General features: G+C 46.2%; 44 protein-coding genes (2 of these 44 only partly in view). 28 read left to right on the top strand and 16 right to left on the bottom strand.

Features of this window, described 5'->3' with window-relative positions; translation table 11 throughout:
• Window positions 1–964: the 5' portion of a permease gene (locus tag MKY97_RS15850; protein WP_342551318.1), read on the bottom strand. It extends 122 nt beyond the left edge of the window; the window shows 964 of its 1,086 coding nt (coding positions 1–964); the start codon lies at window positions 962–964; its stop codon lies beyond the left edge, outside the window.
• A gap of 347 nt (window positions 965–1,311) precedes the next feature.
• Here MKY97_RS15850 and MKY97_RS15845 point away from each other — a divergent pair, with 347 nt between their 5' ends.
• From MKY97_RS15845 to MKY97_RS15815, 7 genes are all read left to right on the top strand, one after another.
• Window positions 1,312–2,496, top strand: a complete 1,185-nt coding sequence (locus MKY97_RS15845) for a GTP-binding protein (RefSeq protein WP_342556352.1) — start codon at window positions 1,312–1,314, stop codon at window positions 2,494–2,496.
• An 83-nt stretch (window positions 2,497–2,579) separates the two neighbouring features.
• The gene (rpmG, locus tag MKY97_RS15840; protein ID WP_153978553.1) at window positions 2,580–2,729 is read left to right on the top strand and encodes a 50S ribosomal protein L33; all 150 of its coding nucleotides are present in this window, start codon (window positions 2,580–2,582) and stop codon (window positions 2,727–2,729) included.
• A 54-nt stretch (window positions 2,730–2,783) separates the two neighbouring features.
• Window positions 2,784–3,491 carry a metal ABC transporter ATP-binding protein gene (locus MKY97_RS15835; protein WP_342551317.1) on the top strand — a complete coding sequence of 236 codons (708 nt, stop codon included), beginning with the start codon at window positions 2,784–2,786 and terminating at the stop codon, window positions 3,489–3,491.
• Complete coding sequence (locus tag MKY97_RS15830; protein ID WP_342551316.1) at window positions 3,437–4,339, top strand: metal ABC transporter permease; 903 nt, start codon at window positions 3,437–3,439, stop codon at window positions 4,337–4,339. The genes MKY97_RS15835 and MKY97_RS15830 overlap by 55 nt, the downstream gene beginning before the upstream one ends.
• Window positions 4,326–5,423, top strand: a complete 1,098-nt coding sequence (locus tag MKY97_RS15825; RefSeq protein WP_342551315.1) for a metal ABC transporter substrate-binding protein — start codon at window positions 4,326–4,328, stop codon at window positions 5,421–5,423. The genes MKY97_RS15830 and MKY97_RS15825 overlap by 14 nt, the downstream gene beginning before the upstream one ends.
• A gap of 163 nt (window positions 5,424–5,586) precedes the next feature.
• Entirely contained in the window at window positions 5,587–6,078 is a 492-nt protein-coding gene (locus MKY97_RS15820; protein WP_342551314.1) for a hypothetical protein, read from the top strand.
• Between the two features lie 42 nt (window positions 6,079–6,120).
• A complete protein-coding gene (locus MKY97_RS15815; RefSeq protein ID WP_342551313.1) occupies window positions 6,121–6,828 on the top strand; it encodes a M50 family metallopeptidase in 708 nt (235 codons plus the stop codon).
• 129 nt (window positions 6,829–6,957) lie between these two features.
• On the opposite strand, the gene MKY97_RS15810 is transcribed toward MKY97_RS15815, so the two are convergent.
• The 5 genes from MKY97_RS15810 to MKY97_RS15790 all read right to left on the bottom strand — a co-directional run bounded on the left by MKY97_RS15810 (window position 6,958) and on the right by MKY97_RS15790 (window position 10,972).
• A complete protein-coding gene (locus tag MKY97_RS15810; protein ID WP_342551312.1) occupies window positions 6,958–7,329 on the bottom strand; it encodes a DUF4363 family protein in 372 nt (123 codons plus the stop codon).
• 58 nt (window positions 7,330–7,387) lie between these two features.
• A complete protein-coding gene (locus MKY97_RS15805; RefSeq protein ID WP_342551311.1) occupies window positions 7,388–8,119 on the bottom strand; it encodes a DUF421 domain-containing protein in 732 nt (243 codons plus the stop codon).
• Between the two features lie 169 nt (window positions 8,120–8,288).
• The gene (locus MKY97_RS15800; RefSeq protein WP_342551310.1) at window positions 8,289–9,164 is read right to left on the bottom strand and encodes an SDR family oxidoreductase; all 876 of its coding nucleotides are present in this window, start codon (window positions 9,162–9,164) and stop codon (window positions 8,289–8,291) included.
• On the bottom strand, window positions 9,161–10,228 hold the full coding sequence (uxuA, locus tag MKY97_RS15795; protein ID WP_342551309.1) for a mannonate dehydratase: 1,068 nt from the start codon (window positions 10,226–10,228) through the stop codon (window positions 9,161–9,163). The genes MKY97_RS15800 and uxuA overlap by 4 nt, the downstream gene beginning before the upstream one ends.
• A gap of 69 nt (window positions 10,229–10,297) precedes the next feature.
• The gene (locus MKY97_RS15790) at window positions 10,298–10,972 is read right to left on the bottom strand and encodes a GntR family transcriptional regulator (RefSeq protein WP_342556351.1); all 675 of its coding nucleotides are present in this window, start codon (window positions 10,970–10,972) and stop codon (window positions 10,298–10,300) included.
• 277 nt (window positions 10,973–11,249) lie between these two features.
• Between MKY97_RS15790 and MKY97_RS15785 the strand changes: the two genes are divergently transcribed.
• Window positions 11,250–11,552 carry a metalloregulator ArsR/SmtB family transcription factor gene (locus tag MKY97_RS15785; protein ID WP_342551308.1) on the top strand — a complete coding sequence of 101 codons (303 nt, stop codon included), beginning with the start codon at window positions 11,250–11,252 and terminating at the stop codon, window positions 11,550–11,552.
• A gap of 151 nt (window positions 11,553–11,703) precedes the next feature.
• Complete coding sequence (locus MKY97_RS15780) at window positions 11,704–13,104, top strand: aldehyde dehydrogenase (RefSeq protein ID WP_342551307.1); 1,401 nt, start codon at window positions 11,704–11,706, stop codon at window positions 13,102–13,104.
• A gap of 30 nt (window positions 13,105–13,134) precedes the next feature.
• On the opposite strand, the gene MKY97_RS15775 is transcribed toward MKY97_RS15780, so the two are convergent.
• On the bottom strand, window positions 13,135–14,046 hold the full coding sequence (locus tag MKY97_RS15775) for an AraC family transcriptional regulator (RefSeq protein ID WP_342551306.1): 912 nt from the start codon (window positions 14,044–14,046) through the stop codon (window positions 13,135–13,137).
• A gap of 213 nt (window positions 14,047–14,259) precedes the next feature.
• Here MKY97_RS15775 and MKY97_RS15770 point away from each other — a divergent pair, with 213 nt between their 5' ends.
• The 9 genes from MKY97_RS15770 to MKY97_RS15730 all read left to right on the top strand — a co-directional run bounded on the left by MKY97_RS15770 (window position 14,260) and on the right by MKY97_RS15730 (window position 25,006).
• Window positions 14,260–16,440, top strand: coding sequence for a glycoside hydrolase family 52 protein (locus MKY97_RS15770; protein ID WP_342551305.1), 2,181 nt, complete (start codon window positions 14,260–14,262; stop codon window positions 16,438–16,440).
• A complete protein-coding gene (locus MKY97_RS15765) occupies window positions 16,437–18,584 on the top strand; it encodes an alpha-glucuronidase family glycosyl hydrolase (RefSeq protein ID WP_342551304.1) in 2,148 nt (715 codons plus the stop codon). The genes MKY97_RS15770 and MKY97_RS15765 overlap by 4 nt, the downstream gene beginning before the upstream one ends.
• A gap of 161 nt (window positions 18,585–18,745) precedes the next feature.
• Window positions 18,746–19,819: an NAD(P)-dependent alcohol dehydrogenase gene (locus MKY97_RS15760; RefSeq protein ID WP_342551303.1), complete on the top strand. Its 1,074-nt coding sequence runs from the start codon at window positions 18,746–18,748 to the stop codon at window positions 19,817–19,819.
• A gap of 193 nt (window positions 19,820–20,012) precedes the next feature.
• Window positions 20,013–20,279 carry an HPr family phosphocarrier protein gene (locus MKY97_RS15755; RefSeq protein WP_342551302.1) on the top strand — a complete coding sequence of 89 codons (267 nt, stop codon included), beginning with the start codon at window positions 20,013–20,015 and terminating at the stop codon, window positions 20,277–20,279.
• 144 nt (window positions 20,280–20,423) lie between these two features.
• Window positions 20,424–20,675, top strand: a complete 252-nt coding sequence (locus MKY97_RS15750) for a type B 50S ribosomal protein L31 (RefSeq protein WP_090916418.1) — start codon at window positions 20,424–20,426, stop codon at window positions 20,673–20,675.
• A 164-nt stretch (window positions 20,676–20,839) separates the two neighbouring features.
• Window positions 20,840–21,148, top strand: coding sequence for a Dabb family protein (locus tag MKY97_RS15745; RefSeq protein WP_342551301.1), 309 nt, complete (start codon window positions 20,840–20,842; stop codon window positions 21,146–21,148).
• A 118-nt stretch (window positions 21,149–21,266) separates the two neighbouring features.
• The gene (locus tag MKY97_RS15740; protein WP_342551300.1) at window positions 21,267–22,028 is read left to right on the top strand and encodes an SDR family oxidoreductase; all 762 of its coding nucleotides are present in this window, start codon (window positions 21,267–21,269) and stop codon (window positions 22,026–22,028) included.
• A gap of 289 nt (window positions 22,029–22,317) precedes the next feature.
• Window positions 22,318–24,045, top strand: a complete 1,728-nt coding sequence (poxB, locus tag MKY97_RS15735) for a ubiquinone-dependent pyruvate dehydrogenase (protein ID WP_342551299.1) — start codon at window positions 22,318–22,320, stop codon at window positions 24,043–24,045.
• A 205-nt stretch (window positions 24,046–24,250) separates the two neighbouring features.
• The gene (locus tag MKY97_RS15730) at window positions 24,251–25,006 is read left to right on the top strand and encodes a glucose 1-dehydrogenase (protein ID WP_342551298.1); all 756 of its coding nucleotides are present in this window, start codon (window positions 24,251–24,253) and stop codon (window positions 25,004–25,006) included.
• Window positions 25,007–25,202: 196 nt separating this feature from the next.
• On the opposite strand, the gene MKY97_RS15725 is transcribed toward MKY97_RS15730, so the two are convergent.
• Both MKY97_RS15725 and MKY97_RS15720 read right to left on the bottom strand, forming a co-directional pair.
• Window positions 25,203–25,553, bottom strand: coding sequence for a ribosomal protein L7/L12 (locus tag MKY97_RS15725; protein ID WP_342551297.1), 351 nt, complete (start codon window positions 25,551–25,553; stop codon window positions 25,203–25,205).
• A gap of 8 nt (window positions 25,554–25,561) precedes the next feature.
• A complete protein-coding gene (locus MKY97_RS15720) occupies window positions 25,562–26,761 on the bottom strand; it encodes a cytochrome P450 (RefSeq protein WP_342551296.1) in 1,200 nt (399 codons plus the stop codon).
• 201 nt (window positions 26,762–26,962) lie between these two features.
• Between MKY97_RS15720 and MKY97_RS15715 the strand changes: the two genes are divergently transcribed.
• From MKY97_RS15715 to MKY97_RS15675, 9 genes are all read left to right on the top strand, one after another.
• Entirely contained in the window at window positions 26,963–27,940 is a 978-nt protein-coding gene (locus MKY97_RS15715; RefSeq protein WP_342551295.1) for an aldo/keto reductase, read from the top strand.
• A gap of 391 nt (window positions 27,941–28,331) precedes the next feature.
• A complete protein-coding gene (locus tag MKY97_RS15710; protein WP_342551294.1) occupies window positions 28,332–29,432 on the top strand; it encodes an AAA family ATPase in 1,101 nt (366 codons plus the stop codon).
• Window positions 29,420–31,948: a DUF5682 family protein gene (locus MKY97_RS15705; protein ID WP_342551293.1), complete on the top strand. Its 2,529-nt coding sequence runs from the start codon at window positions 29,420–29,422 to the stop codon at window positions 31,946–31,948. The genes MKY97_RS15710 and MKY97_RS15705 overlap by 13 nt, the downstream gene beginning before the upstream one ends.
• Window positions 31,933–33,147: a VWA domain-containing protein gene (locus MKY97_RS15700; protein WP_342551292.1), complete on the top strand. Its 1,215-nt coding sequence runs from the start codon at window positions 31,933–31,935 to the stop codon at window positions 33,145–33,147. Before MKY97_RS15705 ends, MKY97_RS15700 begins: the two co-directional genes overlap by 16 nt.
• 95 nt (window positions 33,148–33,242) lie before the next feature.
• Window positions 33,243–36,806, top strand: coding sequence for a DUF4132 domain-containing protein (locus MKY97_RS15695; protein ID WP_342551291.1), 3,564 nt, complete (start codon window positions 33,243–33,245; stop codon window positions 36,804–36,806).
• 4 nt (window positions 36,807–36,810) lie between these two features.
• Complete coding sequence (locus tag MKY97_RS15690; protein WP_342551290.1) at window positions 36,811–38,679, top strand: hypothetical protein; 1,869 nt, start codon at window positions 36,811–36,813, stop codon at window positions 38,677–38,679.
• Window positions 38,666–38,938, top strand: a complete 273-nt coding sequence (locus tag MKY97_RS15685) for a hypothetical protein (protein ID WP_342551289.1) — start codon at window positions 38,666–38,668, stop codon at window positions 38,936–38,938. Before MKY97_RS15690 ends, MKY97_RS15685 begins: the two co-directional genes overlap by 14 nt.
• A 258-nt stretch (window positions 38,939–39,196) precedes the next feature.
• The gene (locus tag MKY97_RS15680; protein WP_342551288.1) at window positions 39,197–39,739 is read left to right on the top strand and encodes a sigma-70 family RNA polymerase sigma factor; all 543 of its coding nucleotides are present in this window, start codon (window positions 39,197–39,199) and stop codon (window positions 39,737–39,739) included.
• Window positions 39,740–39,752: 13 nt separating this feature from the next.
• Complete coding sequence (locus MKY97_RS15675) at window positions 39,753–41,150, top strand: hypothetical protein (RefSeq protein ID WP_342551287.1); 1,398 nt, start codon at window positions 39,753–39,755, stop codon at window positions 41,148–41,150.
• A gap of 69 nt (window positions 41,151–41,219) precedes the next feature.
• Here the strand turns inward: MKY97_RS15675 and MKY97_RS15670 are convergent, their stop codons facing one another.
• The gene (locus MKY97_RS15670) at window positions 41,220–41,603 is read right to left on the bottom strand and encodes a hypothetical protein (RefSeq protein ID WP_342551286.1); all 384 of its coding nucleotides are present in this window, start codon (window positions 41,601–41,603) and stop codon (window positions 41,220–41,222) included.
• A 62-nt stretch (window positions 41,604–41,665) separates the two neighbouring features.
• On the opposite strand from MKY97_RS15670, the gene MKY97_RS15665 reads away from it, so the two are divergent.
• Window positions 41,666–44,173: a WG repeat-containing protein gene (locus tag MKY97_RS15665; RefSeq protein WP_342551285.1), complete on the top strand. Its 2,508-nt coding sequence runs from the start codon at window positions 41,666–41,668 to the stop codon at window positions 44,171–44,173.
• Window positions 44,174–44,471: 298 nt separating this feature from the next.
• On the opposite strand, the gene MKY97_RS15660 is transcribed toward MKY97_RS15665, so the two are convergent.
• The 6 genes from MKY97_RS15660 to MKY97_RS15635 form a co-directional block, all read right to left on the bottom strand.
• Window positions 44,472–45,206, bottom strand: coding sequence for a collagen-like protein (locus tag MKY97_RS15660; RefSeq protein WP_342551284.1), 735 nt, complete (start codon window positions 45,204–45,206; stop codon window positions 44,472–44,474).
• Window positions 45,207–46,187: 981 nt separating this feature from the next.
• Window positions 46,188–46,415, bottom strand: coding sequence for a sulfurtransferase TusA family protein (locus tag MKY97_RS15655; protein ID WP_342556350.1), 228 nt, complete (start codon window positions 46,413–46,415; stop codon window positions 46,188–46,190).
• A 76-nt stretch (window positions 46,416–46,491) separates the two neighbouring features.
• On the bottom strand, window positions 46,492–49,734 hold the full coding sequence (locus MKY97_RS15650; RefSeq protein WP_342556349.1) for a cytochrome P450: 3,243 nt from the start codon (window positions 49,732–49,734) through the stop codon (window positions 46,492–46,494).
• Between the two features lie 1,164 nt (window positions 49,735–50,898).
• Window positions 50,899–52,152, bottom strand: coding sequence for an ACP S-malonyltransferase (gene fabD, locus MKY97_RS15645; RefSeq protein WP_342551283.1), 1,254 nt, complete (start codon window positions 52,150–52,152; stop codon window positions 50,899–50,901).
• A 28-nt stretch (window positions 52,153–52,180) separates the two neighbouring features.
• Window positions 52,181–55,303: a cyclic peptide export ABC transporter gene (locus tag MKY97_RS15640; protein ID WP_342551282.1), complete on the bottom strand. Its 3,123-nt coding sequence runs from the start codon at window positions 55,301–55,303 to the stop codon at window positions 52,181–52,183.
• A 70-nt stretch (window positions 55,304–55,373) separates the two neighbouring features.
• Window positions 55,374–57,671: the 3' portion of an amino acid adenylation domain-containing protein gene (locus tag MKY97_RS15635; protein WP_342551281.1), read on the bottom strand. The gene runs 2,286 nt beyond the window's last position; 2,298 of the gene's 4,584 nt are visible here — the last part of the coding sequence; its start codon lies off the right edge, out of view — the gene reads right to left on this strand; its stop codon occupies window positions 55,374–55,376.

The following is a 57,671-nucleotide window of genomic DNA, read 5'->3' as shown; positions in this document are numbered from 1 at the left end:
AATCGAGCATCGGGCCAAGCACAAGGAAGGAAATCAGCGGACCCAAAGCAAAGGTATGCGAGAATGCCGACGCCACAAAAGAATCGGATGTAGAACATAAGGACAGAACATAAGCAAAGCCCATCATAAATACATAGGAAGCTGCAGAGCCGTTCCCCAGCGCAATCAGATCACTGCGGCTCACAAACGTCTGAATACACGCTGTAATCAGGGCACCAATCACCAAATATTTGCTCATATCGACGAACTCGTCTCCCGCATGAATGAAAAAGCTGCGCCAGTTTTTTGGGTGAGCATGATGATGGCCGTTGGAGATTCCGTGCGAGTGAGCACGTGCATGAGTATGAGAGTGTGAATCATGGTGAGGGGATAAAGCCATTTTAAAACCCGGATGTGTCTTCACCTCGGCTGCGGCAATTTTAGGTGCACGCAGCGGATTGCGTTTAACAAACAGATAGACAAGCCCGCCGACAGCAGAGGCCACAGCAAAAGCCAGTCCCATACGAGCCATGGTGATCTCCGGATGATTCGGAAAAGCGAGCAGGGTAGCAGTAAACACAATCGGATTCACAACAGGCCCGCTTAGAATAAAAGTAACCGCAATATACGCAGGCATGCCTTTATGCATAAGCCGCCGTACAACAGGAATCATGCCGCATTCACAGATCGGAAAAATAATACCGAGCAGCCCGGCTGCAAGTACGCCGCCAACAGGATGTTTCGGTGTAAGCCTGCGCACCATTTCTTCGGATACAAACCACTGCATGAGCGAGGACAAGAATACACCCATCAGTAGAAAGGGGACTGCTTCGAGAAAGATACTGACAAACACCGTTTTTATATTTTGCAGTGCTTCGCTATGCCGGACCTGATTCAGATCAGGAACAACTGTGATGATAACCGGGACAAGGAAAGCACAGGGAACCAGAAAGGTTAGAAGCTTCAGACTGGCTGCCATTCTCATATAAAAGACCTCCGTCACTTGAACTTTGCTAGAATATATGCTTGTACTTGCGGCTGCATACATCGTTCTTTCATGTAAATCAGTAAATTTACGATTAAACGACCGGCCCTCCATGATCCGAGTTGACAAGTAAAAGCGGAGTAAGCTATAGTTGTTGAAGTATTTAATCGTAACAATTACGATTAAATACTCATGAAAATCAATTCATTATCATGTTGTTCCCTGAGTCTGGAACAGAACCCGTCTATGTTTCAAAGAAATAGAAGAGAGCGGAGGAAATGAATATGTCCATGTCTGAGTTAATATCAGAGTTAGAGTCAGTGTCAAGATCAGAACAAGAGCAGCAGATGAACAAACGTATACCTGTCACGGTTCTTAGCGGTTATCTTGGAGCTGGTAAGACGACGCTGCTTAACCACGTGCTTCATAATCGGGAGGGTATGCGAGTGGCTGTCATCGTAAACGACCTGAGTGAAGTTAATATTGATGCTGGCCTGATCCGGGATGGAGGAGGTTTATCACGAATTGACGAGAAGCTGGTCGAGATGTCAAACGGATGCATCTGCTGCACACTTCGTGAAGATCTGCTGAAAGAGGTAGAGCGGCTTGCGCTGGATGGATCGTTCGATTACATATTAATTGAATCTACGGGCATTGGCGAACCGCTTCCTGTGGCTCAAACATTTACCTATATAGATGAGGAACTCGGCATTGATCTGACCCGGTTCACGCGTTTGGACACGATGGTAACGGTGGTGGATGCAGCTCAGTTTTGGCGTGACTTTTATTCAAAAGAGACGCTGAAGGATCGTGGACAGGAGGTTGGGGAAGATGACATGCGGGGCATTGTGCATTTGCTGACCGACCAGGTTGAATTTTGCGACGTTCTCGTATTGAACAAATGTGATCTGGTGTCCGAAGAAGAGCTGTCGAAGCTGGAAAAGGCACTGCACGCGATGCAGCCTGAGGCCAAGTTGATTCCTGCGACACATGGACAGATTGATCCGAGAGAGATTTTGAACACGGGACGGTTTGATTTTGAAAAAGCAAGCCAGTCCGCGGGATGGATCCGCGAATTAATGAAAGAAGAGCATACGCCTGAAACCGAGGAATACGGTATTCTTTCGTTTGTATACCACCGCAAACGTCCGTTCCATCCCGAGCGACTGCTGCGCTGGATCGCCAAGTGGCCGGAAAACATCGTACGTTCCAAAGGTTTAATGTGGTTGGCGACCCGTAACCATATGGCCATTTCATTCAGCCATGCGGGAACTTCCAAACAGCTTGCGCCCGCGGGCATATGGGTTGGGGCGATGAGCGAGGAGGAGCGGCATCTGCATTTTGGCGGCACACTTCCAGCTATTCCAGATTGGGATGAAGAATGGGGTGACCGGGTTACCAAGCTGGTGTTTATCGGGATCGATATGGATCGGACGGCTGTTGAACAATCACTCGATGAGACACTGCTGACAGATGCAGAGATGCAGAAGAACTGGCGCGAGTTGAAAGATCCTTTTCCACAGTGGAGCTGATATATACATGTTGACAAAAGAAAAAGCATAGGCTACTATCATTAAATAGTAATTATTACGAATAAACATAAGGAGGCAGTACCATGAGAGTCATTGTAACTTTAGCCTGCACAGAATGCGGAGATCGCAACTATACCACAACAAAAAACAAGCGCAACCATCCGGAACGTCTGGAAATGAAGAAGTATTCACCTCGTTTGAAGAAGGTGACCATCCACCGTGAAACACGCTAAAAAAATTTGATTTCTTTAAATCGTAATATTTACGAATTGGAAAGAGGTAAACGCATGATTTTATCTTCCATGCGAGATGTCGTATTTGGATATGGCAAAGAGCCTGTCATTGATCAGCTGTCGCTGGATATTCTTGTGGGCGAATTTGTCGGCATCACGGGGCCGAATGGCTCTGCGAAGACAACCATGCTGAAACTGCTGCTCGGGCTCTTGAAGCCCTGGAGCGGTTCGGTACATATGAATACACAGCAGCTCCGAGGCAAAAAGCTGGAGATCGGTTACGTACCACAGCAAGTCGCCTCGTTTAATAGCGGCTTTCCCAGTACGGTGATTGAACTGGTGCGATCCGGTTGTTATCACAAGTTAGGTCTTTTTCGGAGATTCACCCCGGACAAAGAAGCGATTGTTGAAAGAAGCCTGCGTGAGGTCGGTATGTGGGAATATCGCAATGCACGCGTAGGAGAGCTTTCGGGCGGACAGAAGCAGCGAATCTGTATCGCACGAGCCTTGGCTGGACAGCCGCACGTGCTGGTGCTGGATGAACCCACGACAGGTATGGATCGGCGCAGCAGGGAAGGATTTTATAATTTAATGCGGCACTATGCGGATGTTCATGGTCTCACCATCATCATGGTTACTCACGGTCTTGAAGAAGTTGGCAACCGGTTAGATCGAACGATCACCTTGGAGCGACAAGAAAGTGAGGAATGGCAGTGTTTGAGTACGAATTCATGCAGCGTGCTTTCTGGGCTGGCGGATTAATCGGGATCATAGCTCCCATTCTGGGGGTATATCTGATGCTCAGACGGCAGGTGCTGATGGCAGATACACTTTCTCACGTTTCGCTGGCAGGGGTTGCGCTTGGTTCCATTATGAATCTGAATCCGGTTCTAAGCGGTTTTGCTGTTGCGATGATTGGTGCGCTGCTGGTTGAACAGCTGCGGCGAAGTTATCGGACATACAGTGAGGTGCCGGTTGCGATCATTATGACATCGGGTCTTGCTTTAGCGGTGGTGTTAATGAGTCTGAAAATGAATCTTTCCAAAACCTTCAGTTCTTATCTGTTTGGTTCCATCGTCGCGGTAAGTAATATCCAGCTGTGGATGATGGCAACGGTATGTTTGATCGGATTGACCTTTTTTATCGTTCTGCGAAGACCGCTTTACAATTTAACATTTGATGAAGAGACGGCCTCCATCGGAGGCATTCAAGTGAAAGGTTTATCCTTTGCCTTTGCGGTGCTAACCGGAATAACCGTGGCCTCTGCGATGCCGATTGTCGGTGTACTGCTCGTATCTGCACTAATTGTACTGCCGGCAGCTTTAGCTCTTAGAGTCGCACAGAGTTTTGCCGCAGCAGTCGTTATTGCTGTTATTACAGGTCTCACGGGCATTTTCAGCGGTCTGACCGCTTCATACGAGTGGAATACACCGCCGGGAGGAACCATTGCACTTATCCTGTTATTTTTCCTGTTGACTGGAATATCAGCCCAAAAGCTGGTTTCAATATACAACCGTAAACGTCATCGAGCCGTTAAGCAGCAGTATATATTCATACAAAAAGCAGCACATAAAGATGAAATGGGGAAAACACGATATGAAATTAAGTAAAATTTCCGCGCTGGGACTGATCCTCAGTTTGGCCCTTGCTGCAGCAGGTTGCGGTCAAAAAACAACAACTTCCAATCCGGATTCATCCGCAGCAGCCAGTACTTCAGCGACTTCGGAACAAAAATTAGATGTGCAGGTCAGCTTTTATCCGATGTATGATTTTACGAAAAATGTAGCTGGCGATCTGGCTGATGTACATACACTTATACCGCCAGGCATGGAGCCGCATGATTGGGAACCGACACCTCAGGACATCGCCAGCATTGAAAAAGCGGATGTTCTCGTCTACAACGGGGCAGGCATGGAATCTTGGATGGATCAGGTCAAAGACAGTCTGACTAATAGCAAACTTGTGCAGGTGGAAGCCAGTCAGGGAATTACACTTCACGAGGGTGGAGAAGAAGACCATGATCATGGCCGCGATCAGGACCATGCAGACCAAGCGACGAACACTGAAGATCATGATCACGCGGATGCTGATGCTGCGAAAGATCATAACCATGACCATGAAGCAGCGGCTGGCGAGGAGCATCATCATGACCATGATCACGATCATGGCGGGATTGATCCCCATGTATGGCTTTCTCCGGCACTGGCTGTGAAGGAAGTACGCAGCATTGAAGCCGGACTTGCAAAAGCAGCTCCCCGGCACGCTGACCAGTTTAAGCAAAATGCCGACGCATACATCGCCAAGCTGGAGGCGCTGGATCAGGATTTCAAGACGGCGGTGAAGGACAGTAAACGGAAGGACTTCATTACACAGCATGCGGCTTTTGGATACTTGGCAGCAGAATACGGTCTACAGCAGGTTCCGATCGCCGGGTTATCTCCTGAACAGGAGCCATCCGCAGCACAGATGGCGTCTGTTATTGATTTTGCCAAAGAACATAAGGTAAAAACCATTTTTTTCGAAACCCTTGTTTCCTCTAAAGTATCCGAGACTATTGCCAAAGAAGTCGGAGCCAAGACAGCTGTATTAAACCCGATTGAAGGTCTGACTGAGGATGAGGTGAAGGCAGGCAAGGACTACATTAGTGTGATGAGAGAGAATCTCGAATCGCTGAAGCTGGCATTGAACGAGTAGGAACTTTAATGAGAATTTGATGCTTTTCACTGAAAAAGGTACAATATAACAACATGCTGAGGAATGGATGTGGCCTGTTCCTCTGCCTTTTGCGAAGCAGAGAGCACAGTGATGTGCTCTTTTTCGCTTGAGATGACCGGACCGTGCAGAATAGGAGGACACGATGAATTCACATGATAAAGAGGGAGAACAGGAAGTACTGCTGAGTGAACAGCCTGCCCATCTGTGGCGAAGACGGAAACAGGAACTCCTGCACTGGACAGAGCGGGACAAACGGACCGTATCACCCAAACGAACAGCGATATGGAATGGGGTAGAGGTCGATGCGGAACTGGTTCACACACTGAGTCTGCTGCAGGGAGCAGGAGTGCAGACCGAGTATTCGTGTGCGGGTGTCAGCCCGCTGGACGAACCTGTAGATCATTCACTTTATGCATATGTAACGCTTATTCAGAGTCAGGCGGCAGAACAGTTTGTGTGCTGCGCACGCAGCCGGATGCGGAATCGATTACTTGTAACTTTTGAAGCGGAACGGGGCCGATATGATCTATCCTCATTTTTTATTGGACACAACCGAAGCTTCTGCTGGTGGATTGAACGGTGCGCACTTGATTTTAAAAGGCGAAACGAAGCAGGGCAGCCTGACGTAATATAATGGATAAGCTCGCTTACTTGAAGGCAAGGAGGTCTGACCCGAGTGAACAAGTGGCTCAAAACGATACTTTTTCTAGTGGCCTCTGTATTCCTGACCCGTTTTATCCCGTTCTCGTCGTTGTTTCGCAATCTGGATACGATGATCCATGAATTCGCTCATGCGCTGATGACGCTGGTTTTGTCGGGCAAGGTGCTGCGAATTGAACTGTATGCGGATCACAGCGGGGTAACATATTCGTCCATGCTGACAGCAGGCAGATCGATATTCGTCTCGCTGGCAGGTTACATCGGGGCTTCCCTTTTTGCCTGGCTTCTGTTTTACCTGTACCGCAAAGGGCGGCACATGTGGGGTTTGGGGATTATGACCGCTGTGGCACTTGTGTCGCTGGTGCTGTACGTCAGAGGTGAATTCGGCATGTTGTGGTTGACCGGGTTTATTGCGCTGAATGTCGTGATTATGATATTTGGTGTGAAAATCGCCAAGTACTACTATCTGCTCCTGGCCTTCATAACGCTGGAGGAGTCGGTTGTCGGTGCGATGTACATCGGCTGGTTGTCCTGGACTCGACCGTCTCAGGCTGGAGATGCAGCGAATCTGGCGCACCAGACGTTCATGCCTGCACTGTTCTGGGGTACGCTGTTTGCGTTGTTTGCCCTGTGGTGTGCAAGAGGAGCGCTCAGTCTCTTTTTTCGCAAGGAAGGCACAGCAAACGGCTCGAAGTCGAAATCCCGCGGCTTAAATCGTGCATAAGGATTAATGTGAATACGGTTCAACGAATATACAAAGAGCACCCCTTTTGCCGAAAAGGAGGTGCTTTTTGCTGTCGGTTTCCAGGCTGCATTGCAGCAGCTGTTTATATGTGTTCTGGTTTATAGGGAGCTAGTTCCCTAGATTGTCCCATAAGGCGTAAAAGTAATAAATCTCCTCCATGATCGCCTGATCATCTCGTGCGGTAATGCCTCCCTTGATTCGAGCGAGCGCACCCAGAATATCATAAATACTTTCACGTTCCACGCTGAACTGAATGCGATTGACAATTCGATCCCATGCCTTCATGGCGTAATCGATTTGGGTTTTGGCCGGGGTCCACTGCTTGTTCTGAACCTGTTTCTCCAGTAATTGGATGGAGTCAAGTAATCGATCCTGTGTACCGAACGGTTTTTTCAGCAAAGGCCCGCTGACCATGACCATGATAAACATCAGAAGCATAACGATAGGGATCGTATAGAGCAGCCATTTATGTTTTTTCATCTGCATACCTCCCGAGACAAGCCTGATTGGATCAGAATAAGCAGTCACTTATGTTTTGTCATTTACGACCTTTTTTATCATCATTTGTTCCAGCCTCGTCCGATATCTGATCCTTGTATAAATCAACATATAACTTGTCATTTGGCAGAATGGCTGCAAATGCAATGTCCTGGATGGTCAGGTTTTGCTTTTTCAGCTGCTCTGTTAACCAACGTTGATCCTTATTTCGTTCCGCCAGTTTCTCCTTAATCAGCACACCGTCGATAATCAGCTCGGTCATGAGCTTCTGAGGCGGCGGGTGCATGTGCATGTCACTCGCGGTAACAGGCTGATTCTCTGGTTTCAATGCAATGGAGAGAGTACCGTCTGGTTCCAAAATCCCATAGTTGACCGTGGTTATGTCAAATACGTCCTTTTGCCGCAGCATCATGGTAAGTTCATCGAACTTTACTCGCATTTGATTCAGGTTTTGTTCCAGAATGCTGCCGTTCTGAATAACCAGTGTGGGGTCCGAATCCATGATTTTGGAGAAAGCACGACTTTTCAGCGTAATGTATTGAAAAATGATGGTGATCAACGTGAAGATGGTCAGCGCAACAAAATGAATCCATGCTTTGGAGGACAGATCCGTCGCGAACGTACCTGCAATGGAACCGATCGTAATGCCGTTAATATAGTCAAAATAGGTCAAGTTGCCCATCTGCTGTTTTCCCAGCACCCTTGTATAGATAATTAAAGTGAGAAAAGCGATAATCGCTCGCACAACAACGACCGTAGTTTCCTCCATCATATATGGATCACCACCTTTACACCCACAATCCTTGCCCACAACGAGGCAATTTATTCCTTATCACCTGAAGGTCAAATCAACGTCAAAAAAACCGAAGCCCGTGATCATATCACGAGGTTCGGTTTAAGTGTGAATCTGTTCCAGACAATCGATGTGTCCAAAACGAAGTCTATACGCCCGAATAGGCCATGAATCCGCCGTCTACAGGGACGACAATACCCGTCACAAAGCCGGACTGCTGTTCATCTGCCAGCCACATTAACGTACCCAGCAAATCTTCGGGTTTCCCAAAACGACGCATTGGGGTATGCGCAATAATTTTGCTGGAACGCTCCGTAGGTGAGCCGTCAGGCTGCAAAAGCAAGCTGCGGTTCTGCTCGGTCAGGAAGAAGCCTGGAGCAATTGCATTGACCCGAATTCCCGACTCTGCCAAATGCACAGCAAGCCATTGCGTAAAATTGTTAATAGCCGCCTTGGCAGCACTATACGCAGGTACTTTGGTCATAGGAGATGGGGCGCTCATGGACGATATATTGATAACCGCAGCCGATACATCGCGCTCAATCATGTGTTTGGCAAAAATTTGAGTAGGGATGAGGGAGCCAACAAAGTTCAGATCCATCACCTGCCGAAACCCCTCTATACTTACATCAAAAAAGGTGGTTACGTCTGGATTAGCCAGATCCTCGGGTTTAAAAATTTCATTGGTTGTATTGGCACTGGCGTGATTACCGCCTGCACCGTTAATTAATATGTCGCATGGGCCGAGCTGTTCGCGAACGATATCGGCTGCTGCCTGTACACTTTCGGCCTGGGTAACATCACATGCTGCGGCAATGGCACGGCCGCCTGCTTTTTCAATTGCAGATGCAACTTCCTGTCCTTTGGACACCGTCCGGTTCAGAATGGCAATTTGCGCACCGTGTCTTGCGAGTTCTTCGGCCATTGCCCGGCACAATACGCCGGCGCCGCCGGTAATGACAACCGTTTTGCCTTGAAGACGGGAAGTGCGTTCCGGATTCAGGTTCGAATTGAGTTGACTCATACTTTTGCCCTCCTTTGCAGCGAATCCCAGACACCCCAGAGATACATTATACCAAGCGCGCGATCATACAGCCCGTAGCCCGGTCTGCATTGTTCTCCCCACAGATGCCGTCCGTGGTCCGGTCGCGCGTATCCTTCGAAACCAATATCGTGATAGGCTTCCACAATACCCGCGATATCTACACTTCCGTCCTGACTGCGGTGAGAAGTTTCGATAAAGTCCCCATTATCATATACCTTCACATTCCGAATGTGGGCAAATGGAATCCGATCTTTGAATTCATGGATCATGCCAATGATATCATTGCTCGGGTTGGCTCCCAGAGAACCGCTGCACAAGGTTACACTGTTAGCTGGACTATCATACAGATTCAGGTACCTGCGAACATTGTCTTGATTAATAATGATTTTCGGAAGACCGAAAATTGGCCAAGGCGGATCGTCCGGGTGAATAGCCATTCGAATGCCAAGCCGCTCGGCGGCCGGGATGATCTCCTGCAGGAAGTAGCGTGCATTCTCCCACATGTCTTCCTCGGTTACATCTTTATAGGCTTCAAACAAACCTGTCAGATACTGCAGTCGCTCCGGCTCCCAGCCGGGCATCGTCAGGTCAGTGTTTTCAGTAATTTTACGAACAAGCTCCAGCGGTTCGATGTTGTGCAGTCTGCTGCTTTCATAGAAGAGGGCTGTTGAACCGTCCTCCATCTCTTTGTGCATATCCGTACGCAGCCAGTCAAATATCGGCATAAAGTTGTAACAGATTACTTTTACGCCTACTTCAGCAAGTTTCTCCATTGTTTTAATGTAATTCGCAATATACTTGTCCCGGGAAGGCAGTCCTAGCTTGATATCCTCATGAATATTCACACTTTCTACGACATCCAGATGCAGCCCGGCTTTGTCTGCAGCGGCTTTGACCGCAAGTATTTTGTCCATTGGCCACTCGTCGCCAGCAGGAACGTCATGCAGCGCCCATACAATGCCTTCAACTCCGGGGATTTGCCGGATATGATCCAGTGATACTGTGTCATTGCCTTCGCCAAACCAGCGAAAAACCATCTTCATTCTATTCACCTCATCATGATTAGTGGAAGCAGCAGCATGCCTTGTGATGCACAAGCAGTAAAGTACAGCTCATTGAAAATAAGAAGGATATGTATCCCGCAGCACAGCCAGGTCCGTCACAGTCAAGTGCAGATGCTCTTGAGCCAGACGTTCTGCTTGTTCCGCATCCTGCTGCTTAATCGCCTGGACCATTGATCTATGCTGCTCAATCAGGTGATCCCAATGATGGTCTGAGGATAGACGAAGCATACGGCTTCGATTCAAATGTACACTCATCTGCTCAATCACCGTCCAGGTTTTGCTTTTGTTACAGCCTGCAAAAAGAGTGCTATGGAACTCCTCATCCAGTTGAAACATACGCTCGTCATCCGGTTCGTTCTGACACTGCTGCTGGAGTGTGAGATTCTGTTCAAGGGCAGACATCTGCTCCGCCGGAAAGTGTTCACATGCCAGCCGAATGACTGCACGTTCAAGATGTTCTCTCATGAATCGGGCTTCCTCAACGAGATCAACTTGAATGAGAGAAACATACGTACCGCGCTGCGGGTACACTTCCAGCAAACCTTCTTGAGCCAGACGGACAAAGCTCTCGCGGACAGGTGTCCGGCTGACTTGGAAGTCCAGCGATATTTCTTTCTCCGAGATGGCTGTGCCCGGGGGCAGATCCAGACTCAAAATCTGTTTTTTCAGCGTGTCATATACAAGATCTCGCGTCGAGTAGGACTGTTTATTCAGCGCTGACAGATGACTGGTGATCGGCGGCAAAGCGGTTTTGGATGACAACTTCGGAATTTGATCCACAACTTCAACTCCTTCTCCGCCATACTACCATACAAGTATGGTAGATTGGAAGCGTTTTATTTTTTGATTGCATAATTATGTCGGAGAACTGCGCCTGGGAACTTGACTTGCGATTTAATCCGAATAGAAGTACAATTTGAATGATTACGTTCGTTTGTTTAAACATTTGGAATTATAGAATGCGATGCTGTAATCTCAGAATGATAATGGAGGTGTAATCATGAGTCAGAAGGCAATGACGATTTTTCAAACTTGTATTCCACTGTTTCAGGTGCTCAGCGATCCTCATCGTCAGTCCATAGTGCTGATGCTGAGCGAGAAGGGCAAAATGACTGTGAATGAAATAACGGAGAAGTCGAATCTGTCCCGACCGGCCATCTCCCATCATTTAAAGCTGCTGCTGGAAAAAGGATTAATCTCGGTGGAACAGAAGGGGACACAGCGTTATTATTCAGCTTCCCTGCATGCTTCCGTTGATCGATTGAAAGAACTTGTCGCTGCGCTTGAAGAGGAATGCCTGTAGGCCGCAATGCTTCAAGTTCAAATGTTCGATGAATCTTATAAAGAGATAGAACGGCTGTATTGAGAATCATAAACATGCCCAGGCATGTCCTCTATAGGTTCGTCAGTTTAAACGTTTCATCTATAAATCTAATCAAAGGAGCATACCCGTCATGAGTGAGTTTCAAGAACTAACTACAGAAGATGTGCAGGAAATTCTGGATAAACAAAAGAAGTTTTTTCGTTCAGGAACCACACGATCGGCAGAAACCAGAATTGAGAGGCTGACTCGGTTAAAAGAAGGTATACAGAAATATGAATCCAGACTGATCGAGGCCTTATATCTGGATTTAGGCAAAAGCGAATTTGAATCCTACACTACGGAGATTGGCTTTATGCTGGACAGCATTTCACACACCATTCGTAAAATCAAAAAGTGGGTGAAACCTGTGAAGGTCAAAACACAAGTGGCGCTGCTCGGCTCCAAAAGTTATATCATGCCAGAACCCTATGGCGTCGTTCTGATTATCGGGCCGTTCAATTATCCTTTCCAGCTTCTTATTGAACCGCTTGTCGGGGCGATTGCAGCAGGCAATACGGCGGTGCTCAAAGCATCCGAGAATACGCCAGCGGTATCTGCCGCTGTACGTGAGTTAATTGCTGAGGTGTTTGAACCGGAATATGTGCATGTAGTGGAAGGGGCGAAGGATACAACCACCGCGCTGATTCATGCGCCGTTTGACTATATTTTTTTCACGGGCAGTGTGCCGGTGGGGAAAATTGTGATGCAGGCCGCAGCCCGAAATCTCGTTCCTGTTACGCTGGAGCTCGGCGGAAAAAGTCCTGTCATCGTCGATGAACAGGCCGATATTCAAGTCGCGGCTGAACGGATTATCTGGGGTAAACTGCTCAACACGGGGCAGACCTGTATTGCACCTGACTATCTGCTCGTACATGAACGCGTGAAGCAGCCCTTGATTGAGGCGATGAAAGCTGCGATCGTCACCTTTTTCGGGACGGACATTCAGAAAAACAAGGATTACGGGCGTATCGTGAACCATTCACACTTCAAACGCCTGACCACTCTGATTGAGCGGGATCGAAATCAGGTCATCTATGGAGGGGCTTCTGATGAAGGAGACCGTTTTATTGAGCCGACACTGATTGATGCCGAGTCGTGGGACGCGGCTGCGATGGAAGACGAGATTTTTGGACCGATCCTGCCGATTATCAGTTATGGTCATCTGGATGAGGCTGTAAACGAAATCGTAAAACGTCCGAAGCCGCTTGCTTTGTATCTGTTCACTTCTGATCAAGCCGTTCAGGATAAAGTGTTAACCGAGGTTTCCTTTGGCGGGGGCTGTATTAATGATACGATTACACATGTAGCCAATCCGCGTCTGCCGTTTGGGGGTGTGGGTCATTCCGGTATTGGCTCGTATCATGGACGGTACAGCTTCGAAACGTTCTCTCATATGAAGAGTATTTTGAAAAAAAGTACCAAGCTTAACCCGCCCGTTTTGTACCCGCCTTACGAGAACAAGCTGAAGCTGATCAAACGTTTGCTGAAATAACGGTACAATGATAACAGCCTGCTGCTGGAATTACTCCAGAGCAGGCTGTTCCTGTCTATATTGCGAAGGGGACATACCGGACCAGCGCTTGAATTGACGGCTGAAATGGGCAATATCCTTGTAACCGAGCATAACCGCAATATTTTGTACCGAGAGCTGCGGATTCCCCAACAGAACTTTGGCTTCATGCAGCACCATTTGGGACAAAACCGCACGCGGAGACTGCCCAAACACCTGCTTGAACACGCGATTGCAGTGCGAAGGACTAATGCCCAGTTCAGCAGCGATATCGTCGATGCCATAGTGACTGTCGGATTCGTGTCCCTGCTTGAACTGCTGACTCATCAACCCCTGCAGCCGGGTACGAATCTGATGAGCCAGTTCAATCCGCTCGTATCCGTCTGTAAACGTTTGAGCTGCTTCCTGGGAGACCGTCTCCCACAAATGTCCGAACAGTTCGAATACCGCCGACTGCAGCTGCATGCGCTGCACCATCGCGCTGGCGGATTGGCCGTGTGAAGAGGACATCAGCTTATGCAGTATGGGCTCGATCTGCAGAGTGACCGGATTGTCTGCGCTGAACAGTATCTGTTTGATTCGAGCCAGCAGGGAAAGGAACAGCTGATCATCAATATCGAAATGCATACAGAAGTAGGTGAACCCCTGTCCGTTTCGGCTCTGGCTGGAATGTACGCTTCCCGGAGGAATCAGGAGCAGTTCGCCCGTATTTTGCACATATAAAGTACCGTTTATCGTCATATACTGAACACCCTCTGTTACATAATTAAGCTCATACTGAGGATGCTCGTGCGCGGGGTAGTCCCAATTCGCTCCTACACTGCGCAGATGAATGGCGAACAGATTGACGGTAGTCTGTACATCTGGATAAAAAATTTCATGTACGCTTTCTCCCAAATCGGGAGGTAAATAGGTGGAAGACATTCGAATTCCTCCTTCTGTCCATTCATGTTTGTAGGTCTTCAGAACAAATTCCTTCAATTATAAATAAAGTGTAACCGCTTTATATTCTACCATACTCCAGCTTGATTTGGGTAAATATCCGATTGATTTGTTCATGGTCTGGACGGGCAGTGCGTGATAGGATGGGGCTAATGAAAACGTATGCATATCTTAATCTGAGAGAGGTTATTAAAGATGAGTACATCCAAATCCATTTTTTACAATGCACATCACGCACCAATTGGTGCATTTGCCAGTTTCACGCTGGGTTACAAAGGTGCAAAAGGAGGGCTGGGTCTTGAACTTGGCAAGCCGGCGGACCAGAATGTATATATCGGATTACAGGCTCGGGATGGAGAGCACTATCAGGCACTTCCTTTTTACGAAGCAAGTGAAGATGAGAGCAGCCGTTATGATGTGGAGAAGCTGGAAAACGGAAATCAGGCATCAGATGCAGGTTCACAACCGCTGATCTCGGCATTTCGCGATGAAGACATTACGCGTGAGTTCACATCAGGTACAGATACGTGGAATGCAGGTGATCTGAAGTTTCGCATCTATTCACCGGTTCGTTCTGTTCCAGATCCAACAAGTGCAGATCGGGAAGCACTGATGGATGCCCTTGTACCCGCTGTATTGGTTGAAATGACCATCGATAACAGTCAAGGTAAGCAAACGCGGAAAGGTTATTTCGGTTATCAGGGCAGTGATCCATATGCTGCGATGCGTTTGATTGGCGGACCAGAAGGCGGCTCACTGACAGGGGTTGGACAAGGTCGTCTGACCGCGATTGTGTCCAAAAATGAAGGACTCTGGCCGGCGCGCGGATTCACGCTGGAGAAGATTCTGGAGGAAAAACACCGGGACAATCTGGCTTTTGGTTTGGGGTCTGCATCTGTACTGCTGATGGAAGTACCAGCAGGTGAGAAACGGACATTCCAATTCGCGGTATGTTTCTACCGGGGCGGCATTGTAACAACCGGAATGGACACCACGTATTGGTACACGCGATATTTTGCCGATATTCTGGAAGCGGGAGAGTACGCTCTGAACCGTTTTGACGCATTAACCGCATCCTGTGCCGAAGTAGATCAGCGCCTTGGAACAGCAGCGCTCAGCGAGGACCAGTCATTCATGCTGGCTCACTCCATTCACAGCTATTACGCGAGCACACAACTGCTCGAAGCCGATGGCGAACCGCTCTGGATTGTAAACGAAGGGGAGTACCGGATGATGAATACGCTGGATCTGACTGCAGACCAGCTGTACTTTGAGCTTGCTCTTAATCCATGGACAGTGCGCAACGAACTGGAGTGGTTTGTGAAGCGTTACAGCTATACGGATCAGGTTCGTTTTCCGGGAGAAGAGAAGCTGTACCCGGGCGGTATTACGTTTACGCATGACATGGGTATTGCCAACGTATTTTCCCGTCCAGGCCACTCTGCTTACGAACTCGTAGGTATCGATGACTGCTTCTCGCAGATGAGTCATGAAGAATTGGTAAACTGGCTCTGCTGCGCGACGGTATACATTGAACAAACGAAGGATCAGGCTTTCGTCAAAGAGATGCTGCCTATCATTCAACAATGCTTCGAAAGCATGCTTAACCGTGACCATCCTGAAGAGGATAAACGCAACGGCTTGATGGGGCTTGACAGCAGTCGTACACAGGGTGGTGCTGAGATTACTACCTATGACAGTCTGGACGTATCCCTCGGACAGTCCCGTAACAACATCTATCTTGCCGGTAAATGCTGGGCTGTATATGTTGCACTGGAAAAACTGTTTGCAGCAGAGAAGCTGGCTGATTTGTCACATCAGGCAGGAAAACAAGCAGATCGCTGCGCGGCCAGTGTTGCAGCTCAGTTGACAGACGGAGGCTACATTCCGGCTGTTATCGCAGAAAATAATGATTCACGTATCATTCCGGCTATCGAGGGTCTGGTATTCCCTTATTTTACGGGCTGTGAAGCCGCTCTGGATGTCAACGGCCGGTTCGGACCATATATGAAGGCGCTGCACACGCATCTGAAAACGGTCCTTGTTCCAGGAACATGTCTGTTTGAAGACGGTGGCTGGAAACTATCTTCCACAAGCAACAACTCCTGGCTGAGCAAAATTTACCTGTCCCAATTCATTACTCGTGAAATTCTGGGCCTGGAGTGGGACGAGACAGGAAAAGCAGCAGACGCAGCACATGTGAAATGGCTGCTTCACCCGGAGGAATCCTACTGGTGCTGGAGTGACCAGATCTTGTCCGGTGTGGCTGTGGGCAGCAAATATTATCCACGCGGCGTAACTTCAATACTGTGGCTGCTTGAGGGAAAAGGGAATCAACTGGCTGAAATATATGCAATTAAGGAGGCTGTACAATGAGTCAATCTACCATTCAATCTAGTCTGTCGGGTCCCCAATATGAAGCATGGCTTGGTTATCATGCTGCACTGCCAGGAGCGAACGGAGCTGCACGAAAGGCAGCTCCTCTCTGGAGCAAACGGATTGAGGTACAGGAACAGCACCAGGTCATTGAGACAGCACTTACCGAGCTCTCGCAAGGACTCGGTAAGTTATACGGTGTACAGCCTGCAATCTGGAATTCTCAAATTCAGAATGCTGAAGAGAATGAAGGCGGGCCAGCGATCCGCTTGGGCACGTGGGCAGGAAGTGACACTGCAGCCCATTCTTTCTCCGAGGCAGAACGTTCCGCGGTGCATGGCGAAGGTTTCATCATTCGTGAAGATGAATCACGCGGTGAACTGGTGATTGGTTCAGAAACGCCGCAAGGCGTCTTGTATGCTGTCTTCCATCTGCTTCGGGAGCTGACGCTGCAGCAGGGCGAAACGGTTATGGCGGATTCCACGATTCATGGGGAAGCAACGCGGATCGATATCACAGAACAGCCTGTGAATCAGCTGCGAATGATTAATCAGTGGGATAATGTGGACGGCAGTATCGAGCGGGGATATGCCGGACGTTCCATTTTTTACGATAACGGAGAGTTTACACAGGATATAGGACGAATTCGAGATTATGCACGGCTGCTGGCTTCAAGCGGCATTAATGCAATATCGATCAATAACGTGAATGTGCACAAGCAAGAGAGCTTGTTTCTGACAGAACGCTACCTGGATGATGTTGCAAAAGTAGCGGCTGCATTCAGAGCTTACGGTATTCGTTTATTCCTTAGTGCCAATTACGCCAGTCCAATTGAGGTTGGCGGACTGCAGACGGCCGACCCGCTTGATGAACAGGTGCGGGAATGGTGGAACATTCAGACAGCCAAAGTATATGCAGCGATCCCGGATTTCGGCGGATATCTGATCAAGGCTGATTCCGAAAATCGCCCGGGTCCGTTCACGTATAACCGTGATCATGCAGATGGTGCCAACATGTTAGCCGAAGCACTGCGTCCGTTTGGCGGATTAGTGATCTGGCGCTGTTTCGTTTACAACTGTAAACAGGATTGGCGTGATCGTTCCACAGACCGGGCACGTGCGGCTTATGATCACTTCAAACCGCTGGATGGACGGTTCGCGGATAACGTTATTCTGCAGATCAAAAATGGACCGATGGATTTCCAGGTAAGGGAAGCCGTGTCACCTCTGTTCGGGGCAATGGAGAATACGAACCAGGTGATTGAATTCCAGATTACACAGGAATATACGGGCCAGCAGCGTCATTTGGCTTATCTGGTGCCTCAGTGGAAGGAAATTTTGGATTTCGACACGTATGCCAAAGGCAAAGGCTCCGAAATCAAACGCATTGCAGACGGCTCACTCTATCAGCGGCCGTACAGTGGATTTGCCGCTGTGTCCAACATCGGTGCGGATGCCTGCTGGACAGGACATCCGCTTGCTCAAGCCAATCTTTACGGGTACGGCAGACTGGGATGGAATCCTGAACTTTCAGCAGAAGAGATTGCAGATGAGTGGGTAAGATTAACATTTGGACATGATGAGCAGGTTGTTCAGCGAATTACAGGTATGCTGCTGTCTTCACTGGATATTTACGAAAACTACACGGCTCCCCTTGGTGTCGGCTGGATGGTAAATCCGGATCATCATTACGGACCTAATGTGGACGGTTACGAGTATTCCAAATGGGGAACGTATCATTTTGCTGACTGTCACGGAATCGGGGTTGATCGGACGGTGAAGAGCGGAACAGGGTATACCTCACAGTATCACCCTGAGAATGCTGACCGATATGAGTCATTGGAGACGTGTCCTGACGAGTTAATACTCTTTTTCCATCACGTTCCATATACGCATGTCCTGCATTCAGGAAAGACCGTTATCCAGCATATCTACGATACTCACTTCGAAGGTGCTGCACAGGCTGAAGCATTAGCGGAGACATGGCGAGAACTGGAAGGTAAAATTGACCCGGTTATTTTTAACACGGTTGCTGCAAGGCAGGAGGAGCAGGCGGAACATGCCAAGGAATGGCGTGACATGATCAACACGTATTTCTACCGTAAGAGCGGAATACAGGATGAGCAGTCGCGCAGGATCTATTAGAACGAAACGAGTTCTTTTTAAGAAAGTTATTGGATCAATGGTCTCATCTGGGAAAATATTCAAGAAATATCTTGTGATGGATAACAATAATGTACAGAGTACGCAGCGTTTTCTTTAGAAGCCAAACACAGCACTGATCTGCACAAGGAGGAGAATGCCGTATGAATCAACAAGGGCTTGACCTGCCAGAATTGATGAAAGCTGCAGTCATGACAGAGCCAGGACATATCACTATTGAGGAACAGCCTGTTCCCAGACCTTCAGCCAATGAAGTACTCATAAAAGTGATGGCTGTAGGTGTCTGCGGTTCAGATATCCATTATTTCGAACATGGACGCATTGGCAGATTCGTTGTTGAGAAACCGATTATTCTGGGTCATGAATGCGCTGGTGTTATTGCAGCAGTAGGTAAAGACGTTTCACGTCTGAAACCGGGTGATCGGGTTGCGATTGAGCCTGGAGTGACATGCGGACACTGTGCCGCATGCAAAGAGGGCCGATACAATCTGTGTCCAGAGGTTCAGTTTCTGGCGACACCTCCGGTAGACGGAGCTTTTGTCCAGTACATGACGATCAGGGAAGATATGGCGTTCCCGATCCCGGATCATCTGACGTATGAGGAAGCAGCGATGAATGAACCGTTTTCTGTGGGTATTCATGCAGCACGCCGCAGTAAACTGGCTCCTGGTACAACGCTGGCGATCATGGGTATGGGACCCGTCGGACTGATGGCTGTAGCGGCAGCCAGGGCATTCGGCGTACAGACGATCATTGTTACGGATCTGGAGGAGGTTCGTTTGGAAGCTGCCCGTAAGATGGGCGCTGCACATACCATTAACGTACGGCATGAGGATGCAATGGAAGTGATTAAGGAAATCACTGGAGGCATCGGGGTGGATACAGCTTGGGAGACGGCTGGCAATCCGAAAGCGCTGCAGTCGGCTCTTTACTCGCTGCGCAGAGGTGGGAAACTTGCCATTGTAGGTTTGCCCGCACAGGATGAGATTGCTATCAATGTTCCGTTTATTGCGGATAATGAAGTGGATATCTACGGCATATTCCGTTATGCGAACACGTATCCGGCAGGGATTGCCTTTCTAGCCTCCGGGCAGCATGATGTTATGTCGTTGATCACAGATCGATATACGCTCGAGGAGACCCAGCAGGCTATGGAACGGGCGCTTCACAATAAAAGCGGCAGTCTGAAAGTGATGGTTTACCCGAACGGAATGTGAAAAATAATCAAAGGAAGTCCAGTACACTAATGTGTACTGGACTTTTTTGCTAATTCAAACGAAGTTTTTTTCTTTTTCACATAAAAGCCATGGACAAGCTGCCAGCACATGGTATAATTCATGTTGATTTTGTTATATAAATGAAAACACACCGTTAAAGGTGTATAGAACTCGGCGAAAGGAACTGAAGGTTGTGAGAACACATGAGTTTATGATTCACGCGGATTTTCATCGGGATGAGCTGTTGTCGGTATCTTCTCAGGCGTCACGTTTTTCCTCAGATATATTATTGTCTTATACGGAGTCTGAACACGAACATCGTGTAGATGTGAAGAGTCTTCTGGGCATGGCCCTGCTTCCGCTTCGGAATGGCGGTGTTGTCCGGTTACAGACAAGAGGAATGGATGAGCTTGAGGCGCTGGAATACATGCTTCATGTACTGGAGAAAGGCCCAGCGTAACGGATCAATCAGCTGCCCAATCGCATGGATTATAATTTTTTTGTCATTTCATTAAATCCTGCTGGTACTTCGTGCAAAAAAAGAGTATAATAAAATTTAGTTTGATTCTAGGGAGTACCCATATTAAAGGAGTGTAAATAGATTATGCCAAAAGTTGACATCCATCCTAAGACACAGCTCGTTATTTTCTACGATGCAAGTGCTGATTTCAAATTCCTTGCTTCTTCCACGAAGTTCTCCAACGAAACAATGGAATGGGAAGACGGTAACACTTACCCTGTTATTCGTGTAGACACCAGCTCTGCATCCCACCCGTTCTTCACTGGTAAACAAAGAAACGTGGACATCGGTGGACGTGTTGATAAGTTCAACCGTAAATACAACCTCAAAAACTAGTTTGTCCATAGATGACAGGAAAACCCCGGGAGATGATTCCCGGGGTTTTTTTGTGTCTCCACACAGCTGTATCGATTGAGTTCAGGCAGCCAATTATTGCGCTTTCAATAGATTCAGTTGTAAACTAGTACAGAGTCTGAACTTAGTGGAGGAGGAAACAGAAAATGAGCAGAATTACACATATGGTGACATTTACCCTTTATGCAGGCAAGGATACCGAGGAGGCCGAGGTTTTTTTGAAGGAAAGCAAGGAAGCGCTTGCGGTTATTCCGGGTGTTGAACATTTTCGAGTCCTGCGTCAAGTGAGTGCAAAGAACGAGTTTGATTACGGCTTTTCCATGGAATTTGCAGATCAGGAAGCGTATGATGCTTACAATGATCATCCCGTACACCGTCAGTATGTCGCAGAGCGCTGGGAGAAGGAAGTCAGCCGTTTTCAGGAAATCGATTTGATGGAACAACGTGCAAATTGATGATTGCAGGAGTCTGCAGAAATAGCATTAGGAAAGCATCTTCCTCTATCGTTTAATCGAAATCGTTTTCCGTGGAAGCTTCTAAACAGGTAGAATCCATAAGGAGGTGATCTCTGCAATGCAGCTGAATCTAACGGGGAAAACGGCATTAGTAACTGGAGCAACCGGACAATTGGGTAGAATCATTGCTCGTACACTTGCTGCTTGCGGCGCGAACCTGGCCCTTCATTACATAAACAATGAAACGAAGGCGAATGAACTGTTAGGCGAGATCGAAGCAATGGGGCGTCAGGCCGTCATTGTACAGGGTGACATTACCAAACAGGATACGGCATTTCGGATACGGGATGAAATCCAGAACAAGCTGGGTGGTGTAGACATTGTCGTTGCTAATGCAGTCATTCAATACGAATGGACCACTGTGCTGGAGCAGGCACCTGAGGACTATCTAAGTCAATTCGAATCCTGTGTGATGCAGAGTGTATATCTGGCCAAAGCTTTTATTCCGTATATGCAGCAGGTGAAGTCGGGTCGTTTTATCGGGATTAATACCGAGTGTGCGATGCAGAATTTTGCCCACCAATCGGCGTACAGTGCCGGAAAACGCGGTATGGATGGTGTCTACCGTGTTTTAGCCAAGGAGGTTGGCGCGTATCAGATTACGGTGAACCAGGTAGCTCCGGGTTGGACAATCAGTGAACGGGATCGAGCAGGTGAACCTGGGCAGGATGAAGCCTATACTCGGACCGTGCCATTACAGCGCAGAGGAGAGGATCAAGAAATCGCCAATGCGGTTGCGTTCTTGGCATCGGATCTGTCCTCCTTTATTACCGGAGCGTATATCCCTGTAAGCGGCGGAAATGTTATGCCAGCAATCTGAATTAGTCATAAGATATCGTATTTTTGATTTATCGGGATTCTCTGGAGCATGTAAAGTAGGATATAAAGCGCACCTTTATAAGATTATCCGTTTGCCTTCAAGGCAAACGGATTTTTTTGATTTTCTTTTTTTGATGTTCAATGAAATTATTGTATCGGTTGTCATCATCATATACTTGAAATGACATATGAGTTTGATTCGGTTTTCAAAAATTTGGGGTATAAGAATAGGTATATTCACGGGAAGGTAACCTAATCAAAATAACATATCGAAGGAGTGACTGTGCATCATGAAAAAAACGATTGCAGATGTTCTTGTTGAAGCTTTGCTCAATGCAGGTATACACAGGATATACGGCATAGTTGGAGACTCTTTAAATGCAGTCCTCGACTCCATACGCAAGTCGGGCAAGATAGAATGGATTCATGTACGGCATGAAGAAGTGGCTGCTTTTGCTGCTGGTGCAGACGCTCAAGTCAGCGGCAGCTTAGCCGTGTGTGCAGGCAGCAGCGGGCCGGGTAATATGCATTTGATCAACGGACTATATGACTGCCACCGCAATCGAGTGCCGGTACTCGCCATTGCTGCTCATATTCCGAGTGACGAGATCGGCAGCGATTATTTTCAAGCGACTCATCCAGAGTATCTGTTTCAGGAATGCAGTCATTATTGCGAAGTGATTACAACCGCCAAACAGATGCCGCGTTCGCTCACCATGGCAATGCAGACAGCGGTTGCCCGTTCCGGTGTGTCTGTCATTGTGCTGCCAGGTGATGTTGCCGGGCTTGAAGCTGCTGATCTGCCTGTTCCTGAACATGTGTACCACGCACCACATCCGATCGTACATCCTTCTGAGCCTGAACTCGCCAAGCTCGCTTCATATTTGAATCAGGATAAAAAGATTACACTTCTCTGCGGAGCCGGGTGTGCCGGGGCACGTGAACCGCTGCTGGAGCTGTGTGACCGGCTGAAATCCCCTATGGTTATAGCCCTTCGTGGCAAAGAGTACCTGGAATACGACAATCCGTATTCGGTGGGACTAACAGGGCTGATCGGATATTCCTCGGGATACCATGCCATGATGGATTGTGATGTACTGCTCATGCTCGGAACAGACTTCCCGTATCGCCAGTTTTACCCGGAAGATGCCACAGTACTTCAGGTGGATATTCAAACCTCACATCTGGGCCGGCGTACGAAGCTGGATTATGGTGTGTGCGGAGACGTCAAGGCAACGCTCGAAGCCCTGCTTCCCTACCTGACGACGGAACATAGTGATAAACATCTGCGCAAAAGTGTGAAACACTACGCCAAGGTTCGTGAGGATCTGGACGAGCTGGCCGTAGGCAAACCAGGCAAAAAACCGATTCATCCACAGTATTTGACCAAAGTGATCAGTGATGCTGCTGCAGAAAATGCAATCTTTACCTGTGACGTGGGTACCCCTACCGTATGGGCAGCTCGTTATATTGAAATGAGCCGTAATCGCAGATTACTGGGTTCATTCAATCACGGAACAATGGCAAATGCACTGCCGCAGGCGATCGGCGCTCAGGTTGCTGAACCTGGAAGGCAGGTCATCTCCTTATCAGGTGATGGCGGTTTAGCGATGCTGATGGGTGATCTGCTCACGCTGAAACAGCATAACCTTCCAGTAAAAGTGGTTGTATTTAACAATGGCGCACTCAGTTTTGTGGAACTGGAGATGAAAGCAGCCGGATTCCTCGAATCCGGTACGGAACTTGTGAATCCCAACTTTGCGATGGTTGCTCAGGCGATGGGCATTGAGGGAATCCGTGTGGAAGACCCTGCAGAGCTTGAAGGGGCAGTTGATCGTGCGCTGCAGCACAATGGGCCGGTCCTGATCGACGTGGTGGTCAATCGCCAAGAGCTGTCGCTGCCTCCGAAGATTAATATAAAACAAGCTGAGGGTTTTACGTTATGGATGATGAAAGCTGTTCTGAACGGACGCGGTGATGAATTGATTGAGCTTGCCAAAACGAACCTGCTTCGATAGGGCATGGGTAACCGTGATAGATGCAGGAAGGATTCAAAAAACGAAATAGATTCAAAGGATTGGGTTTGTTTTCAAACCGAATGTTACTTAGAATAGGTAAAGTCAGGAAGGTATCCTTCCTGGCTTATATCATTTCATACATGTGAAGCCGAGCAAATGAATGAATTGGTACAAGCACACATGACACATATCGGAGGAGATCATCATGAGTCACACAGGAAAAGTAGCGATCATTACGGGAGCAGGCAGTGGATTAGGTCAGGCTGCAGCGCTGAAGCTTGCGAAGCAGGGCGCTTCAATCGTTGTCGTTGATCTAATCGAGGAAACAGGGCTTGAGACGGTGAAACAGATTGAGCAGCTGGGAAGTAAAGCTATTTTTGTCCAGGCAGACGTAAGTAAGGCCGACGAAGTCGAGAATTATGTGAAAAAGACAATTGAAGAGTTTGGCCGGATTGATCTGTTCTTTAACAACGCGGGGATCGCCGGACCGGGAATCAAATTGATTGAACATACCATTGAGCAGTTTGATCAGATTATCGACATTAATCTGAGAAGTGTGTTCTACGGACTAAAATATGTCATCACTGAAATGCTCAAAACAGGCGGAGGCGCTATTATAAATACGGCTTCTACAGCAGGTATCGTGGGTGTACCGGCGGTTGCGCCTTATGCGGCAACCAAACACGGCGTTGTTGGTTTGACCCGCACAGCAGCAATTGAATATGGCAAGGATAACATTCGTGTCAACGCTATAGCCCCAGGTACTATAGAGACACCGATGGTTGTTCAGTTTGGCAAAGACAATCCGGAAGTATTCCAGGCTACGGTAGACAGCATTCCATCGGGGCGTCTGGGCAAACCGGAAGAGATCGCGAATCTGGTGTCCTTTTTGCTTGGAGATGAGGCTCCGTACATTAATGGCGCTGTATATCCGATTGATGGTGCAGTGACGGCACAATAAGGATTTATAAAATACACATATGGTTGATTAAGAAATAAGAAGAGGGGCTGTGCGGTGTATTTCGCTGCAGGTCCCTTTTTTGCATTGGATACAGTCCAGCCTGTCATACTGCCGATTGTGAGAAAGGCGTTAACAGTCTCTTTATCATCACAAAAAAACGAGCCGCTAGAATCGTTTCCAGGGCTCGTTTGGCCTACTATTTGTCCAGTGCATCCACCTGATCCTTGGCTTCTTTTAAAGAGAGGCCGCGGGCTTCACGCAATGTTTTGATCGCTTTAATTTTGTTCCCGCTGCGTACCATGGTAAGCAGTTCCTGCTCTAACTCACGATCCATTGTAGGATGAGACATCGTGCTGCTATCAGAAGAAGGGAAGAAGGATACAGCATCTGGTGCAGAAGAGGTGCTGTTTACACCAAAACGATGGGTATCGCCGGATGAACCGTACCGAAGCCCCTCCACCTCTGTCTTCAATTCATCTACCTGACGCTGCAGACTCCCTAGCTTGGACCATAATAATGGAGTGATGAGCAGCAGAACAACGAGCAAGAAGCCGCTCATTTCAGCTGTACCGGGAGTTCTTGGACGCCGCGTACGACCATGCCCGGTCTCCATTCCAAGGTGTCGACATCCTTTTGCAGTCTAATGTTGGGGAAACGCTTTAACAGCGTGCTGACTGCAATCTCTCCTTCAAGACGGGCCAGCGGTGCACCAAGACAGAGATGAATGCCTTTGCCAAAAGCTAAATGTGCGCTTTTCTCACGTGTAATATCAAACACGTCCGCGTCTTGGAACTGCTCTTCATCCCGATTGGCTGCATCCAGCGCAACGATCACAAGGTCTCCCTTGGCGATCTGCTGTCCGCGGAATTCAATATCCTCGGAAGCCCAGCGAGAAGTGCTGAATTCCACCGGCCCGTTATACCGCAGCATCTCTTCAATAGCTTGATGAATCAGCTCAGGCTGCTGAACTAACAAGTCCCGCTGTTCCGGATGTTCCAGTAGGGCCAGAATACCGTTACCTATAAGATTTACAGTCGTTTCATGTCCGGCAATAATAAGTAGAGAAACAACGCCAAGAAGTTCTCTTTCGGTTAACTGGTCACCGGATTCTTCGGCAATGACAAGCTGGCTGATGAGATCCTGTCCGGGTTCTTTTCGCACTTTGGCGAACCAAGCGGTCAGATACTCGGTGAACTCCCGTTCATGCTGCTCAAACAGTTCGACACTCTTGGTCGTGGATGCATCGATGACGGTGTTCGACCACATCCGGAATTTGTCACGATCCTCCACCGGAACACCTAAAATTTCACTGATGACAATAATAGGGAGCGGAAAGGCAAAGTCATCAATCAGATTCATTGTGTCCTGTGAAGGTAGATTGTCCAGGAGATCATCCGCGATATTCTGGATATGGCTTCTCATATCTGCGACTAGTTTAGGCGTAAAAGCCTTCTGTACCAAACCCCGCAAACGACGGTGATCCGGCGGATCGGAGAACAGCATGTTGCTGGAGAAAATACTCTGATTGCCCGCTCCGTATCGTTTGACCATGTCTTTGCTGAAGCGGTTATCTTTTAAGATTTGAACCGCGTCCTCATACTTGGATATCATCCAGCCAAACTCACCGTTAGGGAACATGACCTTGAAGACGGGATGCTCTTTTCTTAATTTTTCATAGACGGGATAGGGGTTGTGAGTAAAGGATGCCGTAAAAATACTGGAGCTTGAAGTGTCATTGGATTCATTCGGATTCAAATGTGTAATCTCCTCTCCTATGGCTTGATCGTATTTTACCCTCTTTTTAGGTGATAAGCAAAGAATGGAAATTGGATTCACGGTCCTAAAACCCGATTGCTGCAGGAATACAGGCAGGACTTCCAGAAAAGAAAAGAGTGAATCAAGATGAATGAAGAATACGCTTTCAAATTGAAAAATGAAAAAGAGGTGAGGACGGTTATGTCTTATAGACAGTTACCTTTGCATGATCATCAGATTCCGACAAGCCCTATGGTCCTGGGTTGTATGCGCTTTGGAGGGGACTGGGACGGTCAGCCCATTACAGATGATTTGGTGGTCGAAGGTCGGCAGGCGGTAGAAGCCGCGCTGGAGATCGGTATTCGTCACTTCGATCTTGCAGACATCTATACACGCGGTAAAGCTGAGCATGTATTCGGGCGGGTACTGTCCGATATCCAAGGACTTCGTGAACAGATCATCATTCAGTCGAAATGCGGAATCCGGCTGGCAGGAGATGACGAAGGTCCACAGCGCTATGATACTTCAGGTGCACATATTATCGAGAGTGTGGATGGTATTTTATCCCGGCTGGGCATCGATTATCTTGATATTCTGCTGCTGCATCGTCCTGATCCGCTTGCCCATCCGCAGGAGATTGGAGAAGCGCTGGCGAAACTGCATCAGGATGGAAAAGTAAGACATTTTGGCGTATCCAACATGGGCGCCGAACAAATTCGCCTGCTTCAAATGTACAGCCGCGTACCGTTTATCGTTAATCAGCTGGAGATGAGCCTGGATAAGATCGGTTTTGTTGAAGCAGGAGTAACGGTGAACCGCGCGCAGGCAAAAGAGAATGTGTTTCCTTATGGAACGATGGAATACTGTCAGGCAGAGCATATCCAGCTGCAGGCCTGGGGTCCTCTTGCTCAGGGAAGGTTCACAGGGCGCGTTGTCGAAGGCCAGCGGCCCGAGATTAAACCAACGGCAGATTTGGTGGCCCGCATAGCCAAAGAACGTGGTGTAACACCAGAAGCGATCGTACTGGCTTGGCTTATGAAACATCCTGCAGGCATTCAGCCCGTGATTGGTTCCATTCGTCCGGAACGGATTCTGGCCTGTCGCGATGCGGCTCAGGTGGAGCTGACGCGATATGAATGGTACGAGCTCTATTCCTCTTCGTGCGGACGCAGAATGTAATTGAATTCAGAAGATGAAGCACGGGCTCCCAGGAGCCTGTGCAATTTGCAATTTTTTTATGTAGGTGTGATTAAAGCCTATAGTGTATTGTTTATTGACTTGTAGTGTCTTTTCTCTGCAATCGTGCAGCTGGTAACATACTTAGATAGATACATATGCCTAAGATGAATACGTTGTAACGGGTGAAAAAATCACATGATTTGATATGAAGAGCGGATAGAAAATTCATGTTTGTGCGGCTGTGTAAGTCCTTGGACTTAGATAGAAGTGCAGATAAGAAGGACGTTTCAACCATTTTTGCTCGTTTTTTGGCTGAGTGGATGAAGGCTATGATAAAATAAGAGAAATAGGAACATACGATCTGTTTATACGAGAGGAGACATCGTCAATAATGGAGATGCTTAAACCGCCAGCCGAGACATTATACGAGGCCGAATTACGGGCGTTACAGCAGGAGGATCAGGGTCATCGGCCGCCTAACTGGCTGTTATCTCCAGCCTATGTGCGGGATTTTATTATTGGACGGGAGCAGCCAGCGATGCTGGATGGAGAGAAAATCAACATTACGCGTAAATTTTATGGAAATGATGTGTTAATTGAGCGTGCGGTTGTTACCCTGGCAGGGAATCGCGGGTTAATGCTGGTAGGAGAGCCGGGTACGGCCAAAACGATGCTTAGTGAGCTGCTGACAGCTGCGATCTCCGGAACGAGCCTGAATACGATACAAGGGACGGCTGGAACCACCGAAGATATGATTAAGTACTCCTGGAATTATGCCATGCTTCTGGACAAAGGTCCATCGGAAGCGGCTCTTGTGCCTTCTCCTTTATATAATGGGATGAAAAAAGGCATCCTCACCCGCTTTGAGGAGATTACGCGATGTCCGGCCGAAGCACAGGACAGCTTGATCAGTATACTTAGCGATAAGGTCATGAGTATTCCGGAACTCGACGGAGGTGTACTTTTTGCCAAACCAGGTTTCAATGTTATTGCTACCGCGAACATACGGGACAAAGGTGTGAATGAAATGAGCGGGGCGCTCAAACGCCGCTTTAATTTTGAAACGATCAAGCCGATCCAAAATGTGAAGATGGAAGCCAAAATCATTGAATCCCAGGCGAGAAACCTGTTATTACATAGTGGAATTGATATTGAAATACAAACCGACGTTGTGGAGTTACTTGCAACGACGTTTATGGAACTGCGTACAGGGATGTCACGTGAAGGTTATAAGCTGGATACACCGCAAGCGTCCATGAGTACTGCAGAGGCGGTATCCGTATATGTGCAGAGTGCGATGACATCTCATTACTACGAAGGGAAATCCATTGCGCTGGATCGTTTGGTGCAAAATATGCTGGGAACGATTGCAAAGGAAAATGACAAGGATCTAAGCATTCTCAAAAACTATTTTTCCAAAATTGTGAAAGCTCGCTCCGCGGAAGAGGAGATCTGGAAACATTATTATGAGGAAAGAAAATGGATCGGTTAGGTCAGGTACAGTCTGCTGACGCTGACGGTTTATTGGATGCTGCGGATTTAAGTCAACTGCAATCTCTGTTTGAGGCGTGTGTGTACAATCTGAATCAACGAACGGTTTATTTTCCAATACGGCATCACAGTCCAGCCTGTGCTCATCATCTGCTGCGTGCAATCGGAGAGTACCAACCCGATATCATTCTGATTGAAGGGCCGGAAAGCGGCAACCCCCTGATTTCCGTATTAACGGATGAAGCCACCCTTCCCCCGGTCAGTCTGTATTATACCTATGAGGATGAGCATGGAAGAGAAGCCTGTTATTATCCGATGCTTCGATATTCACCTGAGTATGTCGCGCTAAAAGAGGCTCACCGACTTGGTATCCCGGCACAGTTTATTGATTTGGATTATCGGCATGTTTCAAGAAGCAATGAAAGCTTGGTGGAAACGAAGCCGAAAGAAATCTCCATCCAGGACGAAACGCTGCTTGCCGGATCAGACTTCATTAACCGATTATGCGAGAAAACAAACTGCCGCAGTTTTGATGAGTTGTGGGAAAAGGTGTTTGAGATCGGGGGTCTGGAGAAGTCAACGTATGAATTTGTACGGGATGTGTTCACCTATTGTACGTTATCCAGAATGTGTTACACGCCCAGCCGTTTGATCGAAAATGGTGATTTGTTAAGGGAATCACATATGATGAAACGGATTAAGGAAGCCGAGGAGCAATATCAGCGTGTGCTTGTTATAACCGGAGGTTTCCATACGTATGGTTTAGTGACTGCGATAAGGCAGGAAGAGGAAGATCAGCTGAAAGTACGTACGGAGTCCAAGAAGAACATCGCTAGGGTCAACTCGTTGGAGAAGTCCGATCTACCTCCTGCCGAAGCAAAAATGAGCAGGTCAACCCGGAAGGCTGCCACAGATACAGCAGATGTACATCAGCAGATGTATCCAATGGTCTATACGTTTGCCGAAGCCGACCGTCTGAATGGTTATGCAAGCGGTATGCCTTATGTGTATTTTTACGATCAAATCTGGGGTCAGCTGCTTCGTTCCCCAAGTTCTCCTTATCGTGTAACTACGCTGCAGGTATTATCCAAGCTGATGCGCAGGCTGCGGGATAGCGAAGAACATGTATCTACGAGTGATGCGATCGAAGCTTACAGCATGATCCAAGGTCTGGCACAGCTGAGAGGCAAGCGGGAAGGCGGAGTCTATGAACTGATGGATGCGGCACGCTCCTCCTTTATCAAAGGGGAACTGACACTGGCCACGGACAAGCCGCTGCAGGAACTGCAGCTTCTGTTAACCGGGGATGCCATCGGAAGCGTTGCGCCTAATGCCTTTCATATTCCAATCGTGGAGGACTTTAAAGCGCGCTGTACAGCGTTCAAACTTCAGATTCGTACGACAGGACAGCATAAAAAGGTGCTGGACCTCTACGCCAAACCGGAACACCGGCTGCTCAGTCAGCTGTTCCAATGTATTTCTTATCTCGTTCCCGAATTTGCGAAACGTCAGGCAGGGCCGGACTGGATTGCACAGCGTGACATGAATCTGGTTCGAGAAACGTGGGAGTACATGTACTCCTCACGCATTGAAGCGCGATTAATTGAAAATTCTCTATATGGCGGTACGCTTGCAGGAGCCGCTGCTCGCAAAATGGAAGAGCAGATGCAGGACATACCGGACCATCACAGCGGTGAACTTGCCAGTTTGATGCTGCGGGCACTGTTAATGGGTCTTCAGGAGACGGCCTTGCATTTGTACGACAAAGTTCGGGCTGCCCTGCGGACAGATGGTCATTTCTTGTCCTTGTGCAGCAGCTTAACGATTCTGAACCGGATTCATCAGCACCGCAGACTGCTCGGTTTATCGGATGATCCGCATCTTTCGGACCTGGTGTCAGAAGCTTACAGTAATGCGGTGGACAAGCTGCAGCAGCTGTCCAGAACCAATGCGGATGAGCATGAGGGCATTATTCAGGGATTGAAGCTGCTGGCTATGCTGGCCGATTCATCGGAAGAGCGATTCCAGGATACGGCATTTCGGACCCATCTGGATGAACTTCTGTCCGATTCGAAACTTCCTGCCCAGCTTGAAGGTGTCTGTATCGCTATTGCCTCAGGACTTGGAGATCGATCCCGGGACGAGATTGTGGAGCGTGCCAGAGGGTATATCCGCGGTACGCCTGAACAGACCCGTCAGACGGCTTTATTTTTACAGGGCGTATTTACGGCAGCACGGGATGCTTTCTTATATGAAGATGAACTGCTCTACGAGCTTAACAGCCTAATAGAACAGTTATCCTATGATGATTTTATTGCAATGATTCCGGAGCTGCGCCTCGCTTTTACTTATTTTACGCCGATGGAAACAAGTCTAATTGCCGAACGTGCAGCCAAGCTTCATCAGGTGAAGCCGGATGAGATGGCGATTCCTGCACTGGACGAGCAGCTGCTCATAAAGTACAGAACGCAGGATGAGGCGCTTCGAAAGGAGTTTGCGGCATGGAAGCTAATATGAATGAAACATTGAATGAAACCCGACAGGGGCCGGACGAAACGCAGACAGAACTGTCATCACCGGAAAAACGAAGTGCTGCGGAAACATTGAATCGGTGGCGCCTGATTCTTGGTGAAGCTGCCGAAGAAGGCTTAAGTGAAGCCGATCAGTACCAGTCAGACGAGTTTCAGTATAAGGAACTGGATGAGATTCTGGGTTATCTGTACAACCGTGAGTACGGAGAGGAGCAGGGATATCGAAAAGAAGGCGGCCGCGGTCCATCCGAGCTTACCGTTCCCAATTGGCTGCACAAGGTCCGTGATCTTTTTCCAAAATCAACCGTTGAAATTCTGGAGAAACAGGCGCTGGATCGCTACGGACTGACAGAGCTGTTAACTGATAAAAAGCTGCTGGAGTCTCTTGAGCCCAATATGAATCTTCTCAAAAATATTATGCAGTTCAAAGGGCGAATGAAAGGAGACGTGCTCCGAAGTGCCAAGGATATTGTACGAACGGTGGTTGAGGATTTGCGCAGGAAGCTGGAGTCTCACGCCCGGGCCAGCATTATGGGAAAACGCAGTCGGTACGCATCCAGTTCGGTGCGCTCGCTGCGCAGCCTGAACTTTAAACGTACGATTACCCGCAATCTGAAAAATTATGATAAACAGAAACGAAGGTTTGTCATTGATCGACTTTATTTTGACGGGAACATACAGCAGCACAACAAGTGGAACATCATCATCGGTGTGGATGAGAGCGGCAGCATGATGGATTCGGTGATCTACAGTTCCGTTATGGCGAGTATTTTTTACCGTTTGAACGCGCTGCGGACGAAATTATTCATTTTTGACACCAAGGTTGTAGATTTGAGCGATCGGTTGGAAGACCCCGTAGATGTGCTGATGAATGTGCAGCTCGGCGGAGGAACGCATATTGCCAAAGCGCTGCGTTATGGAGAGACACTGATTGAGAATCCGGGCAAAACGATCTATATTCTGGTCAGCGATCTGGAAGAAGGTTATCCGATCAATCAGATGTATCAAGCATGCAGGGATATTCTTGATGCGGGATGCAGGCTGCTGGTGCTCACGGCCCTCGATTTCAACGGAGATTCGGTGTATAACAAACATGCTGCGCAGACGCTGGCCAACATGGGGGCACACGTAGCCGCAATTACGCCTAACGAGCTTGCCGAATGGATTGGAGAAATTATTACCTGAATTTACTTTATTCATTGAGAAATATCAGATTAAAGGGTAGAGATTGAAGGCTGGATGTCCAAACGTTATTTTGACGTTACTTAGAGGAGGAATATATGATGCTTACCGCAGACCGCGCAGTAGAGAGTTTGGTAGAAAAGTTTGCTTCCATCTGTTCAGATGACTACTCACTCACGACGGACCGCAGTTCCGAGATTATTGATTATGTCATGGGTGTGACGGATAAATTTCCTGAAATGATGGGTAAAACGAGTCATTACGTCTATCGTACGGTAGAGGCGCTGGAAAAGCTGAGCAAGAAAGAGGATGGCGATATTTTTTTTCGTGCGGGTGCTGTTGCGATGCATCTGGAGTCGAATTATTTCCGAAGAAGTCCTTGGGGAGTTAATGCATTCGCAGCTTGTCTTGGCCAAGATTCGGAGGCGTACGGATTAAACGGGAAAAGCAAGAGTCCGGACCGGATGGGTGCCTTGTTATCCCGTTTGAAGAAAATGAAACAATTTGCTGGCGAAGAAGAGCTTCTCTCCGAGCTTAAGAGTCGTGTGAAGCGGGCACAATGGCTGTTTGATTCGAAAAAAGCAGATAGTCAGGGGAACTTTAGAGATGTTCTTGATGCATTGATTCTCGTAAATCTGTGTTCGCATCCAGATGTTGAGTTTGCGAATAAAGACGAGATCAAGAAACTCAGCGCCCTGCTGCCCGAGCTGTTCCAGCATGTGATGGCTAATGATGCCGAGAAGCTTCATAAAGAGCTTTATGCTTTGATCGAACCATTAATTGCAGGCAGTGTGCAGGGAAAACAAAACAGTTCAACGCAGCTGCTTGGAGAGGAATTCCTTAAGCAGAAACGCAGTGAACTGATTGCCAGCCACTATCCTGAGATTACTTTTTCAGCAAAACATCATGTTTCACATGCCGTTTTCCATCAGACGATGGTGTTAATCAGCAGTGCAGTGCTGTACCTTACCAATATTAGCGGAGGCAAGCAGCGGTTTCTGGATAATGTCAGCGAGGTTGGCAAAGAGCTTATGAAAGTCGTGCAGCACCTGCATGAGCTGTATCCGATGGAAGTTCGCAAATATCTGCTCAGCATGAATCCTCGTTCAAGAAGTGAAGATGATCTGCTGGCTGGGCTGGTGCCGCTGGATGAGCCTTATCAGTTGATCGAATTAATGCAGATTGAGTTGAACTCATACAGAGTGTCATGGAGTATCCTTAAGGCGGCTGTGGCTAATCAGCCTGAGAAGTCCATGCGGGCTTATGAGATTGTCAAAGCGCCATTCCTGAAATTATGTTTTCAGAAGATGATGCTGGATCAGAACATCACTTTACTTCATCCCGAAAGTTCAATAGAAGAGGCTGTATTCCGCGTTTTGCGCCAACCTTTGGAAGGCGGGAGACAAGGACTGGCCATTGCCCGATATCTGAGCGGTGAATATTCACTCGAAGAGTACTGGGCGGATAAGGACAGCCGCGGATTGTTCAATCATGTTAACCGGGACCGAAAACGGATTAACAATCTGATCAGCATCAGCTTCCTGCCGATCGATTCAGACCCGATGCACCGCTTTGCGATTCTGCTCACCCATCCGGAATGGACGCTGGACATTATATCGGATATGTATCACTCGTATGCGTTTAGCGGGGAGCAGATTTTGAACAGGTACGGAGATGATCCCCAGGTCAAACGAGAGCAGTTGCTGACCAGTCTGATCTCCCTGAATGGCATGACGGATTATACGTATCAATCGATGCCTCAGGACGAGTATCGCCGTATTCTGCAGCACAATCTGGAGCATGCGTTGAAACAGTATAAAAAGCTGCCAACGGATACGCGTATTTTAACGCTGGAGGTGGCATTTGAGCAGCGGGATGCGATCCCTAAGAAACAACTGGTGGCAGCTGTTCAGGCAGGTCTGCAGGATGCCTCCAAACGGGCTAACAGTATCGCCCTGGCTGCGTTTAACCACGTTCCTGATCAAGAATTGTATATGATGATTTATCGTGCCGAGAAAAAGGCTTCAATTAAGGAAATGGCGCTGACAGCGGTCCGTAGTCTGGAGAACAGCAGGGAATTGTACATGGAGCTTCTACAGAACGAGAAGGCGGGAGAGTGGAAAAACCTGATTCAGATTCTGCTCGATACAGCTGAGCTGAGTCCTGAGTATGCGCATGCAGCACTTGCCGACTTGGCCGACGCCAAGAAAATGTCCCGAATCAGCTGGTTACCTCTGAAAGAGCTTCCGTCTCTGATTCGATCCGCGGATGGTCAGCCTTTAGATGATCGTATTAAACAGTATATATTACTGCAGTCGATTGATCATGGGTCTGGACCAAATGAGCGGTTAAATGAACTTAGAGAATATGTGAGCGAAGCTTCGCTTATTCGTTTCTCAACGGAACTGCTGCAGCTGTGGATTCAGGATGGTGCACCTGCCAAGGAGAAATGGGTGATGTATATCTCCGCACTCTTCGGTGATATTCAGATTGTTCATATTTTGACTCCGCAGATTAAGGAATGGACAGAGAACAGCCGCGGTGCAATTGCAGCAGAGGCCGTGAAGGTGCTTGCATATCTGAAAGAACCAGTCGCACTTATGGCGATTGATAAAGTTAAACGCAGTGTGAAGAACCGTCAAGTTAAGGGCGCAGCTGAAGAGGCCCTGCAGCTCGCTGCGGAGAACATGGGACTAACGGCTGGGCAGCTTGAAGATCGGCTGGTTACTTCTCTTGGTTTTGATGAAAAGGGAACACTGCAGCTCAGCTACGGCGAACGCTCCTTCCAGGTTAAAGTTAATGCGGACCTGCAGGTTGTTGTCATCAACGAAGAAACAGGTAAAGCGGTGAAAAGTCTGCCTGCTCCGGCACAAAAGGATGATCCTGAGCTTGCAGCACAATCCAAGACGCGCTTCACTCAACTGAAGAAGGACCTTAAAACGATGGTTACGATTCAGACTGCTCGTCTGGAGGAATCCTTATCAAAGCAGCGCCTCTGGACAGCAGAAGAATGGACATCCCTGTTTGTGGACAATGTGATCATGCAGAAATTCGCTGTAGGATTGATCTGGGGAATTTATGAGAACGGTGAGCTGGTTCGTACGTTCCGATACATGGAGGATGGTACATTCAATACGGTGGACGAGGATGAAACCGAACTGCCATCAGAAGCTCAGGTAGGGTTGGTGCATCCGCTTGAACTGGATCAGGAGACCCTTGAGGGCTGGAGTACACAGCTGGAGGATTATGAGGTCAAACAGCCGTTTGAGCAGCTGAAACGTCAAGTTCACTTGATTGAGGAGGAGGAACAGGATAAGACGGAATATGATCGTCTTCCAGAAGATGAATTCTCACCAACAGCTCTTCCGAAAGCGCTGGAGAAATACGGCTGGATCAAAGGTCCTGCGCAGGACGGCGGCTGGTTCAATGAGTTTTACAAAGAGTATGGAGAGATTGTTGCCGAGCTTCAATTCAGCGGCACAAGCATTACGTATTATGAAGGGATGGAAGATGTTACGCTGGAATCCCTGCACTTCTTCAAACCAAACGGCAAAAGACAGCACTATTATTATGCAGATAACAAATCGATCCCTTTGGGTAAAATTCCAGGCCGTGTATTTAGTGAAACGATCTATGATATTTTAAGAGCGGCGGGGCGTTGATCACGTGGGTATGAGTGAATTCAAGCAGCAGTTCAGGCATTTTTCGAAACGCTGCACAGAGGATTATCTCATTCGTTATGCTAATAAGGGATTATATAAAAGGGCACTTAAAGAGCTGGATCAAGGGATTCTTGTCCAGTACACATGGAATGAGACATCGGTGATCTGTCAGCTGAGTGAGGGTACGGAATGTACCCTCTATGCTTCACTGGATAAGTGGGAGTGCTCTTGTCCATCGGAACATATCTGCAAACATGTACTGATTGCAATTGTTTATGATCAGCGGCAGCAGATAGCAGAAGAAGATGTGTCTGCAGCAGCTTCGGCATCAGAAGAGCCTGAGCCTTTGTCTATGTCTCTTGATGGACATCAATCACCCTCAGCATCAGCGGAGCATGCCGATTCCAGTTCCGTTTCCGATTCTGGCGATCAGCCGATTCCTCTGGTGAAGGAGACAAATCATTCGGGTTATAGTCAGCATGCTCAGTCGGTGGAAACGAATTCCCGTTTTCAGTGGATGCTTGAAGCCGATCTGACAGCGCTGATTAAATCGTATACTTCAACGTTGGTTGAAGAAGTTGTTTTTCGCCTGCGTTACCCTGAAGAAATTCAAATCACAGCGGACACGCTTCTGACAGTTCTTTTGAAACGTCAAGATATTGAGGTTTCCTTCACAGAAGAACCTAATCTGACCAAAGCTCTATGCAAATGGAAGCAGACTGCAGGGAAGATGGCTAAACTTGAAGCCCTGCTGCGGTACCGTATGATTCATGGGCTGGATGATACGGAGGTTCTGAGTATGCGCGCATATGAAGCGAAATTCTCGCTTCAAACGGTTAGCGAATGCCGCGAAATGCTTGCAGGCATCCTTAAAACAGGGCTGGCACGGCTGCCGCAGTCGTATTTAGCGCAGCTGGAGACGCTGGCGATTGCTGCACACAGCGGTAACCTTCCGGATATTGAACGCAGCCTGCGCGGGATTCAGGGAGAGCTTCAGCTTTTCTTCAAAAGACATGTTCGCTTCTCCATGCAGACGATGCTGGAGCGTATAAGTAAACTTTATCTTGCGTTAGAGGTGCTTGTCGAAGGCGATATCTCTGTCAAACAGCAGAGCCAACTCGTTGGAAGCTTTCGAAGCAAGTATTTTACTGTACCTTCACTTCATCTCTATGGCCTGGGGGCTGATTCTTGGGAGACGCGTTCAGGTTTTCGCGGCATTACGTATTATTTCTACTGTTTTGACGATAGAAAAATCTATACGTACAGTGATGTGCGTGCAGTCTATTACGAAGACCAGCAATTCTCATTTGCAGAGCATTATGGAGCATTCACCCCGTGGCTTCCAAGTCTGACCTTCAGCCGGTTTACTGGAGAAGAAGTTCAGTTCCAATCTGTTAAAGTGAACGAAGAACGCCGGATATCGTCCGGTGATGGAGCCCAGCTTACGATTTTGCCGCGTACGAATGTATCTGAGGTTCATTTCGGAGCGTATATGATGGATATCTCTGCTGCGCTTCAGCAGCGGCCGGACTCCACCTCGTTATTCACTGAACCGAAAGAACGACTCGCATTGATTGAAGCAGCTCGGATTGTCGAGCATACGTTCAATAAGCAGACACAGGATCTAATTCTTACGGTGGAAGATCAAGAAGGAAGGCGCCTGCCTCTCACCCTTCCATATTCTTCAGATTGGCAGTCTATGATTAATCGACTGGAATCGGGACTTGGTTCACAGAAGCTGGAGCATTTTTATGCGTTTGTGCGACTGGAGGCAAAGCGGATCACTCCGATCAGTTTCCTGAAGGGCAAGACGCTGCTGAGTTTGAAGCTGGATTCCGGTAGTGGGAGGATAGGACGTTTTGGAAGAAGATAATGGATTGATTCAACAATTACGCGGCTGGTCCGAGGAATTATTTTTACGAGGGTTATCTCAGTTTACGATTCGAGATACGCAGCTGCTGGAGCATATGGCTCTTGATGCACAGCGACTACAGATGCATTTCCTTCATGAATTGATCAGCGGTGTAGTGGAAGCCGGCCGCCGGGCAGCACTTGGTGAAGGGCATGAGGAGCAGCTGCTGGATCAGTACTGCCGCCTTGCTCAATATGTACAGCTCAGTGAGCAGACATAAGCTTAGCATGATGGATTTTTCTTATTAGGCATGTACTGAGCTTCATATGAAAGAGTTCCTCCAGCCTACAGCTGAAATTTCTACCCGGTTATAGATCAATACAATAGATTATTGCAATAGTCAAAAAAGCAGGTGGCCGAGCCCTTGCTTTTTTTGTTGTTGATTGTAAGTAAAATGGATTGGAGAAACGAATATAAGAAGAAAGCAATCTTTTGCTTGGGAAATGAAAGTTACATTTGGAAGGAGGCGTGTAAGGCTGTGAAAGAAGAAGAAATCAGGCAGGCTGTAGCGAATCGTGATCCTGAAGGGATGGAATGGGTGATGAACCACTATTCGGGTCTGTTGTGGAAGATTGCTCATTCTATTCTCCGTCATGCTTCTAATGAAGAGATCGAAGAATGTGTAGCAGATACATTTTTTACATTTTGGCAGCGTCCGGAGGCTTTCCAAACGAGTCGAAGCAGTCTTAAAAATTATCTGGCGACAATAGCTAAACATAAGGCTATCGATCGTTATCGGAAAATGAATCGGAGATCCGAACTTACATACGAAGAACATATTCATTCGGTTGGAACGCAGGATGTTTTAATGCAGCTGATTAGTAAAGAGACGGACGCAGAACTGGAACAATTGATTGAATCTTTTCCAGAACCTGAACGTGAGATCTTGAAACGCCGCTTTTATGAGGGTCAGAAGCCGCATGAAATATCAGAAGCTTTATCACTGCAGGTCAGACAAGTTCATAACAAGTTGTACCGCTCCAGGCAGCAGTTGAGAACATGGTGGAACAATAGGAAGTAAAGGAGGCGATCCTGTGGGAGATTCCAAACATCAATTCACTGAACAGAACCTTTCCAATATTAAAAGTATGTTTTATGAAAAGGTAGCAAAATACGAATCGGATTCAAATGTAAGTGTGATGCCAACAAGATCATTGTTCGACGAGTCTGTCCATGCCGAGAGAAACATAAAAAACATGAAAAGATACCGTAAAGTCTTTTATATTCCCGTGGCGGCAGTGTTATCTCTATGCATTGTGACCGGTGCGGCAGCTTCAATCGGGATCATTGATCTGACTTCCGTTCTTCAATTTCTAGGATTGGATCGGATTAATATCCTACAGCCTGTACATCGAGTAAGTGAAGATCAGGGCATACGTATGGAGGTTATTGGAGCAGTCCGGGATGGAGATGCGGCGGAAGTTTATGCTTCCGTGTCAGATCTGACAAGTGATCGTATTGACGAAACCCTTGATGTATATGATTACAGATTAAGTGGAGGCAGCGCGAGCAATGCCCAAACGATTCATTATGATAAAGCTTCAAGAACTGCCATTGTCCGTTTCATAACGCAAGGTAAAGGCAGCAGCAATCGGATGACGATCCGCATCAATACATTGATGTCGGGAGCGGCGCGGGAAGATGGATACTCTATTCATATAGATTGGAATGCACTGCTTAAAAATAGAGATCAAAGCAGCTATGAATTATTAAATCAAGATCAAATCAGCGGACTGGGTGGTAAAATCGCGAATGAAATGGATAAAAATTCGTTCCAGGTACTGCGAAAGGATCAGACGAATATCTCCGTTCCGGGTGTAGACTGGATGCATATATCCAACATCGGCTTCATCAATGGAAAGCTTCATGTGCAGATTAACCCGGATAATGAGATGGGGGGATACAATCATGGATTTTTCTATTTTACAGATGCGCAGGGGCATAAGCTGGATATTCCCGAATACTCCATCAGCTATGGTCATTATATGAAAGATGGCGTTCGTTATGGTGGAGATTATATCGAATATGTGTACGATCTTACTGCAGTTGATGCTGTAGATAAGCTTAAGCTCCGGGGGAGTTTCACCAATATTGGCGAAGTTATTCAAGGAAAGTGGGAAACGAGCTTTAATCTGGAACAGCATAACGCAAGTAAAAGCGGACATGTAAACCTTGGTAGGAATGCAGACACGCATGTTAAGGTAACCCTTTCTCCAATCGGTATTACGTTAACCGGCGATGATCTAAGTCGAATCCGTATGGAGGATTTGAATATCGAACTGCATCTGACTGACGGCACGAAACGGGCTGCTCGATCCGGATTTATTCAATTGGACAACGACCTGCTCAAATGGATATCATCCGAGACGGTTCCGGTGAAAGAGGTAAGCTATCTCCTTATCGATGGAAAAAAGGTCAGTTTAGAAGAGTAAAAGATTATTTCTGAATTGACACTAATAGAGGAGTGTATTCAATAAAATGATGGAATGAATACAACTGCCTTAATTGGCCGCTGTATTCATTCCATCCATCTTTACTGCTTTGTAGTAAGTCTCATCATCTTTTACTGTGATATAATCAGTTGTCTCGACATTTCTTACTTTAAATAATTTTGTCCCTTTTTTATACTTGTTGGAAAACAGATTCGGTAATTCATTACTTTCATTTGTAGAGTGTTTTTTAATTATTCCAATTTCGATTTCAACTTCAGTTTTAGTAACAGTTTCATTTGTCACCTTGTAAATCCCATTCTTCCACGTTACAACATCAAATGCCCAACTTTGAAGTTCACTATGACCTGAGTTTGAGCATGCTGCAATCAACAACATTAATGTCAGAATGAATACAGAAGCTCTTCTTGAAGAGTGAAGTGGAGGCATTTTCATGTCATATCCCGAGTTATGATGCATACCATTAGGCGAATGCGGTCATAAGGGAGGAAGCGGAGATGTCGATGAGTGAACCGCTATTACTGCAAATTGTAAACCAGCATATTCCGGCGGGTGCAGCGGTCGTAACGATTGATAAACCAATACAGCATCCGGCCGTGTATGCGGCTGATCTCACAGGTGACGGCTTGCCGGAGATTGCCGCTGTATATCAGCTGAATAGCGAACTGTATTTGCTTATACTAAAGTTTGTTCAAGGACATTGGATCAAGATGGCTCTGACCAAGGGATTGGGTTATGGAGTTACCATGTTGACGGCAGCACCTGTAACTTCAACGTTAAGAAACAATCTCATTGTGGGCTGGCAGATCGGTGCGATATGGTCTAAGCTCGCGGTATATGAATGGGCCGAGTCCGGTCTCACGGATACTGCTCCTGACGATTTATATTACAGCTTCGCCGAAATTATCGATATACCGGGTGTGCATGGTCGAGACGGCAAGGTAGAGGTCGCGTTATGGATTCATGATACGGGGGAAGCTTATCGAGTGGAAATCATTCGGTGGCATCAGGGCCAGTGGATTCCCGCAAAGGATGCGTACCGGGCTTATTATCCCAAAGTAGTTCAGTATTACAAGCAGCTCACGCAGCATTATCCGGATTATGTATTCTATTGGTATTACCTTGCGGATGCTCAGTATCACGCGGGTTTATATGCGGCTGCACTTACTTCGGTTCAGAAAGCGCTGAGCTTCCCGGAAGCGTATCCTTCGAGAGAAAATCTGCTTAAACTTGAGAAAAAGATTAAACAGGCCATGGATACCAGCATCCATGCCAGAGTCACAACCTGGTTGTATCCGGTCTCTGTTCGAACAACGAACGGGACTCGCTGGGGATACATGGATGCGCAGGGACATGTTCGTCTGGAGCCGGTGCTGGAGGAGGCTCAGTCTTTTCAGCCGAATGGATTGGCAGTTGTCGTGAAAAACGGACGTGCCGGGGTCATTAATCTTCAGGGGGTGTATGTGGTTCAGCCTGTGTATGATTCGATTAATTCTTTTTCCGAAGAACGGGCCATGGCTATTGATTCTCAAGGGTTCAAGATGATTAATGAGCAGGGCATCGTACTGACCAAACGGGCATACCCGTTTATTTCAGACATGCATGACGGCAGAGCGATGTTTTACGATTCTAATCCGAATCAGACCGATGGTTCGTCAATCCTGTATGGTTATCTGGATGCCTCGGGAAATGAAGTAATACGAGCACAATTTGCCTCGGCGAATGATTTTCAGCAGGGGAAAGCGGTAGTACAGATTAAAGATAAGGAGTATGCTCTCATTGATCGAAACGGAAATCGGATCGCGACATATCCATATGCTTATGTAGGACCACTAGGGGATGGATGGCTCGCTTTTCAAAAAGAGTCCTCGGGCAAGTATGGTTACATTGATGAACGGGGTAATATTCGCATTCAACCCAAGTTTACATCGGCATTTCCTTTTCACAACGGGCAGGCGATCGTTAATACGGCAGAGGATTACAAATCGAGCTATGGTGTCATTAATAAGCAGGGATCCTTTGTAATTCAACCCGCTTATAACGATATTCGGGAGCTAGGTGAGCAGAGATATGCACTCGGGAAAGCCATCGATCCGGAGCAGCCATATATCGGTTCGTTGTATGCCATAGCAGAGATAAACGGTAGGAGACTAACAGAGTTCATCTATCGTAATGTAGAAAATTACAAACATGGCCTTACTTCCGCATCAGATGGCATACAGACGTACCTGCTGGATTTGAGCGGCAGACCGGCTTCAGGGTATCCTCGTGTGACAGGGGCAGGTTCTATGGAAGTTGTGGCGCCGGATCTTATTAAAGTATTTGTAGACCAGCGTTTATCTTATGTGAATCGGGCCGGACAGATCATCTGGCAGCAAAATACGATCGTACCCTTAAATCCGCCTTATCGAGTGCGGGAGGAGAAATATAAACCCAATCGGGATTATCTTGTCTACTATCCGCAGGTTGAAGGATTAAGTAATCAAGCAGAGCAGAATCAGCTGAATGCCAGGTTGAAAGAACTATCCCAGGTCAAAGCGATCCCGGCAGATCAGCAGCTGGATTATACGTATACGGGTGATTTTGATATTACGTTCTATCAGCAGCTGCTGCTTCAACTGCAGTTGACAGGTTACAATTACCCGGCTGGCGCAGCACATGGAATGCCAACGATGGTATATGCCATTATTAATCTGAGTGATGGCCGACTGTATGAGCTGAAGGATCTGTTTAAGCCCAACAGTGACTATGTGAAGGTGTTAAGTCAGATTGTAGGGGAACAGATCAAAAATGATCCGCAGTATTCCTACGTTTTTCCAGATACGTACACTGGAATAAGTGCGAACCAGCCATTTTTCGTAACAGCAGATGCGCTGCATTTGTATTTCAATCCGTATGATATAGCCCCATATGCAGCAGGATTTCCGACGTTTACAATTCCGTTCAGCCAGATCATAAGTATCATCAATACAGAAGGGTCGTTCTGGAAAGCATTTCATATGTGAGCGCAGCAGGAGAGGGCAGCCAAAAAATAGAGGCCATATGCGCAGTACAGTATGGCTTCTATTCTGATTGAAAGAGAAACTGTAGGTGATGTAAGCTGAAGGATTTGTTAGTGCAGGAATTCACTTAGGTCTCGGCTACGAAAGGAAAAGAGCAGAGGAATGTCTATTTAACAACAGCATCCCGCCGCTTCTGAATCCCTAGCCATCCATACTATCTTTTCAAAAATAGACTTATGGAGTGGACAAAAAGCATATACTTTAATTTTTATGCTGACATAGACTATATCGTGGATCGACATTAAGGAGTCAGTTTCAGAATAGTCACCGTGGTATTCAGATTATTATGCAACTGTGCAGGAGTTGCATTCGCATTGACCAGTTGAATCGTTGTTGGAACTGTTGTGACCGTAATAATAACTTCAGCAGATATGGGGCCTCCGCCATTACCTGTGAAAGGCACGGGTGTGATGGGAGTCCCATTCACTGTAAGGTTGAAATCGGCATCGCCCTGATTATGAATGGAGAAAGAGATAAAGTAACTTCCTGTTTCATTGATGGTTATCGTTGAAGATGGCGGCACGAATGTAAAGGCCCCCCCCACGTTAGCCAAAACACCAGTCAACGTAATTGGCGAGTTTCCTGGAACGGTGTCCGTACCTGTGCCGGGATCAGCTCGGAAAACACTTAGGAAATCTGAGATTCCAGCCCCCGTTGGCCCTGCAGGACCTGTTGCTCCAGTTGCACCTGTTGCTCCAGTTGCACCTGCTGGGCCAACTGCTCCGACCGCACCAGCCGGACCCACGGGTCCTTGTATACCAGGAATCCCTTGCAATCCGACTGGCCCCGGTATCCCTTGAGCACCAGTGGCCCCTTTGGGACCTATCGGTCCTATTGGACCAGGAATCCCTGGTACGCCTTGTGGTGCATTAACTGTAACCTTAGGTTTAACCTTTACTACCTTAACCTTCGCACCGCAATGTAAATGTTTTTTGAATTTACGTCTACAAATCCGTTTCCCATGATGATTAATCAATGAACTCACCTCCGTGATATTTCTCCACATACTATGTGCTGTAATCACTGGAGGCGTAGACAACTAACTATAATTCAGAAAATTACAGGGCCCATTATGAGGAAAGTTGTCTATCTCATGGAGCAATATTTAGACGTTAAGATTCTTCTACATATTGAAAAGCCTCTTACCAAAGAGCCAAGAATACAATGCAAAGCATATTAAATCTCTATACATTACACATGTTTGGTATGTGATGCTACACCCGCAAGCCAGTATGTGAGTGCACCTGCATAGGAGAAAAAATACTACCAAAACAAATATTTTGATGAGAAAGTTTGAATTGCAAGGGGGCAATTCGATTAGATCTAAATGGAAATGTCCGCATCAGACAAAGAAACGATTCATACACCTCAGAAAATCTCAATGCTATTGACAAGAAACTTGTACCGATTGCCAAAATGGACAAGATCCTAGCCCGATTACCGATTAGAGATACATCTAAACATTGATTACTTGATTGATCCAAAGGGACATGAGATAACTTACGATTACATACAGCCGGGAACTTGAGAAGTAGCTCAGTATGAATATGACGCATGGGGAACGTAATGGGAAAATTTAAGGAGGTGGTTCATGTTGAGAAGGGAATTCTTAAAATGTAGAAGAGTCCAGATATAAAATATCTATTTAATAACGAGATCGTGGCTTATGAAATGGGCGAACGCAACGACAATGAACTGGTGCTTAAGTCGAATTTGATTAGTTAAAATTCGTAAAAATCCATTTAATTTACTTACTGTTTCACAAAACTCGTATTTTGTACATATGTTCCTTGGATAACAGCAATAAACTCCATGTCGTAAATAACGCTGAATGTTCTGCTAAATCCTGCCCGCAGGGTCACTATAGAGAAGAAAATTACTGCTCTCTCAGCGTAACTATAAATTATGAAGGCTTGAAATAAGCGAACACACTACTGCGTGTTCGCTTTGTTTTTATTTAAATCTTTTTAACGTAAAACTTATAAATACCGTTGTCTTCCTCATAGGAAATCAATTCGTGTTTGGTTTGTCTTACCCAAGCTTGAAAGTCATTAACGGAGCCTTTGTCCGTTGATATTACTTCTATGATTTGTCCGGTTTCAAGACCATCCAGCGGTTTCTTTGCTTTTACGATCGGCATAGGACATGCCAGTCCTTTAGTATCTACTACCAGATCTGTTTTCATAATTTCTTGCAATATGTCCATCGATAACCTGTTGCCACGCAAGAAAAAGGATGTAAATGTCCATTGTTTTTTTAATTCACTTGATACCGACTACTTCAGAGGTACTGGAATAACCTGCCCATACATCTTTGACATATCGACCCTCATCCTGCATCTGTCGAAGCCATAATTCTGCTTCCTCCAGTTTCACATTTTTCGTTTTCTGATAAGTTTCCTTCAAGGTCTCTTCGACTGCTGGAGCCATGCGTCTGCCGTCGCCGCACACATATATCTTGCCCTGTCGGTCTAAAAGATCCATGATCTCTAATCCAGCTCGTTTAACTAGGTCTTGAACATAGACACGGGGTTCCCCGTCAATACGGGAAAAAGCAGTATGCACCTTTACAATTCCCTCTTGCTCGAACTTAAGCAAATGATCCCGATAAAGAAAGTCGGCGTCATTCCTGCATCCGAAAAATAGATGTGCATCTCCGAGGCTGACTCCTTCTTGTTTAAGCGCGTATCTAGCCTGTAAAAACCCTCTAAACGGAGCCACACCTGTTCCTGGACCAATCATGATAATAGGTACGCTGGCATCTTTTGGAAGTTGGAATCCAGATTCCGGGGTTTCTACAAATAACAATACTCGATCTCCAGGAACTCGTTCTGCCAAGTAACACGAAGCTACCCCAGCATACTCACCTTTCCCATTCCATGCAGGATCTCTAAGGACACCAACAGTTATACTTACTTGTTCAGGCTGAAGGCGTGGAGAGCTGGAAATAGAATAATATCTAGGCTTGAGTGGTGTTGAAATCTCCAGAAATCTGGAGAAATTTAACTCACAGGCCTCATATTTCTCCAGCAGGTCCAGCATAGTTATTCGTAAGTCAAGAATCTCGCGGGTGTAATGTTCATCATCCATCACAACCTCTAGTTCCCTCCGATGAGGCGGGCAAACCGTGCTCGTTGCCAATTCCTGTAATTGTAAACGAGTAGCCGGTTCTTGAAGTTCTACACAGCTTTGAAGTAGTTCACGGACGTTTATCGTCCGGTCCATTGGTAAATGTGTTAGGTGTTTGACATCCGCACTCAAACGGATCATTTCCCCACCTTCCAGGTTAAAGCGGGTCAGTACGCGTTCGATGTTTATTTTTGAATTCAATGGCAATACACCAATGTGATCGCCCTCTTGATAACCAATATTTTCGGGTAGACGTATTTCAATATGTCTAGTGCTTCGACCGCTATCTGGAGCTTGCAACTCGTGATTAGAGGTAACCTTCCCATAAAAAGCACCATATGTTTTTATATAAGGAATTTGAGGTGGTTCATTAACGAATTCCATTTTCAGTCCCGATGGAAGTTTTGGTTTGACTGGGTCAGACTGCACTCCCAATGTTTTCGTTACCGCAGTCCACATCCCACGCAGCCAATTCTTAACCTGGTGCTCCATATCGGAATTTGCATCAGCTTCCCCACGAGATAATAATCTTTTTCCTCCGATAGTCTCCATTTGATTATCAATGTAACGCGGGATGCTTTGATATGTTCCAGACCAGCTTCGATCACCGTAACCAAACACGGCATAACGTACTCCTTGCCCTGCACCTGCTTCAGCTTGTTTTAACCATTCGACGAACTTTGTTGCATTGTGAGGAGCCTTGCCATTGTAGGATGCAGTAACAATAATGACCAGAGCCTGGCTCGGCAATCTCCCTGCCCAGTCATTGAGTGATGCTATTTCGGTTTGGATCCCATAACCAAGGGCTGTGTGTGTGATTTGCCTAGCGATGCCTTCAGCTGTACCTAAATTGGAGCCATATAATACAAATAATGACGGTTCACCATTCTTTGCAGCAGATTGGTTAGATTGGCTTAGGACCGTGACTGTCCCAGTAGTGCTGTCAGCTTGAGTTGGTACAGAAGTCGAGTTCAAAGACGCTGTTGTTGAATCCGTTAGTGTTTCTGGATCCCGGGGTTTAGCCTGAATCTGAAAATCCCCAGGCTTCAAGGTCAACGTCTGTTTAACATCCAATTGATAATTATTAAAGTCATTAAGTTCAAAGTTCTTTAGGATCATGCCCACAACCAAAGTTGCTTCGTACAAGGCGAACTGCATCCCGATACAAGCACGTTCGCCGTTACCAAAAGGTTTGTATGCATGATGAGGCACTTTAGTCGGGTCTTCAAACCGCTCTGGTCTGAAAAATTCTGCATCCTCTCCCCAAACGGTGCGATCACGGTGAAGCCGAGTAAGAAGTATACTGAGATTTTGGCCTTTGGGTATATGAAATCTCTCCCCAATAACTGTATCCTCTTTTGCGTAAACTTCAAAGCCCGGTGCAGTCGGCCATAGCCGTAACGATTCATTAAGGATCAAACGGATATACTTGAGCTGGAGTACTTCTTCGTATGAAGGCGTAGAACTTGTCAGAACCTTATCCACCTCTAATTGTGCTTTTTTGAGAACCTCCGGATTCTTCAGCAGGAGATAAAGTGTAAAGGATAATAAGCCGCTTGTGGTCTCATGGCCAGCGATCAAAAAGGTGATGATTTGATGTCTAATATTTTCGTTGTCCAGCCTTTCCCCACTTTCAGGATCACGGCCCTCCAGCATGCGCGCAAGAAGATCCGTTTTCCCTGCCTGAGAACTCGCCTTTCGCTCAGCAATAATTTGGTCAACCAGTGTAAACATCGTCTCGATGTCTGATTCAAACTGTTTTTTGGTTCGAAACATCAGCATATTCTGAATTTTCATGCGTGAACTTCTGTGCATGGCTTCGTCCAAGGCCCGCACCATACTTTTTACAAAAGGTGCATGCTCTTCGCGGTAAAAACTATTGAACCGATAATCGAACCCGCAAAGACCTATGGTATCCAGGGTCAAACGTGTCATATCGTCAGCGACATCGATCGAATCCTGAGGGTTCAGTCTCTTCCATTTCAGGATTAACTGTTCGGCGACATCAATCATCATGGGGTGATATCCTTTCATCGCCTGTTTTCCGAATGTCGGAAGCAATATATTGTGTGCTTTTCTCCAGTTTGGCTCGTGTGTCCAGCTTGTAAACAGACCGTCACCGCCAAAAGCACGGACATTTTGTAACTCGCTAAAGACATATTTGTCAAATCGGTTCACATCACATGCCTCTGCGACTAGATCAGGACCAGAGAGCACAATCGTTGAGAACCCTGGTGCAGTAAAACGAAAGATAGGTCCATATTTTTCTGCCAATGTCCCTAAAGTCAGTGAGGGCTGGTCAGGATCAATTAGCGGCATGTTACCCAACGGACCATATGTTGGGGGTTGGGGAATTGAATTGGTAGTCATTTTCATCATTCCTCTCCTTGTATAATTCGAAAATAGCGTGAACTTTTAATTTAATGATAGTTAATTCTATCATTTGATTTAATAATAATTCAAATCATTTAAATTTTCAACTTTACTGTTTGGCTGCAGAAGAACAATATCGCGATAACTTCCTTTTCCAACTCTAGACTCTTAAAATTCACCCGAAGCTGTCTTAACCTTAATTCGATTACACCCTGTTATTTTTTGATTGAAACTAAATACTTTTAGAGCGATTGTTTAGTATTTTTTTCGCTTTTTCAAAACTCACATTCACGACCCCTTTCATATTTTATGGGCTGTATGTTTGAATATCTGGAAAATTAAAAAGTCCCCAAGCATGGGAACTTTTTTTTGACTACGTTATAAAGGGCTATGGTATCACTTATCTTCCTTCTTTAATGATTAAAGATCATTATTACGAACATTTACAATTTGTCAGATTTAAGGATGCTGCATTGATTAGAAAGTTGTATCTTTTTTCATATAGCCAGCACATTTTAGATATGATTTGGTACCAATTACATCTCCATTCAATAAATAAAGTATAATAGGGAAATCGGATATGCAAAATTGTTTAATTTTCATATGGGTATAACTTCAGGTTATATTATTTATATTTTCGGTACCATTCATAAGAAGTATTCCTGATAAAAAAGGAGTTAGCCCAGCGTCAGTTATCCATAACAACGTGAACATTTTCAAATAAATGGTATAAGTTCTTGTCCTGGGCTTAAGAACTTATACCGATAAAATAAAAGAAGCCGCTATAATAGCGACTTGCATGGAACAATGTTATTGTCCCGCGACAGGAGTTGATCCCGAATGCTATAGTGTTCGCCCTACTTGTCATGACCATGATTGATGCTGGTTGGGACGTAAGATCCCGTATAACAAGCGAGGCTATGGAGCGACAAAAAGAACTTCTGACCTTTAACTGCTGGCATAAAAAATGCCCCCCTTAGAATTTCATTGGATAAACCAGGGGTTTAATCCAATGTCTATTCTTAGGGGCACTTCATGTCAACTTAGGGCGAACGATTATGTCCGTGGTACCGCCTAAATTCAGATTTCTCTGCACTTGATCAATACGATGAAGATTCGCACTAACCATCTTATCTCTGTGAGATCCCTAATACCTACTATTTCTCATCATAGTCTCTCCCCTCCCATCAATTGCATCAACTTTTTGATTGGGATTGCGGATTTTATGCTAACTTGAAAGAAATAATCAAATATCTCATCTTCATCGACCTTCTTAGTCGTAATAATTCGCTGGAACAATCGCAGCGTTTCTCTTTGTTCTGCATCCGTTTCTTTTAATTTTTTTTCTTGGGACTTAGCTTCTAGAGTACTCAGCTCTTTCAGAGGCTGTAAAGCACCATATTCATATTCCTCTCTATTGTTATTGCGATTTGGCACGAGCAGCGCCGTTGAAAGACAAGCTGACAGTAAAGTAACATATTTGGGTTGATTGTATTCACTCATTAGTTCTGCAATTTGGTTATCATGCTCTTCACAAGAAAACGCATCAATATGAGGTAAAGTTTGCTTCATCATATTACGTAAGGCGGAGCGAGGCCCAATTTCAATAAACGTATTTACTCCCTGTCTTAGCATCCAATCCATACTATCTGACCATCGAACAGGATGCAGCATATGGTGACTAATTCCTGTTCTTATATCGTCTAAACTTACATAAGGTTTGGCAGTTACATTACCAATAACAGGCCATTCCCCATCGGCAAAATTGATCTGCGATAAAATGTCTAAAAGTTGAGCATTTGCACTTGCCATATACGGGGTATGAAACGGTGCTGATACATGTACCGGATAGACAGTGCCTCCCAATTTAGCAAGCTTGTCACTTGCCTGACGAACCTTTGAGTTTTCGCCAGAGATCACGATCTGATCTTCAGTATTGATATTTGATATTTGCACAAGTCTGTCTCCTTTAGATAGAAGGGAACAGACTTCTTCAATGATAGAACGATGCAATCCTTTTATTGCAGCCATACCTCCAAAACTATTTTCAGCTGCTTGCTGCATTAATTGACCTCTTTTATTGACAAGAGTAAGTGCATCATCAAAAGACAGTACTCCTGAACACGTAAGTGCTGTAAACTCTCCGAGACTATGTCCTGCTCCGCATACTGGCTTTATATTATAATTTTCTTTTAAAATTTGATACCAAGCATAACTGTAAGTAAATATAGCGGGCTGAGCATATTCTGTTTGCTGTAACACGTTCGGGTTACTATCATTCATTACGGACAATAGATCATACCCCAATATGTCACTTGCTTGATCAAAAATGCACTGAGCTATCTTGAATCTATCAGCTAGATATCCCATCCCTTTATACTGACTGCCTTGTCCCGAGAACATGAATCCTAACTTGATCAATACCCTTCCCCTCCGCTAAAAGACTTGGTTATGTTCCATATGCTGGTAAAGAACCATGTTGTTTTGGATCCAGCATTTCCATTTTTCCAAATTCCATCTTCACCAGCTTATCTGCTTGTTCGAAATATCGATCGTCGTGAGTGACTGCGATAACGCATTTCCCCCGTAATTTAAGTTCAGGCAGTACATGATGATAAAAATAACGGCGATATTCAGGATCCTGGTCCGCAGCCCATTCATCAAAAAGATACACCGGTCTGTCTTCGAGGTAACTTATGAGCAGCGCTAGGCGTCGACGTTGTCCTGAAGAGAGGTCTGTAGTGCTGAATTTCCCATCTTCTATAGAAACCTTTTGTTCAAGCTGCAGCTTCTCTAAATGGTAGTCAATAGAGCCCTTATCCAAGCTGTTCGTAAGACCATAAAGTTTGTCAAATAAATGATACTCACTAAATACGGCTGCAAACAGCTCGCTCTGCTCTCCGTTCAGTTTCGGTTTCCCATTGACGAATAAGTTTCCGGATGATGGTTTATAAAGCCCGGTAAGCAGTTTGACCAGGGTTGATTTCCCGCTGCCATTTCCGCCGGTGATAAAAGTAATCTCTCCAGCACGCAGAGTCAGATTGATGGGTCCGATCGAAAACGATGTCCCGTTGGGAGAAACATATTCATAATGAATATCCTGAAGTTCAAGATGGCTAAACTTATCGATTTGGTGTTCTTTAGTCATGTTCGAATTTGTTTCTGAATGTTTCTCATCATCCAATTCGCCGGCGAGCTCATTCATGCGATTCCAAGCGATGCGAACACGAATTAAATCAGGTACTGCATCCAGCACTCCCCTTACAGGTGCGCCCATATATAAAAAGATGAACACAAAACTACTGAGTGAATAAGATTGCACAGAGTCAAACAAGATTGGAAAAATAAATGCAACAACACCGATAACGACTGTAAATAAAATTTCGCCAATGACAAACACGTTGGCAAAGCGAATATCCCCTTGGATTCGCCGCTGTCTATATTCGTCACAAGTATCGTGCATATCGATCTGAAACTGTTTCTTTTTATCCTGATGCAAACTTAATTCTTTAAACCCTTGGGCCATGTGGCCAATGTACTTGTAAAATACGTTCTGAACATCTCTTGTCCTCGCCCAATGCTTGTTTGCATGTCGACCAGCCACATAATAAGCTAAGGCAGCAAGCGAAACTACGAGTAAAGATATGAGCAGCCCATATATGTTCAGATAGCCTAGATAAATAAAACAAAATATAAGGGTGATGATGCTCGTTAATCCGAAAACAAGAACGTTAATTCCACCACTAATGGTTTCAATATCGTGATTCAGTACAGCGTATAGCTTTTCCTTGGCAACTTTCTCGACCTTATAATATGGCGAGCGTAAAATGCGATTAATAATTTCAGTTTGTTTTTGATAAATAAGATCATTCGTGAAGCGAATCAGTTGACTGCGAACGATCTTTTGACTAATCACATAAGCTGCTAAACCCATTAGAAAGAAAGTAAACAGTCCTGTTTGAAATGAACTTGTATTTATAAGTGCTTGGTTAATGATAAAGATAATGAGTGTATTTCCAAGTCCACTTACGAGGCAAAGCACCGCAAATGGAAAAAGTGGAGTTCTTTTCCCTTCACCTGGAAACATTGAATGTAGCAACATACATAGCCCGAATAATATTAAACTGGCATATAAGATAGAGACCGCCATCTTTAAGCTGGGAGGTGCCCATACCTCCGCAAAACTCCAGTTAACGCCGTTAAAGAGTACCTGGGGGATATATAGAAAAGCGACACCTACACCTCCAGCAAACAAAACAAAACCAAACACCCGCATCACATGTTTAATCCAACCCTGGACGGACTTTCTGCGCCGCTGCAAAATATCTCTCACCATGGTACCGAGAAACCACAAGGATAACCCCATAAAAGGTATGGAAACTGCCAAAATAACTACTGAGATTTTATCGACCGTTCTATAGATGTCACTTAATTCGGTTACCGGTTCTTTGCCGATCATGATGTCCAAAATGCCCTGTCCGATTACAAGTGTGCTGGATGAATTTAAATTTGCCATCACAGCCACTCCAACCTGCTCTTCCGGACGAAAAGCCACAAATGAGGAGTATGCAGGATTGTTACCTGAATGTGAGAGTTCCCCACCACCACTCTGATATACATACCATCCTGCAGCATAAGAGGAGCCGTCAGAGTCCGGTGAGACGGTACGATCAGGCATGTGTGACATACCTATGATCTCCTCCATAGAACCTTTAACAGGAACTGTGTTTAAGTGAATTTTGAGCCACTGTGCCATATCATTGCTATCGGAGTAGAGATATCCGGCTGGCGTATTTCCGCGGTAGATTGGGGCGTCAAATGGACGGGCATTCAAATATCCTAATTTATACCCTTGAGCCATAGTTCCACTAGTTTCCGCCTCTGCTTTGGAAAGGAAGGTATGTTGTAATCCTAGCGGTTCAAGAACTTCTGTATTCATGTATTCTTCGTAGGACTGATTGGTCACCTGCTCAATTACATATCCAAGGATGTCGTAATTAATCGTTGCGTACTGAAAACGCTCACCAGGAGAGAAGTCCAGTGTTGTTCCACTTAAATTTTCTATCGTTTCCCTTAAAGCTGTATCATCGTTGCTTGAAGGAATACTCGTGATAGACGTAAATGGAATACCGCTTGTTTGGTACAGAACCTGCCTTAATGTAACGGAATCACTGCGGTTGGAGTCCTTTGTATGGAATTTGATCCAAGGGATATAATCCGTGACCGAGTCATCCAAGTTCAGCTTACCTTCCGCCACCAGCTTAAGAAGTCCAAGCCCGGTAAATGCTTTGGTTGTCGAACCTAGTTCAAAGATGCTTTTTGGGGAAACGGATTGTTTCTTATCGACATTAGCAAAACCAAAACCCTGCTGGTAGATGGTCTCATCTCCGTGAACGATGGTAACCGCCAATCCGGGAATAAGGGATTTATCCATCTGACTCTTAATCAGATGCTCAATCTGTTGAAGTTGTTCATCCTTGGGTAAACTAGTCTGGCTTGCCTCTGCAGAGGCAAGATAAGATACAGGATAAATCGCTAATAAAAGGCCTGTAATACACATAACAATGGTCATTATCGTTGAACTTATACGTGCTCCTCTTCGTATCCGCATACTCCGCTCCTTTAGTTTACTGACGCTGAAGTTAGGAAAAAATACTATCCAGTTCGTCTTGCGTTAAATCGACGCTTTCAAAGTCAGAGGGAGTAAATTCCTTTGTATGCTGGACCGAACAATGCTGCGTGATGTCCAGCAATGAAGCGTAAAAACGATCCATAATCAATTTAACCTGCTTCTTTTCGGCCAGCGATACATGGACAATACGTGCTTCGAACCTTAATCTGTGATCAAAAATACCGCCATTAATTTCTACTTTATGACGCCCACTACTTTGTGAAGCAGTCAGTGCATGAATTGAATTCACCAGGCTAAAGTCTGCTTGGTTATTTCTTTCTGTAAACTCCCCTAAATAATTAAAGATAAAATCATTGTTCGGGGCGTCTGGCATTGACCGGTGGATATATTTCAGGACTCCATAACCAACACCGCCTCGCGGTATTCTTCGAAGTTGTTCTTTCACTTTTATGATTAGGTCACCCCATGAAGCAGGTATTTCAGAAAGGACAAAGGGATAAAGACTAGTAAACCAACCGATGGATCTTGATAAATCGATAGTATTTATCTTTTTATCTCCTCCTTGTGGCAAAGCTTCTCGCCCGTTCCCTTCTAAATCAAGGCTTACGGCCGACTTTCCTGTAACCTCTCTTATCGCAGCAAATAAGCCTGCTAGAATAAGTTCAATCGTTCTCGTGTTGTATGCTTGGTTAGAGGTTCCAAGCAAGCTGGAGGTGATGTCTTCAGGAATCTCAATATAATGCGTCTCGACAGTTGATTCGTTTTCCACATCGTCACTTGAATCGTTAAATCCTTCTGCACTCGGACTGAAAAAAGGCATTACTTTACATATGATTTCATTCCAATATGACTGCTCCTGGTCATAGAAAGATGATTTCAGGTAGTGTAATGATTCTGCCCAACGGAGATACGAAGTGGTCTTGTGCAGAAATCTTGCCTCTTCTCCTTTTCGAGACTGTTTTGCAGCATGATTAATATCTTCCAATAGAATTCGCCAAGACACTCCGTCCATAATGACATGATGGGCAGTCAAGATAAGATAAAGGGGTTGGCTGTCTCGACAAAACAGAATAGACTGGATTAACCTATCGTTTTCCAAGTCGAGCTGCTTTTCAATACGGTCCACTTTTTCCAGCATTCTGTTGTAGATGTCATCCGGCGATTGAGCTGCCTCACCTAATTCATACACGAGATGTTCAGCCGGCCGAGGGAAATCGTTATAAAAGAAACTCGCAGATCCTTTCACCTTATTGATGCGGAATATATCATGGTAATCATACAACTGATTAAGCAGGGTACCGATCTCTAAGGCGGAAAGATTTCGTTTTACTTTTAGAATAATGCGCTGATGATACTGCTGAGGGCAATCAAGTTCAAGTGTATTAAACCAAGAAAGCATAGGAGTGTCTGGCAGCGGGCCGCTGCAGGGCTCCTCCTCCTGCTGCAGATTTAATTTTTGAATGAGCCTTGCCATATCGGTTACGACGGGATTAGATAAGATGTCGTTAGCTGTAAGTAGATAACCTTGTTCACGTAAATATGAAGAGACCTGAATCGCTTTAATGGAGTCTCCTCCCATGTGATAGAAGTGTGTGTCATAAGCGATATGTGATAATTGTAATACGTCAGCCAGCACGGTTAACAGCGATGTGTACCCCGAATTGTTTTCAGATAATTCATCAAGATGTCCAGCTTGATTTGATGTGGAGATTATTGGAGATGGAAGGCTCGCTTTATCTAGCTTGCCGTTTCGTGTCATAGGCAGTTGATCAAGGTATACATAGTGGTGCGGAACCATATAAGATGGCAGTTGCTGTGCTAAAAACGTCTGAATGTTCTCTGGAGTTTCTTCCTGGTTTAAGATGACATATGCACATAATTGCTGTGTGCTTCCCTGAATTGAAACGGCTGCTACCGCTGCTTCACTCACGGAAGGATGTGATAAGATTATGTGTTCAACTTCACCAGGTTCTATACGATATCCACGGATGCTAAGCTGATTATCGAGACGGTTTTTATATTCAAGAAGTCCGTCTTCTCGGAAACGTCCCCTATCACCTGTTTTGTAAATTCGTTTTCCGGTTTCGAAGGGATGAGGTAGGAAGCTTGTCGACGTTGCTTCCGCTCGGTTCAAATACCCCAGAGCAAGTCCGTCACCAGCTATATAAATCTCACCTATTTTCCCTCTTGGAAGAAGCCGGAGATGTTCGTCGAGCACGTAGATTTGCACATTGTCGGCCGGGACTCCAATAGGTAGAGATCCTTCGAGATCCTTTAATTTATCGTACGTATAGATCATGCAGCCTAC

This window comes from Paenibacillus sp. FSL R7-0652, assembly GCF_038595045.1.
Classification (GTDB): domain Bacteria; phylum Bacillota; class Bacilli; order Paenibacillales; family Paenibacillaceae; genus Paenibacillus.
This window is presented reverse-complemented; position numbering and strand designations above follow the sequence as displayed.

What these genes read in the sequence shown, in the direction of transcription:
- MKY97_RS15845 (WP_342556352.1), top strand. Translation starts at nt 1,312, where the DNA reads ATGAACAAACGTATACCTGTCACGGTTCTTAGCGGTTATCTTGGAGCT.
- rpmG (WP_153978553.1), top strand. Translation starts at nt 2,580, where the DNA reads ATGAGAGTCATTGTAACTTTAGCCTGCACAGAATGCGGAGATCGCAAC.
- MKY97_RS15835 (WP_342551317.1), top strand. Translation starts at nt 2,784, where the DNA reads ATGATTTTATCTTCCATGCGAGATGTCGTATTTGGATATGGCAAAGAG.
- MKY97_RS15830 (WP_342551316.1), top strand. Translation starts at nt 3,437, where the DNA reads ATGGCAGTGTTTGAGTACGAATTCATGCAGCGTGCTTTCTGGGCTGGC.
- MKY97_RS15825 (WP_342551315.1), top strand. Translation starts at nt 4,326, where the DNA reads ATGAAATTAAGTAAAATTTCCGCGCTGGGACTGATCCTCAGTTTGGCC.
- MKY97_RS15820 (WP_342551314.1), top strand. Translation starts at nt 5,587, where the DNA reads ATGAATTCACATGATAAAGAGGGAGAACAGGAAGTACTGCTGAGTGAA.
- MKY97_RS15810 (WP_342551312.1), bottom strand. Translation starts at nt 7,329, where the DNA reads ATGAAAAAACATAAATGGCTGCTCTATACGATCCCTATCGTTATGCTT.
- MKY97_RS15805 (WP_342551311.1), bottom strand. Translation starts at nt 8,119, where the DNA reads ATGATGGAGGAAACTACGGTCGTTGTTGTGCGAGCGATTATCGCTTTT.
- MKY97_RS15800 (WP_342551310.1), bottom strand. Translation starts at nt 9,164, where the DNA reads ATGAGTCAACTCAATTCGAACCTGAATCCGGAACGCACTTCCCGTCTT.
- uxuA (WP_342551309.1), bottom strand. Translation starts at nt 10,228, where the DNA reads ATGAAGATGGTTTTTCGCTGGTTTGGCGAAGGCAATGACACAGTATCA.
- MKY97_RS15785 (WP_342551308.1), top strand. Translation starts at nt 11,250, where the DNA reads ATGAGTCAGAAGGCAATGACGATTTTTCAAACTTGTATTCCACTGTTT.
- MKY97_RS15780 (WP_342551307.1), top strand. Translation starts at nt 11,704, where the DNA reads ATGAGTGAGTTTCAAGAACTAACTACAGAAGATGTGCAGGAAATTCTG.
- MKY97_RS15775 (WP_342551306.1), bottom strand. Translation starts at nt 14,046, where the DNA reads ATGTCTTCCACCTATTTACCTCCCGATTTGGGAGAAAGCGTACATGAA.
- MKY97_RS15770 (WP_342551305.1), top strand. Translation starts at nt 14,260, where the DNA reads ATGAGTACATCCAAATCCATTTTTTACAATGCACATCACGCACCAATT.
- MKY97_RS15765 (WP_342551304.1), top strand. Translation starts at nt 16,437, where the DNA reads ATGAGTCAATCTACCATTCAATCTAGTCTGTCGGGTCCCCAATATGAA.
- MKY97_RS15760 (WP_342551303.1), top strand. Translation starts at nt 18,746, where the DNA reads ATGAATCAACAAGGGCTTGACCTGCCAGAATTGATGAAAGCTGCAGTC.
- MKY97_RS15750 (WP_090916418.1), top strand. Translation starts at nt 20,424, where the DNA reads ATGCCAAAAGTTGACATCCATCCTAAGACACAGCTCGTTATTTTCTAC.
- MKY97_RS15745 (WP_342551301.1), top strand. Translation starts at nt 20,840, where the DNA reads ATGAGCAGAATTACACATATGGTGACATTTACCCTTTATGCAGGCAAG.
- MKY97_RS15740 (WP_342551300.1), top strand. Translation starts at nt 21,267, where the DNA reads ATGCAGCTGAATCTAACGGGGAAAACGGCATTAGTAACTGGAGCAACC.
- poxB (WP_342551299.1), top strand. Translation starts at nt 22,318, where the DNA reads ATGAAAAAAACGATTGCAGATGTTCTTGTTGAAGCTTTGCTCAATGCA.
- MKY97_RS15730 (WP_342551298.1), top strand. Translation starts at nt 24,251, where the DNA reads ATGAGTCACACAGGAAAAGTAGCGATCATTACGGGAGCAGGCAGTGGA.
- MKY97_RS15715 (WP_342551295.1), top strand. Translation starts at nt 26,963, where the DNA reads ATGTCTTATAGACAGTTACCTTTGCATGATCATCAGATTCCGACAAGC.
- MKY97_RS15710 (WP_342551294.1), top strand. Translation starts at nt 28,332, where the DNA reads ATGGAGATGCTTAAACCGCCAGCCGAGACATTATACGAGGCCGAATTA.
- MKY97_RS15705 (WP_342551293.1), top strand. Translation starts at nt 29,420, where the DNA reads ATGGATCGGTTAGGTCAGGTACAGTCTGCTGACGCTGACGGTTTATTG.
- MKY97_RS15700 (WP_342551292.1), top strand. Translation starts at nt 31,933, where the DNA reads ATGGAAGCTAATATGAATGAAACATTGAATGAAACCCGACAGGGGCCG.
- MKY97_RS15695 (WP_342551291.1), top strand. Translation starts at nt 33,243, where the DNA reads ATGATGCTTACCGCAGACCGCGCAGTAGAGAGTTTGGTAGAAAAGTTT.
- MKY97_RS15670 (WP_342551286.1), bottom strand. Translation starts at nt 41,603, where the DNA reads ATGAAAATGCCTCCACTTCACTCTTCAAGAAGAGCTTCTGTATTCATT.
- MKY97_RS15665 (WP_342551285.1), top strand. Translation starts at nt 41,666, where the DNA reads ATGTCGATGAGTGAACCGCTATTACTGCAAATTGTAAACCAGCATATT.
- MKY97_RS15655 (WP_342556350.1), bottom strand. Translation starts at nt 46,415, where the DNA reads ATGAAAACAGATCTGGTAGTAGATACTAAAGGACTGGCATGTCCTATG.
- MKY97_RS15650 (WP_342556349.1), bottom strand. Translation starts at nt 49,734, where the DNA reads ATGAAAATGACTACCAATTCAATTCCCCAACCCCCAACATATGGTCCG.
- MKY97_RS15640 (WP_342551282.1), bottom strand. Translation starts at nt 55,303, where the DNA reads ATGACCATTGTTATGTGTATTACAGGCCTTTTATTAGCGATTTATCCT.